This is a genomic window from Armatimonas sp., from assembly GCF_043757465.1.
Taxonomy (GTDB): Bacteria; Armatimonadota; Armatimonadia; order Armatimonadales; family Armatimonadaceae; genus Armatimonas.
Window position 1 is genome coordinate 1 of record NZ_JAYVPL010000147.1, and the last position, 56,867, is coordinate 56,867.

Annotated in this window: 50 protein-coding genes, 1 tRNA gene and 2 pseudogenes (1 of these 53 running past the window's edge); 22 read left to right on the forward strand and 31 right to left on the reverse strand. The window is 59.3% G+C overall.

Going from position 1 to position 56,867, the window contains the following annotated elements; translation table 11 throughout:
• Window positions 1-86: 86 nt before the first annotated feature.
• Together trxA and ACH2ED_RS20335 are read right to left on the reverse strand one after the other, a co-directional pair.
• A complete protein-coding gene (gene trxA / locus ACH2ED_RS20330) occupies window positions 87-548 on the reverse strand; it encodes a thioredoxin (RefSeq protein ID WP_395094557.1) in 462 nt (153 codons plus the stop codon).
• A 36-nt stretch (window positions 549-584) separates the two neighbouring features.
• On the reverse strand, window positions 585-1,016 hold the full coding sequence (locus ACH2ED_RS20335) for a hypothetical protein (RefSeq protein ID WP_395094558.1): 432 nt from the start codon (window positions 1,014-1,016) through the stop codon (window positions 585-587).
• Window positions 1,017-1,053: 37 nt separating this feature from the next.
• Here ACH2ED_RS20335 and ACH2ED_RS20340 point away from each other — a divergent pair, with 37 nt between their 5' ends.
• Both ACH2ED_RS20340 and ACH2ED_RS20345 read left to right on the forward strand, forming a co-directional pair.
• Window positions 1,054-2,235, forward strand: coding sequence for a cysteine desulfurase-like protein (locus ACH2ED_RS20340; protein WP_395094559.1), 1,182 nt, complete (start codon window positions 1,054-1,056; stop codon window positions 2,233-2,235).
• 11 nt (window positions 2,236-2,246) lie between these two features.
• Window positions 2,247-2,708 carry a hypothetical protein gene (locus ACH2ED_RS20345; protein ID WP_395094560.1) on the forward strand — a complete coding sequence of 154 codons (462 nt, stop codon included), beginning with the start codon at window positions 2,247-2,249 and terminating at the stop codon, window positions 2,706-2,708.
• Here the strand turns inward: ACH2ED_RS20345 and rfaE2 are convergent.
• The 3 genes from rfaE2 to ACH2ED_RS20360 are packed head-to-tail and all read right to left on the reverse strand — an operon-like array spanning window position 2,689 to window position 5,171.
• Window positions 2,689-3,195, reverse strand: a complete 507-nt coding sequence (gene rfaE2, locus ACH2ED_RS20350) for a D-glycero-beta-D-manno-heptose 1-phosphate adenylyltransferase (protein ID WP_395094561.1) — start codon at window positions 3,193-3,195, stop codon at window positions 2,689-2,691. The genes ACH2ED_RS20345 and rfaE2 overlap by 20 nt on opposite strands.
• Before the next feature lie 3 nt (window positions 3,196-3,198).
• Window positions 3,199-4,170, reverse strand: coding sequence for a glycosyltransferase family 9 protein (locus ACH2ED_RS20355; RefSeq protein ID WP_395094562.1), 972 nt, complete (start codon window positions 4,168-4,170; stop codon window positions 3,199-3,201).
• Entirely contained in the window at window positions 4,167-5,171 is a 1,005-nt protein-coding gene (locus ACH2ED_RS20360) for a glycosyltransferase family 9 protein (RefSeq protein WP_395094563.1), read from the reverse strand. The genes ACH2ED_RS20355 and ACH2ED_RS20360 overlap by 4 nt, the downstream gene beginning before the upstream one ends.
• 51 nt (window positions 5,172-5,222) lie before the next feature.
• Here ACH2ED_RS20360 and ACH2ED_RS20365 point away from each other — a divergent pair, with 51 nt between their 5' ends.
• From ACH2ED_RS20365 to ACH2ED_RS20375, 3 genes are read left to right on the forward strand one after another with little or no spacing between them, the layout of a single operon-like run.
• Window positions 5,223-5,480, forward strand: coding sequence for a hypothetical protein (locus ACH2ED_RS20365; RefSeq protein ID WP_395094564.1), 258 nt, complete (start codon window positions 5,223-5,225; stop codon window positions 5,478-5,480).
• 9 nt (window positions 5,481-5,489) lie between these two features.
• Window positions 5,490-6,101: a nucleotide exchange factor GrpE gene (gene grpE / locus ACH2ED_RS20370; RefSeq protein WP_395094565.1), complete on the forward strand. Its 612-nt coding sequence runs from the start codon at window positions 5,490-5,492 to the stop codon at window positions 6,099-6,101.
• Between the two features lie 11 nt (window positions 6,102-6,112).
• The gene (locus ACH2ED_RS20375) at window positions 6,113-6,481 is read left to right on the forward strand and encodes a hypothetical protein (protein WP_395094566.1); all 369 of its coding nucleotides are present in this window, start codon (window positions 6,113-6,115) and stop codon (window positions 6,479-6,481) included.
• On the opposite strand, the gene ACH2ED_RS20380 is transcribed toward ACH2ED_RS20375, so the two are convergent.
• A complete protein-coding gene (locus tag ACH2ED_RS20380; protein WP_395094567.1) occupies window positions 6,465-8,471 on the reverse strand; it encodes a S41 family peptidase in 2,007 nt (668 codons plus the stop codon). The two genes, ACH2ED_RS20375 and ACH2ED_RS20380, sit on opposite strands and share 17 nt — an antisense overlap.
• 163 nt (window positions 8,472-8,634) lie before the next feature.
• Between ACH2ED_RS20380 and ACH2ED_RS20385 the strand changes: the two genes are divergently transcribed.
• Genes ACH2ED_RS20385 through ACH2ED_RS20395 form a run of 3 tightly spaced genes read left to right on the forward strand, consistent with a single transcriptional unit; the run spans window position 8,635 to window position 12,050 of the window.
• The gene (locus ACH2ED_RS20385; protein WP_395094568.1) at window positions 8,635-9,318 is read left to right on the forward strand and encodes an MgtC/SapB family protein; all 684 of its coding nucleotides are present in this window, start codon (window positions 8,635-8,637) and stop codon (window positions 9,316-9,318) included.
• Between the two features lie 48 nt (window positions 9,319-9,366).
• Complete coding sequence (locus ACH2ED_RS20390) at window positions 9,367-10,626, forward strand: AAA family ATPase (protein WP_395094569.1); 1,260 nt, start codon at window positions 9,367-9,369, stop codon at window positions 10,624-10,626.
• The gene (locus tag ACH2ED_RS20395; RefSeq protein ID WP_395094570.1) at window positions 10,623-12,050 is read left to right on the forward strand and encodes a YdiU family protein; all 1,428 of its coding nucleotides are present in this window, start codon (window positions 10,623-10,625) and stop codon (window positions 12,048-12,050) included. The genes ACH2ED_RS20390 and ACH2ED_RS20395 overlap by 4 nt, the downstream gene beginning before the upstream one ends.
• 1 nt (window position 12,051) lies before the next feature.
• Here ACH2ED_RS20395 and ACH2ED_RS20400 read toward each other — a convergent pair whose 3' ends face one another.
• The 8 genes from ACH2ED_RS20400 to ACH2ED_RS20435 form a co-directional block, all read right to left on the reverse strand.
• A complete protein-coding gene (locus ACH2ED_RS20400) occupies window positions 12,052-12,747 on the reverse strand; it encodes a hypothetical protein (RefSeq protein WP_395094571.1) in 696 nt (231 codons plus the stop codon).
• Window positions 12,748-12,851: 104 nt separating this feature from the next.
• Window positions 12,852-13,772, reverse strand: a complete 921-nt coding sequence (locus ACH2ED_RS20405) for a restriction endonuclease (protein WP_395094572.1) — start codon at window positions 13,770-13,772, stop codon at window positions 12,852-12,854.
• A gap of 79 nt (window positions 13,773-13,851) precedes the next feature.
• Window positions 13,852-14,277: an HNH endonuclease gene (locus ACH2ED_RS20410; RefSeq protein ID WP_395094573.1), complete on the reverse strand. Its 426-nt coding sequence runs from the start codon at window positions 14,275-14,277 to the stop codon at window positions 13,852-13,854.
• Entirely contained in the window at window positions 14,274-14,657 is a 384-nt protein-coding gene (locus ACH2ED_RS20415) for an STAS/SEC14 domain-containing protein (protein WP_395094574.1), read from the reverse strand. Before ACH2ED_RS20415 ends, ACH2ED_RS20410 begins: the two co-directional genes overlap by 4 nt.
• Before the next feature lie 83 nt (window positions 14,658-14,740).
• Window positions 14,741-17,020, reverse strand: coding sequence for a DEAD/DEAH box helicase (locus ACH2ED_RS20420; RefSeq protein ID WP_395094575.1), 2,280 nt, complete (start codon window positions 17,018-17,020; stop codon window positions 14,741-14,743).
• A gap of 91 nt (window positions 17,021-17,111) precedes the next feature.
• Window positions 17,112-19,640 (reverse strand): tetratricopeptide repeat protein, encoded by a 2,529-nt coding sequence (locus ACH2ED_RS20425; RefSeq protein ID WP_395094576.1) that lies wholly within the window; start codon window positions 19,638-19,640, stop codon window positions 17,112-17,114.
• A gap of 237 nt (window positions 19,641-19,877) precedes the next feature.
• Complete coding sequence (locus tag ACH2ED_RS20430; RefSeq protein ID WP_395094577.1) at window positions 19,878-20,900, reverse strand: aminopeptidase; 1,023 nt, start codon at window positions 20,898-20,900, stop codon at window positions 19,878-19,880.
• Between the two features lies 1 nt (window position 20,901).
• Window positions 20,902-22,014: a carboxylate-amine ligase gene (locus tag ACH2ED_RS20435; protein ID WP_395094578.1), complete on the reverse strand. Its 1,113-nt coding sequence runs from the start codon at window positions 22,012-22,014 to the stop codon at window positions 20,902-20,904.
• Window positions 22,015-22,060: 46 nt separating this feature from the next.
• Here ACH2ED_RS20435 and ACH2ED_RS20440 point away from each other — a divergent pair, with 46 nt between their 5' ends.
• The gene (locus ACH2ED_RS20440; RefSeq protein WP_395094579.1) at window positions 22,061-22,390 is read left to right on the forward strand and encodes a TMEM14 family protein; all 330 of its coding nucleotides are present in this window, start codon (window positions 22,061-22,063) and stop codon (window positions 22,388-22,390) included.
• 15 nt (window positions 22,391-22,405) lie between these two features.
• On the opposite strand, the gene ACH2ED_RS20445 is transcribed toward ACH2ED_RS20440, so the two are convergent.
• The 10 genes and pseudogenes from ACH2ED_RS20445 to ACH2ED_RS20490 all read right to left on the reverse strand — a co-directional run bounded on the left by ACH2ED_RS20445 (window position 22,406) and on the right by ACH2ED_RS20490 (window position 38,532).
• Window positions 22,406-24,370, reverse strand: a complete 1,965-nt coding sequence (locus ACH2ED_RS20445) for a sialate O-acetylesterase (protein WP_395094580.1) — start codon at window positions 24,368-24,370, stop codon at window positions 22,406-22,408.
• Between the two features lie 79 nt (window positions 24,371-24,449).
• Window positions 24,450-25,235 carry a carbohydrate ABC transporter permease gene (locus tag ACH2ED_RS20450; protein WP_395094581.1) on the reverse strand — a complete coding sequence of 262 codons (786 nt, stop codon included), beginning with the start codon at window positions 25,233-25,235 and terminating at the stop codon, window positions 24,450-24,452.
• Window positions 25,235-26,167, reverse strand: coding sequence for a carbohydrate ABC transporter permease (locus tag ACH2ED_RS20455; protein WP_395094582.1), 933 nt, complete (start codon window positions 26,165-26,167; stop codon window positions 25,235-25,237). The genes ACH2ED_RS20450 and ACH2ED_RS20455 overlap by 1 nt, the downstream gene beginning before the upstream one ends.
• Complete coding sequence (locus ACH2ED_RS20460; protein WP_395094583.1) at window positions 26,164-27,516, reverse strand: ABC transporter substrate-binding protein; 1,353 nt, start codon at window positions 27,514-27,516, stop codon at window positions 26,164-26,166. The genes ACH2ED_RS20455 and ACH2ED_RS20460 overlap by 4 nt, the downstream gene beginning before the upstream one ends.
• Window positions 27,513-29,132, reverse strand: coding sequence for an efflux RND transporter periplasmic adaptor subunit (locus ACH2ED_RS20465; RefSeq protein ID WP_395094584.1), 1,620 nt, complete (start codon window positions 29,130-29,132; stop codon window positions 27,513-27,515). The genes ACH2ED_RS20460 and ACH2ED_RS20465 overlap by 4 nt, the downstream gene beginning before the upstream one ends.
• Complete coding sequence (locus ACH2ED_RS20470; RefSeq protein ID WP_395094585.1) at window positions 29,129-32,269, reverse strand: efflux RND transporter permease subunit; 3,141 nt, start codon at window positions 32,267-32,269, stop codon at window positions 29,129-29,131. Before ACH2ED_RS20470 ends, ACH2ED_RS20465 begins: the two co-directional genes overlap by 4 nt.
• Entirely contained in the window at window positions 32,269-33,813 is a 1,545-nt protein-coding gene (locus ACH2ED_RS20475) for a TolC family protein (protein ID WP_395094586.1), read from the reverse strand. Before ACH2ED_RS20475 ends, ACH2ED_RS20470 begins: the two co-directional genes overlap by 1 nt.
• A gap of 36 nt (window positions 33,814-33,849) precedes the next feature.
• A pseudogene (gene uvrB / locus ACH2ED_RS20480) lies at window positions 33,850-35,748 on the reverse strand (excinuclease ABC subunit UvrB); the annotation flags it as partial.
• A gap of 30 nt (window positions 35,749-35,778) precedes the next feature.
• Window positions 35,779-37,116 (reverse strand): annotated as a pseudogene (locus ACH2ED_RS20485) (LAGLIDADG family homing endonuclease); the annotation flags it as partial.
• 315 nt (window positions 37,117-37,431) lie between these two features.
• Window positions 37,432-38,532, reverse strand: coding sequence for a methyltransferase (locus tag ACH2ED_RS20490; RefSeq protein WP_395094587.1), 1,101 nt, complete (start codon window positions 38,530-38,532; stop codon window positions 37,432-37,434).
• A 132-nt stretch (window positions 38,533-38,664) separates the two neighbouring features.
• On the opposite strand from ACH2ED_RS20490, the gene ACH2ED_RS20495 reads away from it, so the two are divergent.
• Window positions 38,665-40,470, forward strand: a complete 1,806-nt coding sequence (locus ACH2ED_RS20495; protein ID WP_395094588.1) for an EAL domain-containing protein — start codon at window positions 38,665-38,667, stop codon at window positions 40,468-40,470.
• Here the strand turns inward: ACH2ED_RS20495 and ACH2ED_RS20500 are convergent.
• Complete coding sequence (locus ACH2ED_RS20500) at window positions 40,452-40,724, reverse strand: hypothetical protein (protein ID WP_395094589.1); 273 nt, start codon at window positions 40,722-40,724, stop codon at window positions 40,452-40,454. The two genes, ACH2ED_RS20495 and ACH2ED_RS20500, sit on opposite strands and share 19 nt — an antisense overlap.
• Between ACH2ED_RS20500 and ACH2ED_RS20505 the strand changes: the two genes are divergently transcribed.
• The 4 genes from ACH2ED_RS20505 (at window position 40,724) to ACH2ED_RS20520 (ending at window position 43,187) form a co-directional block, all read left to right on the forward strand.
• Window positions 40,724-40,975: a hypothetical protein gene (locus ACH2ED_RS20505; protein ID WP_395094590.1), complete on the forward strand. Its 252-nt coding sequence runs from the start codon at window positions 40,724-40,726 to the stop codon at window positions 40,973-40,975. The two genes, ACH2ED_RS20500 and ACH2ED_RS20505, sit on opposite strands and share 1 nt — an antisense overlap.
• A 45-nt stretch (window positions 40,976-41,020) precedes the next feature.
• A tRNA-Arg gene (locus ACH2ED_RS20510) sits at window positions 41,021-41,094 on the forward strand.
• 33 nt (window positions 41,095-41,127) lie between these two features.
• Window positions 41,128-42,237: an NPCBM/NEW2 domain-containing protein gene (locus ACH2ED_RS20515; protein ID WP_395094591.1), complete on the forward strand. Its 1,110-nt coding sequence runs from the start codon at window positions 41,128-41,130 to the stop codon at window positions 42,235-42,237.
• 38 nt (window positions 42,238-42,275) lie between these two features.
• A complete protein-coding gene (locus ACH2ED_RS20520; protein ID WP_395094592.1) occupies window positions 42,276-43,187 on the forward strand; it encodes an FkbM family methyltransferase in 912 nt (303 codons plus the stop codon).
• Between the two features lie 8 nt (window positions 43,188-43,195).
• On the opposite strand, the gene ACH2ED_RS20525 is transcribed toward ACH2ED_RS20520, so the two are convergent.
• Genes ACH2ED_RS20525 through ACH2ED_RS20545 form a run of 5 tightly spaced genes read right to left on the reverse strand, consistent with a single transcriptional unit; the run spans window position 43,196 to window position 47,170 of the window.
• Window positions 43,196-44,185, reverse strand: a complete 990-nt coding sequence (locus ACH2ED_RS20525) for a bifunctional heptose 7-phosphate kinase/heptose 1-phosphate adenyltransferase (protein WP_395094593.1) — start codon at window positions 44,183-44,185, stop codon at window positions 43,196-43,198.
• Between the two features lie 2 nt (window positions 44,186-44,187).
• Window positions 44,188-44,706: an inorganic diphosphatase gene (locus ACH2ED_RS20530; protein ID WP_395094594.1), complete on the reverse strand. Its 519-nt coding sequence runs from the start codon at window positions 44,704-44,706 to the stop codon at window positions 44,188-44,190.
• Window positions 44,707-44,715: 9 nt separating this feature from the next.
• Entirely contained in the window at window positions 44,716-45,624 is a 909-nt protein-coding gene (locus ACH2ED_RS20535) for a dihydroorotate dehydrogenase (RefSeq protein ID WP_395094595.1), read from the reverse strand.
• Between the two features lie 10 nt (window positions 45,625-45,634).
• Window positions 45,635-46,456: a dihydroorotate dehydrogenase electron transfer subunit gene (locus ACH2ED_RS20540; RefSeq protein WP_395094596.1), complete on the reverse strand. Its 822-nt coding sequence runs from the start codon at window positions 46,454-46,456 to the stop codon at window positions 45,635-45,637.
• Window positions 46,457-46,492: 36 nt separating this feature from the next.
• On the reverse strand, window positions 46,493-47,170 hold the full coding sequence (locus ACH2ED_RS20545; RefSeq protein WP_395094597.1) for a PEP-CTERM sorting domain-containing protein: 678 nt from the start codon (window positions 47,168-47,170) through the stop codon (window positions 46,493-46,495).
• A gap of 150 nt (window positions 47,171-47,320) precedes the next feature.
• Here ACH2ED_RS20545 and ACH2ED_RS20550 point away from each other — a divergent pair, with 150 nt between their 5' ends.
• Window positions 47,321-47,539: a hypothetical protein gene (locus ACH2ED_RS20550; protein WP_395094598.1), complete on the forward strand. Its 219-nt coding sequence runs from the start codon at window positions 47,321-47,323 to the stop codon at window positions 47,537-47,539.
• Window positions 47,536-47,706: a hypothetical protein gene (locus ACH2ED_RS20555; RefSeq protein WP_395094599.1), complete on the forward strand. Its 171-nt coding sequence runs from the start codon at window positions 47,536-47,538 to the stop codon at window positions 47,704-47,706. Before ACH2ED_RS20550 ends, ACH2ED_RS20555 begins: the two co-directional genes overlap by 4 nt.
• A gap of 131 nt (window positions 47,707-47,837) precedes the next feature.
• Here ACH2ED_RS20555 and ACH2ED_RS20560 read toward each other — a convergent pair whose 3' ends face one another.
• Complete coding sequence (locus ACH2ED_RS20560; RefSeq protein ID WP_395094600.1) at window positions 47,838-48,542, reverse strand: PEP-CTERM sorting domain-containing protein; 705 nt, start codon at window positions 48,540-48,542, stop codon at window positions 47,838-47,840.
• A gap of 120 nt (window positions 48,543-48,662) precedes the next feature.
• On the opposite strand from ACH2ED_RS20560, the gene ACH2ED_RS20565 reads away from it, so the two are divergent.
• The 6 genes in view from ACH2ED_RS20565 to ACH2ED_RS20590 are tightly spaced (at most 19 nt apart) and all read left to right on the forward strand, a layout consistent with a single transcriptional unit that may run on beyond the window.
• Window positions 48,663-50,927 (forward strand): ABC transporter ATP-binding protein, encoded by a 2,265-nt coding sequence (locus ACH2ED_RS20565; RefSeq protein WP_395094601.1) that lies wholly within the window; start codon window positions 48,663-48,665, stop codon window positions 50,925-50,927.
• 19 nt (window positions 50,928-50,946) lie between these two features.
• Window positions 50,947-51,741: a DUF4058 family protein gene (locus ACH2ED_RS20570; RefSeq protein ID WP_395094602.1), complete on the forward strand. Its 795-nt coding sequence runs from the start codon at window positions 50,947-50,949 to the stop codon at window positions 51,739-51,741.
• Window positions 51,741-52,343: a hypothetical protein gene (locus tag ACH2ED_RS20575; protein WP_395094603.1), complete on the forward strand. Its 603-nt coding sequence runs from the start codon at window positions 51,741-51,743 to the stop codon at window positions 52,341-52,343. The genes ACH2ED_RS20570 and ACH2ED_RS20575 overlap by 1 nt, the downstream gene beginning before the upstream one ends.
• Window positions 52,344-52,350: 7 nt before the next feature.
• Window positions 52,351-52,953, forward strand: a complete 603-nt coding sequence (locus ACH2ED_RS20580; RefSeq protein WP_395094604.1) for a hypothetical protein — start codon at window positions 52,351-52,353, stop codon at window positions 52,951-52,953.
• 6 nt (window positions 52,954-52,959) lie between these two features.
• Window positions 52,960-53,487, forward strand: coding sequence for a DUF1854 domain-containing protein (locus ACH2ED_RS20585; RefSeq protein WP_395094605.1), 528 nt, complete (start codon window positions 52,960-52,962; stop codon window positions 53,485-53,487).
• A gap of 3 nt (window positions 53,488-53,490) precedes the next feature.
• Window positions 53,491-56,867: the 5' portion of a ThuA domain-containing protein gene (locus ACH2ED_RS20590; RefSeq protein WP_395094606.1), read on the forward strand. 331 nt of this gene lie beyond the right edge of the window; the window shows 3,377 of its 3,708 coding nt (coding positions 1-3,377); it begins with the start codon at window positions 53,491-53,493; its stop codon lies beyond the right edge, outside the window.

Consider the following 56,867-nt stretch of genomic DNA (forward strand, 5'->3'; position numbering starts at 1 on the left):
CCTCGCGGCTGCCGGGCGCTGACCAGGAGAACGCGACGAGCCGGCGGGATCGCCGGCTCGTCGCGAGGGAGCGGGGAGAAACGTTTTTAGGCGGTGAGGCCGAGCGTGCGCTCGATCGCGCCCTTGGGCTGGGCGCCGACGACCGAGACGGAAGGCTCGCCGTCGCGGAAGAGGATCATCGTGGGGATCGACGCGATTCCGAAGCGGGCGGCGAGCTCGCGCTCCTCGTCGATGTTGACCTTGACGAGCTTCAGCGCGCCGGCCTGCTCCTCGACGATCCGGTCGAGCACGGGGGCGACGGCGTGGCACGGGCCACACCACTCGGCCCAGAAATCTACGAGAACCGGCAGTGAGCTTGTGGCGATCACGGCATTGAAGACAGCGGTGCTGGGAATCTCCACGGGAGCATTGACCAGTGGCAAGTTCGCCTCGCACTTGCCGCATGTCCCTGCGGCGGCGAGACGCTCATAGGGAATGCGGTTTTTCTGGCCGCAGGCGGGGCACGGGGAGATGATGCCTTTGAGATCGGCGGTGAAGATGCTACTCATGCCTTCATGATACCTCCGTTCCCAAAGCGCGAAAAATCAGGTAAAACCGCAGCGGTACCAGTGATCTCCCAGTGGAGTAATTCCCGAGAGGATACCAAAACCCGAGAGCGCCCAGCCCAGCCCGGTAGTCGCGTACTCCGTCTTCCCATTCTTCGCAAAAATCTCAGCAGTGAGCTTATCCTGCGGATCGTAGACATAGGCCACCCCGTTGTCCAGCCCCATCCGAAAGCGGACAAAAGACGCCCGGATATGACCCGCTTGGTCGCGGCTGAGCCGGAAGTTTGGCGAAACAAGACGAACATCAAAAGCGCCGTCGGTTCGCATATTACGGGCATGAGGAAAGGTTAAGCGCTCTAAGCCAAGAAGAAACTCCCAGAACACCCAAATTCCCACAGACCCGAGGCCCCAGAGCAAGCTCCCGATAGCAAGCCACGCCGCCTGCCGTTTTTGGCGTTTCTTCTCGTCCATGCCTTCGACTTTACCAAAACTTCAGGTACGCTGTGGCATGAGCTTTCCGATTGACGCGATCCGGGCACAGTTCCCGGCACTGGCAAACAACCCCGACCTGATCTTCTTCGACAATCCCGGCGGGACGCAGGTACCGCAGCGGGTGATTGATGCCGTGAGCCACTACTGGGCCACAAGCTGTGCCAATATCGGCGGGGCGTTTGCCACCAGCCAGCGCACGGACGCGACCATTGCGGCGGCGCGGGCGGCGATGGCGCGGCTTCTTGGGACAAGCGATCCGTATGAGATTGTCTTTGGGGCAAGCATGACGGCGCTCACGTTTCATCTCGCCCGCTCGTTTGGCGAGACGCTGAGGCCCGGCGATGAGATTATTGTCACCAACCTAGACCACGATGCCAATGTCGCGCCGTGGCTGGACTTGCAGTCAGTGGGAGCCGTGATTCGCCGCGTGCCGTTTGATCCCGCGACGGGATTGTTAGATTTCGGGGCACTGGAGGCCGCGCTTCAGCCCGGTAAGACGCGCTTGCTGGCGATCACGGCGGCCTCGAATGCGCTGGGCACGACGCCCAATGTGAAAGCGGCGACGGCGCTGGCGCACGCTGTCGGAGCGCTGGTCTACGTGGACGCGGTGCAGGCGGTGCCGCATCTTCCCACCGATGTGCGTGCGTTGGACTGCGACTTTCTGGCGTGCTCGGCCTACAAGTTCTTCGGACCGCATATCGGGGTGCTCTACGGCAAACGCACGCATTTAGAGCGCCTGACGCCGTACAAAGTCCGGCCCGCCAAAAATACGATCCCGCACTGCTGGGAACAAGGTACCCTCAACCACGAGTGCTTGGCGGGCGTTGCGGCGGCCGTGGAGTACATCGAGAGCATTGGGATGGACGCGATGGCGCACTACGAAGCCGAGCTCGGGGCGCACTTGCTGGACGGGCTCGCACAGATCCCCAATCTTACGGTCTATGGGCCAGGTAAGAGCGGACGGGTTCCGACTGTCGCGTTTACGATTGCGGGCTACACGCCACGTGCGGTAAGTGAGATCCTCGGAGCTGCGGGAATCTGCTCATGGAGCGGTAACTACTACGCCGTCGGCGTGATGGAGGCGCTGGGTTTGGCCGATGGAGCGGTGCGGGTGGGGCTGGCGCACTACAACACCACTCAGGAGATAGACCGCTTATTGGACGTGCTCCACTCGCTGGAATGCCCCCCACCAAAGTGATACCATCGCACATGAAAGCACAACAAACACGCTCGTTTACCGTGACCGAAACCATCCCTGTCGCCGGAGAAGGTTTCGTCCGCCTGCTTGCCCGTGCGCCCGGCTGCGACTGGAGCCGTCGTGGTGCGGAGTCCGCTGTTGCAGACATCACCGTGGACGGCGTTCCGCGCAACTATCTCTATCTGGACTTTAAGACGACTCTCGCTCCGGGCAGCTTGCTCGCGGTGCAAGCCACCCTACGCGATGGCCGGACAGCCGTCTCAGATCACAACAATCCTACTCTGACGGTCTTTCGCAGCGGCTGGAACCGCACCGCCATCCCTCTGCCGCCGGGCACGACGCCCGCACAGCTTGCGAGTGTGCGCTTCCTGCGCCGCGATAAAACCCCGGCAAAGCATGCCATTGAAAGTGTCACCACCTTCGTTCTGGACGCCAAGTACCAGCCCATCCCCATCAATCTACGGCTGCTTTGACGGGTGCGATGAGGTTTGGGATAGGTTGGCCCGCAAGCTTCTTTATCACATTCGTTGTGGAGCGCCCAGGGACGAGCGGCAAAATCACGACCTCGCCGCCCAGTGCACGCACGAGCGGGGTCTCGGGGAGCACGTCTGGGGAGGCGTAGTCACCACCTTTGCAGTGGATACTGGGCTTGAGGATGCGCAGAAGCTCAATAGGAGTGTCTTCCTCAAACACGCAGACGGCATCCACGCACTTGAGGCCCAGCAGCAGCTCCGCACGCTCGTCTTCGGGGTTGATCGGGCGCTCGGGGCCTTTGTTTAAGCGCCGCACGCTTGCATCCGCATTGACGCCCACAAACAGCGCATCGCCCAGAGCACGCGCCTGCTGTAAGTACCTCAAATGCCCGACATGTAAGAGATCAAAAACGCCGTTGGTAAAGACAACTCTCTTGCCCTCGGACTTCAGCCGCGCCGCTTGGGCGACAAACGCTTCGCGTGTCATTGTCTACTTCCCTCGTCTTTCTATGGCGTCTAGTACCCACTCCACCGGCATCTGCGTCATGCAAGCAATATCGCCACGCCTGCACGAGCGCGCCTGACACGGCACGCAGCTTAGCGCGCGGTTGATCACGACCAGATCGCCAGGTCGAGTCGGGCCGGTGCGGTTAGGGTCAGCCGCGCCCGAGAGGCAGACAATCGGGGCCTTTACCGCCGAGGCGATGTGCAGCGGCCCGGTGTCGCCCGTCACCACACACGCCGCTCGTTCGAGAAGTGCGCCCAGCTCTTTGACCGTGAGCTTGCCCGCCAGATTCTCAACAGGCGCTTTGCTCTGCCCCGCGATCTCCTGCGCGAGCGCAACATCGCCCGGCCCGCCGAGCAAGAGCACCCGCCGCCCTGAAGCATCTAGGCTCTCAATCAGAGTCGCGAATCGCTCCGGTGGCCAGCGGTTGATATCGCGGGTGCCCGCCGGGTTGATCGCAATATAGGGCACGGTCAGATCTAGCTTTGCAGCAAGCGAGTGCCGGGCCGATTCGGGCACGAAAAAATCTAACTGACGATCCGTGACGGTAACTCCCAAGGGGACAACTTCCTTCGCGAAGTCATCTATGGCGTGACGAACGCGCCCGGTATCGGCTTGCTTACGGCGGTCTTTTTTAAAGACAATTGTCTGTTTGGGGTGCGCCAGCGCCGCCAGCGCAAGTGTCTTGACACTGGGCTGAAAATTCAGAAACAAGTCATAGCGCCCCTCGGCACGAAGCGTTTTAAGAAAGCCGGGAAGCCCCGCCCCCCAGTGTTTCTTACGATCAAAGGCCAGAGTGCGTGCGGCGTAGGGCAGCCCGGCGACGGCGGCTTCCATCCCTGGCCCCACCACAAAGTCAATCTGGTCGGTTTTATAGTGGGCCGCCAGCGCCCGAAGCGTCGGAGTGGCCAGCAGAATATCGCCCATGCCTCCTAACCGAACCACACAGATCCTCATGAAAGTAGCCTCAGGGTGGCATCTCGCACCGCCTCAACGGAGATCCGGGCAAGCGCATCGGGAATCGTGCCGTGACGCGGACGGCGGCTCTCGGGCGGGGCTTCTTTCTCGACGGCATCCAAAATAACCACAGGAGCAGGCCCCCAGCCGGGGCCGGTGCGGGCGGGGTCAGTGACACCGTAGAGACCAATCACCGGAGTGCCCACGGCGACAGCCAGATGTAGCGGCCCGGTGTCGGCACCGATCACCACCGCGCACCGAGCGAGCGCCTCGGCCAGCTCCGGGAGCGTGGTCTTTCCCGCTAAATTGAGGCAGCCCCCACAAGTGAGCGCCACCTGTGCCGCCGCCTCAGCCTCGGCTCCTGCTCCCCCGAGAAGAACAGGCACCAGCCCACGCGTCTCAAGCTCTGCCACAAGTGCTTTCCAGTGCGCCAGTGGCCAAGTCTTATCCGGTGTGCTCGCTCCAATAATGCACCCGACCCACGTTTTCTCGTGCGGCGCATCGCCCACCAGGTAGTGCTGCACGCGCGGCACAAGCCGAGCAATGCCTAGCACGTCGCAGAACCCAAAGAGTTTCTCCACTTGGTGCGCTCGGTGCGTGCTTGCGATACTGGCCTCGGTGAGAAAGAGCTTGTTTGCCTCGCGGTTCTTATCCAGCCCAATCCGGCGGGGTGCGCCACTGAGAAATGTCAGCAAGCCCGAGACAAACAACCCCTGCGGATCGAGCGCCGTGTCAAAGTGCTCCGCTCGGAGCTGCTTTCCAAACGCCAGTGTCGCCGAGAGGCTCTTCTCTTCCAGCACATGCACTGCACTAAGATGGGGATTGTTGACCACCAGCGGCGCAAAAGCTTTTCGGACCACCCACGCCAGATGTACCTCCGGGCCCAGCCCCAGCCGCAGTGCCTCGATCAGCGGCAGCGTGTGCACCACATCGCCCAGCGACGAGAGCTTGACGATTAAGAGGCGCGACGGAGGAGAAGAAGAAGACGGAGACAAAGGCATCGTCGTATTTTACCCGTAACCGCCACGCTTCTCGCGACGTTAAGTAATTCTATGGGAGATTTGAAAGATCCACGACTGATGTATCTCAAGGCGGCGCTGTTTCTTGTGGCCGGATGTGCCTCGGTGACCGGCATCTTGGTTGAGTTTCCGTCGGTGCGGGTAGCGGCGCTGCTGGGCATTGGGATCTGGTCGTTTTGCAGACTCTACTACTTTGCGTTCTACGTCATCGAGAAATACATAGACCCGATCTATAAATTTGCGGGGCTAGGCTCGTTTGTTGTCTATCTGTTCCGTAAAAAATTGCGGTAAACTAGCACCGTGTTTTCCCGTTTTAAACGCGACAAAAATCTCAACGGAGACTCCATGACCGATGACAGTAACGCCCCCACGGAACCAGGGGCGGAGTTTGATGCCGATAGTGCGCCCTCTACTGCCACCCAGGAGGGACTGACCACGGATGTGGCCTGGCTTCAAGGGCAAGTCGAGGGCCTGAGCGCCGAGCTCGAAGCGACTCGCGGTGATTTCCTGCGCGCTCGTGCGGACTTCTCAAATCTGAAGCGCCGCACCGAAGAGGAGCGAGAGAGCCTACGGAGCTACCTGATCGAGGAAACGATCCAGAAGCTTCTGCCTATTTTAGATAACTTCGAGCGGGCTCTGGTCGCAGCCTCCCAGACCAGCGACTACGAGAAGCTGGTGGTAGGTGTCAATGCCATCTACAAGCAGTTTGGTGAAGTCGTCGTCGGTGAGGGTGTCTTGGTGATCCCTGGGACACCAGGCACGCCGTTTGACCCGAACCTACACAATGCCGTTCTCCGCGACGAGGAGAGTGGTTATCCTGAAAATACGATCGTCGAGGAGCTCCAGCGCGGCTACATGCTGGGCAGTAAGGTGCTCCGTCCCACCCTTGTCAAAGTCGCTACGGGCGGCTAGGAGAATAGTTTATGAGATTTGGTAACGTAGCAGCGATGCTTATTGTCCCTGCCCTGATTCTCTCGGTAGGCTGTAAAAAACCGAGTCCAGCGGGGACATGGTCGGGAAGTATTAACAATATCCCTGCCACAATTGATATCAAAGACGGTGGACAGCTTGCTGTCACCGCCTCGGTGATGGGGCAGTCCGTCCAGCTAGCGGGTACCTGGAGTGCAGAGGCCGATCAGCTCAAGATGAACCTGACCTCCAGCACGCCTCCCATGGTTCTGAACATGCTCCCTGCAAACAGTCGCCAGTCCACTAACACCTGGAAGCAAGACGGCGACTCGCTGACCTTGACGAGCGGAAGCACGACTCAGAACCTCACCCGCGTGAAGTAAGCGCTTTTTGCACGGCTTCAAGAACTTCATCACGGCCTGCCTGGATACCTTTCCGGGTGGGTCGTACGAGTCTCTGGGGCTGAATGCCCACGCCCGCCACGCGCGTGCCGTCGGGGAAGCGGACATCCTGACCGGAGAAGCGCACCACAATACCATCGGTGAGGGCGATATTGGTCACATCCCCCACCGCGCCCGCCGTCGGGGAGCCTACGAGGAGCGCCCCGCAGGCGCGGAGAAAGAGTGCGGTGTGCTCCGCCTGGCTCTGGGTGCGCTCGTCGACGAGTGCCACCACTTTCCCTTGGTACTGCTTCTGCCCCATGCGTGCCGGCAGGCGCTGGAAGAAAACCTCCTCCAGGTAGCGCCCCGCAAGCTCGCCCTCTTCGGGAGGGAGCGCGACGGGCCGGACAAACTTCGCGGCCACAAGGTTCGGGCGCGGAGCCAGATACGGAGCCAGCTCCCACGCTGTCTCGTCCACATAGCCGCGCAGGTCGAAGATCAGGGCGGGGGCGCTGCCAAAGTGGTCAAAAAAGGGTGCGATCTCGTCACGGGTCAGCCGGTCCAGATCCGCGTAGACAGCCCCGCCCGTCAGAACACGCACCGTCTCCCCACGACGTTCCTTACCGGTTGTCCTCAAGCGAGGCACCACGATACCCTGGCCCTCTTCCAGAGTCAGGTGCGCATTGCTGCCCTCGTCGCCTGCCAGAAGTCGGTTGTTCAGGTAGTTCTCCCGCGCCTGAGGCGTCCCTGCCGCGAGGTAACCCTCTAGCTGCTTGCGCCGCTGCAGAATGGGCAGACCGTCCACAGCCGTTACCACATCCCCTATTTTCGCCCCCCCTGCGGCGGCGGCGGGGTGCCGGATCGCCACAATCGTCGGCTTGCCCTCGATGGTTTGAAGCCGGACGGTCGCCGCCAGGTTTCCAAAAAGAAGACCATCGAGCGCGGTCAATGTCAGGGCGTGCCCATCACCCGTCAGGCGCAGGAGTCGTCGCACAGCCCGGTGAAAACCTGGCGCATCGGTGGCGGCCTGCACTTGCGCGAGAAACCCTGGCCAGGCCCGCTCCCACACTGGCTGTAGTTTCTCGCGACTCGGGTGCAGAAGCCAGAGTGCACTCCAGAGCCGAAGTGCTGCATGGAGCCGCGTTTTCGGCAAGGGTAGCACGCCTCCCCCCCCTCCGGCATTCGCTCGTTGGGTACCCTCTGGGTGGCTGCGAAGGGGGATTTCGTTGAGCCAGGCGTGGGCTTCGGTGAGAGAATCGCGCGTGCGGATCATACGGGGGAGCTTAGTCGTCCCTACCCGAACCTGGGCAGCGAGACCGTTGGGAAGGGGGAGAGTGGCGGTGGGCACCCACTCTTGCGGCGTGCCGTCGCCTTCAAAAAAGAGGGCGGCGTCGCCAAGCTGCGCCAGTGCCAGCGCAAACGGAGGCAGCGGCGTATGGCGTGTGAGGAGAAAGGCCGTGCGTGGCCAGCGGCTCGCCGTTAGTTGCGCATCACGCCCCACCCACCCTGTCCGAAAGTCTCCTGTTGTACTCTCCACCTCGGGCACTTTCCCGTAGTGTGCCCGCTGGGTGAGAGTGGGCTTTGCGATCCCACTGGTCAGCGCGGCCAGGTGCTCCGCTGCTCTGCGTGAGACGGGCGCGGCGGCCCGTAGATCAAAGAGCGCACAGGGAGCACGCGCCGCATCGCGCAGGAACGCGACAAACCGCTCCTCCCCTTCAGGGGTGAGAAGCCAGGCCGTGTTTGGCAGTGTCAGAGTCGGCCAGCCCTCCTTGGTGGTCGCAGTATAGCCCGGTGTAGCAGCCCCGTCGGCACTCTGAGGTTCGACAATGCCTGTCGCCGGATCTCCCAATCCTGCCAGCCACGCACCGAGCGTTTCCCGGTTAGGCTGTCGTAGAGCATGGGGGAAGTGCTTCTCCGTGGCCTCCGACCACTCCGTTCCCGCCGTAGGATGAAAGTAGGTGATCGTAGCATAGAGCTTCACGAGTTCGAGCATACAGCCAGTATACGCTTACTGGGCGACGCGAAACACGGTGCGCCACTCATCGCTACCCCTCAAGAGCATCAGATAGTAGATTCCCCACACGAGCGAGACGGTAAAACATGCCCTCGCTTAACGTCGGCTTCTCTGGCCCTGTGACAGGCGGTACAATTTGCACATGAATTTCCGTCCTCTGTGGGAATACTTACAACAGGCACAAGCCCTGGCGTTCTACGTCGAAGCGGGCTACCTCGTTCTGGCCTCGCTACTGGGCGGTTTTATTGGAGCACAGCGCGAGGCGACCAACCACTCAGCGGGCCTGCGCACCCATGTCCTAGTCTGTTTAGGGGCGTGTTTGCTCACCCGAATTCACTTTGTCAACGGCGATCCGGGGCGTATCGCGGCTCAGGTGGTGACAGGGATCGGCTTTCTGGGCGCGGGCGTGATCCTACGACGTGGGCTCTCCGTGCGCGGGCTGACCACTGCGGCGACGGTGTGGGTCGTGGCGGCGGTCGGAATTTCCTGTGGCGCGGGTGGGCTCTACGCCGCCTCGGCAACACTGGCAACGGCACTGGTGCTCTTCACGCTCACGGTGGGCCGCTGGTCGGAGAACCTCATCCACAGAAACGAGCGGCAGACAACCCTGACAATCACCGTGTCCCGCCATAAAGGCGCGGTCAGTGCCGCCCTCACCGCACTCACAGAGGCCGGAGCCACCGTCTCCGCCTTTGAGACCGAAGACCTCCCCGATGGTCGCCGGGTGCTCCTCGTCACCCTAAGGATGCGCCCGGATGTAAAAGAGCAGGATGTCTGCGATGAGCTCAACCAAGCCCTCCCTGATGCCACGATTGAGTGGGTATAGTTCCGAGTCTTTACCACTCCGCCCTTGCCAGACGATACAATTCTTACGATGACTCTGAGCTTTCCCCCTGTCTGTCTGATTGTACTTTGCGGCGCTTCCGGTTCGGGCAAGTCCACCTGGGCACGGCGGCACTTTCGCGCCTCGCAGCTTGTCTCCAGCGATAGCTGCCGCGAGATGGTCGTGGACGATGCCGGGTCACAGAGCGCCAACGACGATGCGTTTGCGCTGTTTCACCAGTGGATTGCATTGCGTCTCAAGAACCGGCGACTGACGGTGGCGGACTCAACGGCGCTCAAGCCGGGCGCACGGGATCGGCTGATCGCACTCGCCCACGCGGCCCGCGTCCCCGTGCATGTGGTCGCCTTCGATGTCCCGCTTGACGAAGCAATTCGTCGTGATGCCCAGCGAGTGGGGCGCTCCGTCGGCGAGAAAGTCGTCACGCGCCACCGGGCCACACTGGAGCAGGCACTCCGCGAGTTCCCAAAAGACACACGCCTCGCTGGGGTGCACATTCTCTCGCCCGAGCAGATGGATGAGGCCACGGTTCAGACCACGCCCGGCGCACTGACGGCTCCCGCCTTTGATGTGATCGGCGATGTGCACGGCTGCCTGAGCGAGCTACAAACACTGCTCGGACAACTCGGATACTCTGCCGAGGGCACGCACCCCACGGGCCGCGTCCCGGTCTTTGTCGGCGATCTGGCGGATCGTGGCCCGGACTCGCCAGGAGTCCTGCGCTTCGTCTGTGACTTGGTGGCACGCGACAAAGCCTTGTTTGTGCCGGGCAACCATGACGATAAGCTCTTTCGGATGCTCCGGGGGGGAAAAGTCCAGCGCACCCACGGGCTGGATCTAACCGAGGAGCAGCTTCTCGGCATGCCCGAGAAAGAGCGCGAGCACCTGACACTGGATATTCTGGCGTATCTTGCTCCGCAGCCCGTGCACCTCGTGCTGGCGGGCGGCACACTCGCGGTCGCGCACGCCGGGATTCGCGACGATATGCTGGGCCAGAGCAGCGACTTCATCACGCGCTTCACGCGCTTCGGGGATGTGCGCGGCTTCGAGGCCAGCGGGATGCCCATTCGCCACGCCTGGGCCGCCGAACGTGAAAACGGCGATGCGGGGGCGCTGATCTGCTACGGCCACACACCCCAGGACGAGATTCGCTTCGTCAACAATACGGTCAACCTCGACGGTGGCTGTGTCTTTGGGGGTTTTCTGGCTGCCCTGCGCTTCCCCGAGCGCGAGCTGGTCACGACTCCTGCGGAGCGGGCCTACGCGGAGAAGCGGGTACACTCGGAGGCATGAGCTCTCACTCGTGGCAGTTTGACAATACCTACGCCCGCCTCCCCGCCGCCTTCTTCGAGAAAGCGACTCCTGCACTGGCCCCCGCTCCCTGCATGGTGCTCTTCAACGAACGCCTCGCCGCCGCGCTAGGATTGCAGTTCGAGGGCGACTTAGCGGCACTCTTTGCGGGCCAGGTGCTTCCCGACGGGGCGGAGCCTATCGCCCAAGCCTACGCCGGGCACCAGTTTGGCGGCTTCACAATGCTCGGCGATGGGCGGGCAATTCTACTGGGCGAGCATGTCACTCCTGACGGAGTGCGTGTCGACATCCAGCTCAAGGGCTCGGGGAGAACACCGTACTCTCGTCGTGGCGATGGCCTCGCCGCGCTTGGCCCGATGCTTCGCGAGTATATTATTTCGGAGGCCATGCACACGCTCGGGATTCCCACAACACGAAGCCTTGCCGTGGTCAGCACGGGCGAGCAGATCGAGCGGGAGACACGACGTCCGGGCGCAATTCTAACCCGTGTGGCGAGTAGCCATATCCGTGTCGGGACGTTTCAGTACGCCGCCGCCCGCCGCGATGTGGAGAACCTGCGCGTGCTGGCCGACTACACAATTGCACGGCACTACCCGGAGCTAGCGGATGCTGAGGAAAAATACGCGGCATTTCTCCGTGCAGTGATCGCTCGCCAAGCACAGCTTATCTCAGGCTGGCAGCGGGTGGGCTTTATCCACGGCGTCATGAACACCGATAACATGGCACTCTCGGGCGAGACGATTGACTACGGCCCGTGCGCGTTTTTAGATTCCTACCACCCCGGCACGGTCTTCAGTTCCATAGACGAAAGCGGGCGCTACGCCTACGGCAATCAGCCCGCGATGGCCCACTGGAACCTCACGCGCTTCGCCGAGTCGCTCCTGCCACTGCTGGGCGATAACGAAGAAGACGCTGTTGCCACTGCCGTCGCTGCGCTCAATATCTTCCCGGAGCTCTACGAAGCCGAGTGGCTGATGATGATGCGCCAGAAGCTCGGGCTCCAGAGCACAGAAGACGGTGATCCTGAGCTAATCGAAGCCCTACTCACATGGATGCAGCAGACCGAGGCCGACTACACCAACACCTTCCGCACCCTCACCGATCCAACTAACAAAAACGCCGACTTTGCCGCCTGGCACACGCGCTGGCAAGAGCGCCTGAGCCGCGAGTCAAGCTCACCCACCGAGCAGCTCGCCCTCATGCAGGCAGTAAACCCCGACGTCATCCCGCGCAACCATCTCGTCGAAGAGGCGCTCGCCGCCGCCGAAAACGACAATAACCTCGCCCCCCTCCACGAGCTACTGGCCGTCCTAGCGACTCCCTACACGCCACAGCCCGAGCCGTCAAAATACCACGAGCCCGCCCCCGCCAGCGCCTGCGACTACCGGACGTTCTGCGGGACGTAAGCTACCGCGTGACGAAGCGGCGCTCTCCGGGTAGAGCGAACTCAATACGAGCGGGAGCGCTCCTGGGATTATCGAAGGGGTAAGCGGCATCGGCGGCGAACTGCACCTCGATACGCAAGTCGGTGGCGGTCTTAAGGTGGCTCAGAGCCGATTCACGGCGTGCCTTAGCACCGGCGATAAAGCCAAGCTGGCTCTTGTTGGCCTCGACATAGGCATCGCGCTTGCTTGCCAGAGCCGCGACTGTCTCCGGGGTGATTCCCGGCAGGGTCTGGGTAGTCAGGCGCAAGAGAATTCCCTCGGCCACCTGCACCAGCGTCGCACGGCTCATGTTGGGCAGGTTCTCCCCGATGTAGTAGTCCTTCAGCGCCGCAGGCTGCGTGCGTGTCCACTTCTGCCGCGCGGCGGTCTGCACCTCACGTAGCCCTGCCAGTAGCTCTTTTCGGGCAAGCTTCTCGTCAAGTGTGGAAACCCGCTGCCCCGTATCGCTCTCCACGGCGGCAGCCTGCTCTCTTTTCCCCTCGCTCACGGCGGTATCGAGCGCATCGAGGGTCTCATCGGTGATTCCCCGTGCCAGTAGAGTAGCACGATAGGCCGGTTTGCGAGCTGCCACAGCCACCTGTGCAGCAACATCGAGTGATATGACTTGTGCATAGTTCAGTGCACCCGGCTCACGATTTGTTTTCTTTGTCTCGTCCATTGATTTAACCTCTTCTATCTCTGTCTTAGTACGAGCGATGAGTGTTTTTTCGTTCCCGACGATTGATTACTCTAACTCGATGACTGATTTTCTACCTTTAGCAACTACTCTTCCACAAAAAAATCTGAGTCTACCCGCTTCACATCGTAACGCTGAACCAGAGAAACCCCGAGATCATTCTCAACCATCAGACGAGCCAGCTCGACTCCATCTACCAACGAGATTTTGAACCCAAGGTTTGCTTTCGCATAAGCACGTGCCTCCTCCGTAAAAGCTGACGTCGTGATAAAAACTCCTTTGGTAGCCCCCTGTCCACTCAGTGCTCCAACAAATCCCATCACTTCGGGCCGCCCGACCTTGCCCTCCTTCCACCGCTTGGCCTGTAAGTAAATCTTGTCTAAACCCAGCTTATCTTGATTGATAACGCCATCCACGCCGCCATCGCCTGAGCGCCCCAAAGTCTGCCCCGACTCGCCTAAGCCTCCACCATAACCCAGTTTTAACATGAGCTGAACCACAAGCCACTCAAAACGATCAGGTGACATCTCTTTCACTTTGGATAATAGCTCGTATGCAAGAGAATTCGTCAGGGTCACAAATGCCACGTCCAAAATCTCAGCAGGGGTAGCAGGTTCAGATTCGTCAGATGATCCACTAAGTTCGATAGAATTTTCAGGTCGTCGGTTCTTGAACTCAAGAAACTCAGGAAACTCTTCCAGATCACTCGGTTTGATGATCTCTGGTGCACGTTTCAGATAAGCCAGCCCTCGCTCGGTTATGCACCAGTACCCACGTTGTCCTGTACTTTTAACAAGTCCCGCTTGACTGAGATACGACATTGCCCAGCCTGCGCGATTTAATGCACGGCTTCGATTTCCATTACCTAGCGTCTCTGCCAAGTCCTCCTCGGAAAGTTTCATCCGGGCAATAGCTTCCGATTTCGCATCATTTCGATGCCGCTCTTTCCCATCAATAAGAGCTTCCAGTGTTGGACGAATAAAACAGTAAAATGGGGGTACAGCCATAACCAGATTTAACCGGAAATACACTAGCCTCGTAAGAGATAGCTTTCCTATTCCTTACGGTTCCCCCGCCGGGCGGGGGTCAGGGGGTAGGCGCGGGAATAGGGGGATGCTCTCCCGCAGGAATAAGCACTCGCCGAAAACGCACCAGTTCTTCCCGGTTGAGTTGGAGAGCCGCCACCGTCGCCCGCCCCGTTGGTGTCTGGCCTATTACCTCCAGAGCATCCTCGCTCCAGGAAAAGTGTTCCTCCCAGACCTGCTGACGAGGATGAAAAAGCGCCACACGAGTTCCCGTGAGAGGGTCAAGCACGGTGATTTTCGTGTACTTATGGTTATTGCAGCCCTGGCAGGCGACCGCCAGATTGAATGGATCATCCGTGCCTCCTGCCGCTCTGGGACGAATATGCTCTATAGACAGCCGCTGCGTTCCGATGTATCCCGGTGCACGGCAATACTCACAGCGATTGCCTGCTCGCGCGATGATCTGTGCTCGTAGTGCCTCCATCATACCGTTTGCTGAGGGAGGTTCAAGTCGGCGATCAGTCGGGTAAGAGGCATCTGTCGGAGTGCCGCGAGCCGCGCCATCAGCTCCAAACGCCGCGCATCCAGACTCTCCACTACTGTAGTAAGCTCCAGAAGTTCCGCGTGCTCCGTCTCGGTGAGGCTCTCCGCACGCCGCCGTGCGATAAGCTGAGCATAGTGCTCTTGCTGGGCATCTGTCAGTGTTTCATGGATCGCTTGCAAGAGTAGCGACTCCTGAAAATGCAGCCCCGCTTTTCCGCGATTGGGCATCCGCTCCAACACCGCAGTTGAAAGCCGATCAAGGTCTGCCAGACTCAGATGCGAAACGGCATCCGCCACTTCCTCTACGCTTGCTGTTGCTATCATAGGATGATTTAACCGGAAATGCCCCCATCTCGCAAGAGATAACTCTCCCCTCCTCTTCCGTATCTCCCCCCGTCGGACGGGGGCTAGGGGGTTGGCTGGAGCAGACGCTTCAGAATCAGCGCGGCGGCTTTTTTATCGAGCGGCTCGTTGTTGTTGCCGCACTTGGGGCTCTGGATGCAGCTCGGGCAGCCGTCTTCGCAGGGACACTCTTCGATGAGCGTGAGAGTCGCTGTAAGCCACTGCTCGATGATGCGAAAGCCGGTCTCGGCGATCCCGACCCCGCCGGGGTGGGCATCGTGGACGAAGATCGTGGGGGCTCCGACTTGGGGATGGTAGGGAGTCGAGACGCCGCCGATGTCGTTGCGATCACAGAGAGCAAAGAGCGGGAGCAGGCCGATGCTGGCGTGCTCGACGGCGTGGACACCGCCTGCGAGGTCTAAACCCGCCTCGGTGAGTTCTTCGACCAGGTACTGGGGAAGTGGGTACCAGACGGCCTCCGTCTCGAAGGTCTGCTCAGGGAGATCCAGATCGTAGGTGCCCAGCACTTCATCCGAGAAAAACTGCTTCTGGCGAAAGCCCGTCACCCAGCTTGTCACCCGCACCTCACCGAAGTACGCCACGGTGTCGCCGAACTCTTTGGAGCCGCCCGTGGCAATAATCTCGATGTGCGAGTCGGTCTTGGGCTCGGTGAAGTAGCTAGCCGCAGCACGACGGACAACAGCGCGGCGGCTGACGGTATCAAGCTCCTCCACGACATAGCTCTCGCCCATGTGCAAATAAATCGCGCCGGGGTGAATGGTCTCATAGGCCCGCGACTCCTCGACGGTGCCTAGGGTCTTTCCGTTCTCCTCAATCACGTACTGATTCGACGACGCGGAGCGGATATTGACCAGCGCCGCCGGGTACTCGGTGCCGACATAGTGGAGCCTATCGCCACGCGCCGCCAGTGCGCCCTCTTCCACCAAGCGGTGCGCCACCCAGCGGGCACGCTCGCCACCGAAGAGCTCGGCGTCTTCATCGGTGAGGGGGGCTTCGTAGGCGGCACAGAGGAGATGCCCGCCAAGAATGTGCTTATTGGTTGGGTCGAGTGCGGCGTGCTCAGCGGGGCGCTCGAAAAAGTAGTCAGGCTGGCGCATCAGAAACTGGTCAAGGGGATTGTCGGCGGCGATCAGAAACGCCAGCGACTCCCCTTGGCGACGGCCCGCGCGCCCGGCTTGCTGCCAGGTGCTTGCCACCGTTCCGGGGTAGCCCGTCATCACCACAGCGTCCATTCCCCCGATATCCACGCCCAGCTCCAGCGCATTGGTCGCCGTCACTCCGGTTAGCTCCCCGGTAAATAATTTTCTTTCGATCTCACGCCGCTGCTCCGGGGTGTAGCCCGCACGGTAGCTCATCACTTTCTCCGCGGCGGGCTTTCCCTCCAGTGCCCGACGTGCGTAGGTCAGCAAAAGCTCCGCCGTCTTGCGGGAGCGGGTGAAGGCCAGCGTGCGCACGTCGTCTTTGAGTAGCTCCGTGAAGACATGGGTAGCCTCGGCATTGGTCGAGCGGCGCGTGCCCGTGGCAGCGTCCGTCACGGGCGGGTTCCAGAAGACGAAGCGCCGCTTGCCCGTGGGCGCTCCCCCACTCTCCGCCGAGACCACTTCGGCAGTGCGTCCCGTGAGCCGTGTGAACAGCTCCTCCGGGTTGGCAATGGTCGCGGAGCAGGCGATGATCTGAGGCCGTGCACCATAAAGCTCCGCCACACGCAAGAGGCGCCGCAGGATATTGCCCACGTGCGCCCCAAAGACGCCCCGATACACATGGGCTTCGTCTAGGACAATGTAGCGAAGGTTGCGAAAGAAAGTCGCCCAGCCATTGTGATACGGCAGGATTCCTAGGTGCAACATGTCCGGGTTGGTGACCAGAAGCCGCGCCGTACGCTTGATAGCAAAGCGCTCGTCCTTGGGCGTGTCCCCGTCGTAGGTGGCGGAGATAATATCGGGCCAGAGATCCAGGCTTTTCAGCTTACTCTGCTGGTCTTGTGCGAGGGCTTTCGTGGGAAACAGATACAGTGCCCGCGCCTTGGGCTCTAAGAGGAGCGTCTCCAGAACCGGCCCGTTGTAGCACAGCGACTTCCCGGATGCCGTGGGCGTCGTGACAATGACCTGAAAGCCTAGGCGCACCAGATCAATGGCTTCTGCCTGGTGCCGAAAGAGCTTCTTCACCCCCATGTGCTCCTTCAGCGCTTTTTGCAGCCGCTCGGGCAACGGCGCGTCCAGCTCACCGTAAACCGCAGGCCGCGCCGGGATATGCTCAATGTGGACGATCTGTTTTTTGTAGTCGGGGTGCTGGCGGAGGCGATCCAGAAAGGCATCGGGGTTCACGGGGTATTATATCGTGGCGGGGGCAAACAAAAACGCCCGGCACGAAGCTTGTGCCGGGCGTTTGAGGATCTCTTCTCTCTTTTGATTTTTACTACAGGGCTTCTTTGAGCTGAGCAATACGCTTCTTGGCCGCCTCGATATCCGCAGCCGACACTCCAGGCACCGTGGTGTACTTCTCGTAGGCGGCAATCGCCTTTGGGAACATAGTCTCCGCCGAGAGTTCATCGGCCACACCGTAGTCGTCGCAGGAGAGACCCAGGTAGTACCAGGCATCGGCCAGCTTCGGATCGGCCTTCGTGGCGGCCTCAAAGTCCGCGATGGCCTTCTTCAGCTCCGCAAGCTTCACCTTGGAATCCGTCGCAGCCTTTGACTTACGGTAGGTCGCGAGTCCTCGCCCGTAGAGAGCGGAGCCATCGCCCGGTTTTACCGCGAGGAACGTCGTGTAGTTGGCGATAGCCTTGTCGAACTCCGGGATTCCCTTGGTCGGATCGTTGGCCTTGCGCTTGTTCTCTCCGGTATTGAAATACAGAATGGCCAAGTTCTTAATGGCATCGGGGTCTTTGCTCCCCGAGAGCTGCGCGAACTTCTCAAAATCCGCCGCCGCCGCAGTCAAGTTTCTCTGGTCTTGATAAGCCTTGCCCCGGAGCTCGTAGAACTTCGGATCGGCAGGATTGAGGGCGATAATCTTGCTATAGTCGGCAATCGCGCCCGCCAGATCGGGGGGAGTCTTCTGAAGGGTACAGTAGGCCCGATTGGTCAGAACCGCGAGCTGATTTTTAGCATCCGTGGGGTTGGTCGCCAAATACTTGGTGTAGTTGCTGATCGCACTGTCCCACTGTTTCAGGTTCAGAGCGATCTCACCCAGTGTTAAGAGAATCTCGGCATTGCCTGGTGCCTTAGCAAGCCACTGATTGTAGACATCCGCCGCCGCTTTGAAATCCCCGTCCGCCTTGGTCTTATTCGCCTTGCTGTAGCGAGCGCTCGCAAGATTGCTGATGTACTTGAGATAGTTATTGTCGCCGGGCTTGATCAGATCCAGGGATTTCTGGAAGTCCGCAATGGCCTTGTCGAAGTCTTGGGACTCAAAGTAGGCCACACCACGGTTGGTGTAGGCGACCGGGTCTTTCGGATCGGCAGCGATTGCTTCTGTCAGCGCCGCAATTCGATCCGCGACGGAGCCACCGCCACCGCTCGCCTTTGCGAGGGCCAGGAGTTTCTTGATCTCCATCGTCTCCGGGCCATCGGACTTGAGCTTGAGGTACTTCTCAAAGTTGGCAATGGCCCCCTTGTAGTCCTGAAGGTTGTACTGAACGCGGCCCAGTCCCTCGTAGCCGAAGGGTTTATCGGGCACGAGCGCGATAAAGCTGGTGTAGGGAGAGACCGCCTCTTTGTACCTCTCCTGGAAGCTGTAGGAGTCGCCCAGAATAATAAAGGCATCGGCCTGCTTGGCATCGAGCTGAACCGCCTTGGTCGCGGAGGCAATCGCCTCGCTCAGGCCCGCCGCCTTTGCCTTGTCAATGGAACCACCTTGCGGCACCACCGTGTTGTACTGGGCCAGTGCGAGATCTTTCCAGGCCACGGCATCGGTCGCATTCTTCGCAAGATAGATCTTGAGATCTGCCACCGCTCCCGCATAGTTCTTCGGATCCACATTCAGATAGCACGCGGCACGCAGCCTGTAGACCGCAGTATCCGCCGATGCGCCTGTTTTTTGCAGGTAGCCCGAGTAGTCCACAATCGCCGATTTGTAGTCTTTGAGCTGAAGATAAACGGCGGCACGATTCTTCAGGATATCTCCATCACCCGCCTTGAGCGCCAGCGCACCGCTGTAGTCGGCAAGCGCCCCCTGGAAGTTCTTCAACTGGAAGTAGCAAGCGGCACGGTTGAGAAGTGCCCCCACATTGGCCTTGTCGAGCGCCAGCCCCTGCGTGTAATCGTCCACGGCAGGCGGGAGCTGGTTTAGCTTAAGAAACTCCAGATCCGCCTTGGAAAAATAAGTAGACGCCTTCTCCGCATCGGAGTTCAGAAGAGGAATCGCATTGGCATAGTCGGCAACCGCCTTATCGAACTGCCCGAGCTTCTCGTAGGCATAGCCCCGGTTGAGCAGTGTAAAACCGCGTTTGGGATCCGCCATCAGGACGATACTAGCGTCCGCGATAGCTTCGCCAAACTTGTTCACCTGAAGATAGGCCCCCACGCGATTGTCCCGCGACTCTAGCACCAGATTCGGTGCATTTGGCTTTGGCTTTGGGTTGAGCTCTATTACCTTGGCAAAATCCACAATGGCCCCTGCCCAGTTGTTCAACTGAATGCGCACGACCCCTCGGTTAAAGTAAGAGTCCGCCACCATCGGCTTGCCCACGATCACCTTACCAAAAGCCGTCTCCGCCTGGGACAGATTCTTCATGCCAAACTGGGCACGTCCTAGATCGAAGTAGAGCTGAATGGCATCGGGACGCTCTTTGATGAGCTTGTCGAGAATCTTGATCGCTTCAGCGAACTTCCCCTGGCTAATATAGCCACGGGCGGCAGCAATATCCTCTTGGAGCCATGCGTTTGCATTGGTCCCTAACACCATTACCAGAGCGCTCACCGCCCCAACAGTTACCAAACGACTCATGAAGAACTCCTCAGTTGCAGAGAGCGATCCCTCCGCAAAAATACCGGGTTTTGGTAGGATTATACCCGCAACCTAACAAAACTACTTGCTTCGATTATCCGGCGAAGGGAGCCTTCTCCTGTAGGGTAGCCGTGGAACTCTCTCGCCGTGGTCTCATTGGACAACAGTAAAAATCAATCGGATGTGATCTGAGTCACGCTAAATAGTGACCTAGGTCACGAATGTTACGGGTTTTCCTCAGACTAAAAAGCTACCCGCCTGCATAAGCGGTCTGTCATCGGCCCAGATATCAAAACGTAGGCCGACTACATCTATGTGCGTGCAGGACTGCCAAGCAGCTCCGGTATGGAATCCGTAGGGGTCTCCAAAGGCAATATGGATACCGGGGAATTTTTCGTCCTGGAGGATATTGCCAATCACCCGTGTCAGGCCAATGTTCGTGCCAATGGCGAACTCCCCCACCCGGTTGGAGTTTTCGTCGGTGTGGCAGTACTCCCAGAACTCGGCCTCCAGCGCTTTGTTGGCGCAACGAGCACTGGTGAGTCGGTTCTTCTCAATCGTGAGTGTCAGCGGGTTTGCTTGCATCAGCCCGTACTTGGCACAGAGATAGTCTCCGACAACGCCATCCACCACAAAAACCCCATTGATCTCCCAGGGGGATGTGAAGATCTCGCCGCCGGGAAGATTCCCCCATTTTTTGTTTGAGATAATCCCACTTGTCTTGAGCCAGTTGTACTCGGGCGTCAGCTCCACTTGGATGTCGGTGCCCGCGGGTGTCGTTCCCCGGATTACTCTTGCGGTGCGGACAATCTCGATCACTCTCTGACTGAGGGTATCCACAGCGCGGAAGTCGGCGCGCATTCCCTCGCACATGATCTCGGAGGTAATATTGACCATGTGGGCATGGCGCATCTCTCGCCGGTTCACCACATCGGTCATCTGCCGACGGCTCGTCAGCTCACCGGTCTGTACCTGCACGGCAAAAAGAGAGATAGCGCTGGTCTCCATGTCCGCCAGAACAGGCGCGGGCATGTCGGTCAGGGGCCGGGGCACGAGCTTTTCGAGAACAAAGCCGCTCCAGACAAAGCCACGGCTCTCTAGCTCGTGTGCCAGGCTCGCCCCAATGGCGAGGCAAGCATCGTCGCAGATCAGCGTTACTTTCTCCCCAGGCTGGATGCGCAAGCAAGTCGTGACTGCATTCACCGCGCCGGGTGTCAGCTCAGAATCAAACTCGGTGTTGAGTAAAAGTGCGTTGTGCATACTAAAGCTCGGGGGGGAGTTGGGTCTCGGCGACCATGTAATCCACGACAGCTCTCAAGTCGCCGCCATTCTCTTTGAAGACGTGTAGCTGCCGGTCCGCGCCGGTGCCATTCTCTAACATTCGGTGGATATAGTTTAGCTCGTTGCGGCACCCCAGCTCGTCTACCACCTCATCCACAAAGTCAAGATACTCCAGCATCAGATCGCGGAAGGGTACCTCTTCTTGCTTGCCAAAGTCAATCAGCTTACCTGTAACTCCATAGCGCAGCGCCCGCCACTTATTCTCCATGAGCAGGGCGCGGCTGTACTGGCGGTAGTCCTGGTTGCGTGTGTGGAGCTTGTAGAGCTTGGCTACCGTGGCCTGCATCAGAGCCGTCAGCGCTATAGTCTCGTCTACCCGCAGGGGCACATCACAGATACGAAACTCAATGGTGGGGAAGAACGGATGGGGACGAATGTCCCACCAGATTTTCTTAGCGTTATCAATACAACCCGTCTTGATGAGCAAGTCCACGTAGCTCTCAAACTCGGACCACGACGAAAATGCATCGGGGATATTAGTGCGTGGAAACTTATCAAAGACTTTGCAGCGGTAGCTCTTAAAACCGGTATCGTAGCCGAGCCAGAACGGAGAATTGGTAGAAAGTGCGAGAATGTGCGGTAGAAAATAGCGCACGGAGTTGAGAATCCGAATCCGTGTCTCTTTGTCGGGGATTCCGATATGGACATGCAATCCAAAGATCAGATTCTCCCGCGCCACCTGCTGCAAATCATCCACAATGGTGTCGTAGCGCGCATCGGGGTAGATCTCTTGCTCACGCCAGTTGGCAAATGGGTGCGTCCCAGCAGCGGCCACTTTGAGCCCCTGGCTGTCGGCGAGGCGGATAATGGTCTGCCGCAGATCGTAGAGCTGCTCACGTGCCTCGCACACCGTGTTGCAGATTCCAGTTCCGACCTCAACCACGCTCTGGTGCATCTCCGCTTTCACCGACTCCTGAAGCTGACGCCTGCCTTCGGGGAGCAGTTCCGTGCCGATATGGGAGCGCAGATCCCGTGTCTCGGGGTCAATTGTCTGGTACTCTTCTTCAATTCCGATATTAAAAGTGGGGAGCATGGTCGTATTTTACCTGATGTATGCGATGACACGGTACACTGAAACTATGCAAGATATGACACGAATGTACCTGTTCGCCTACGCGCTTCTGATGGTCGTAGGAGGAATCGCTGGGGGTGCGAAAGGCTCCGTAATGTCCGTGATGGCCGGAGTTCTCTGCGGCGCTCTCGCGGGAGTCGGGGCGTTTCTGATGACCAACAACGCCAAGCTCGGCCTGGGGCTAGCGCTAGGCGGAGCCGTGCTGGCTCTGGGCGGCATGCTCCCCCGCTTTCTCAAGAGCCACGCCATCTGGCCCGCCGGAGTTGTCACGTTTGCCAGCGCCATCGCCTTGGTGCTCGTGATAATGGCAATGACGAAAAGCGCACCACCTCGCTAAATGACCTCGCAGGAACTATTTATCCGTGCGGAACGGGTCGGCGGGGAGGCCGCTCTTGCTCCAGAGGTTCGTGAGCGTGAAGTTCTTGTAGCCGTAACGAACATAGCGCGGCACGGACACTTTGCTCGACCAGACCTCGACCTCGTTCTTGCTACGAATCTTCGCCTCGGCGGGATAGAAAACGCCGTCGCCGCTGGAGACCTCAAAGCCGACAAGCTTCCCTACGGGCAAGGGTTTCTCGGAGCTGACACCATCGCGCACTTCGAGCCCAGCCCCCACATTGTCGAAGCGGACAATCATCTTATCAAAGCCCGCGAGCGCCTCTTTGTAGGTCGGGCCGACGGCGTAGACATCTTTACCGTAGGCGATTTTCTGGGCTAAGAGCGAGAGTCGCTCGCCGACGGGACCTTTGCGGTTGGGATGAATGTCCGTCTCGTTGCCGATGTCCGTGATCACCGCGATTCCGCCGCCTTTCACGGTGCGCATCGCGGCGCTCTGAGCCTCGCGCTGCTGGGCGTACTCGATGCGCTCCGAGCCCCCGTTGCCAAACGGGGCGAGCTGGGTAATAAAAAACGGAAAACGGGTAAGCCCAAAGTCGCGCTGCCAGTTGGCGATCATGGCGGGCATCTGCTTGAAGTACAGCTCATGCCGCCCGACATTGGACTCGCCCTGGTACCAGATTCCGCCCTTGACTGTGTAGTTTTTGAGCGGGTAGAGCATGGCGTTGTAGAGCGCACTCGCGCCATTGGGGTTCGCACCGGGCATCAGCCCCGGATTGGCGGGGATAGCTTTCTCAATACGATAGCTCCACTCTCCTGCTAGGGCAATGGCACCTAGCTTCATGTCCGCTGGATTTCCGACAAACCCACCGCCCCCCGAACCGTCAAAGACACGCACGACGATCACATTGCGGCCTTTTTTCACCAGACTGCCGGGGACACTGTAGTTGCGCGGTGTAGTCCAAGAATTGGGGGTCTCCGCACCGGTTGCGCCCACTTGCTGGCCGTTGAAGAACGTCACATCGTGGTCGTCAATCGGCCCGAGCGAGAGGGTCATTGCCTTTCCGGCTAGCTCCGCAGAAATCTCGACCTCTTTCTTGAACCAGACGGAGCCGTCTATGCCGAGCAGCTCGTCGTTGCCTAGCGTGTCCCACTCGCCGGGAGTGTTCACGCTCTTCCAGGCATCGCCCCCCCCGCCCCGCTCCCACCCGGTCGTCTTGTCGGAGCGCCCTGAGTCTGCACCCACGCCCTGCGGCGCCCCGGCGGCTTTCCAGCGTGCGATGAGCCGTTCGTAGCGTGCCTTGGCTTCGGCGGCAACAACCGGCGGCGCGAACTCGGCGGCGTTCATTCCCAGCCCAAGGTTGACATCTTTTGACATCCACGCCTCGATCCGCGTGCCGCCCCACGACGTGTGCAGCATCCCGACCGGCACACCGAGCGCTTTTCGCAGCGACTTGGCGAAGTAGTAGCCCACAGCGGAGAAGCCTCCCCGCGTACTCGGGGCCGCGCTCTGCCATGCTCCGCCCGCGACTTCCTCTTGGGGCATCAGCTCCACAGACTTGGTCACAGTGAACATACGCAGCAGTGGATCAGGCTCGCTCTCGATCTCCGATTTCCCCTCAAACGACGCTGCCAGAGGCCACTCCATATTGCTCTGCCCGGAGCACACCCAGACCTCACCGAAATAAATATCTTTGACAGTCAGCGTGTTCTTTGCCTTAACACTCATCACAAATGGCCCCCCGGCAGGCTGTGCAGGGAAGCTCACGAGCCACTTGCCCTCTGCCCCCGCCGTGGCATTGACGGTCTTGCCCTTGAGGGTAATTGTCACCACCTCGCCCGCATCTGCGCTCCCGTAGAGCCGCACGGGCATGTTGCGCTGGAGAACGCAGCCATCGGAGAGCAGCTTAGGGAGCGAGACGTTGGCCTGGCTGGTACTGCCCAGTGCCAGGGTCGCCGCAAGAAGAACAGATCGTTTCATAGCGCCACTGTTCGCCGCCGTTTCGGCTTTTTCCTGCGTTTTCGTGGCCCGCCCCTACGCGCCGTCGGGGATCTCGGGTTCATAGTATTCGTTTAACTAAGAAACGCTGGCAAGTCACAAAGAGAATCACGAGGGGGATGATATTCATCACGCTGGCGGCCATGATGAGATTGGTCTGCCGTCCATAGATCGAGTCGAAGAAGAGCATGCCGATAGGAAGCGTGCGCAGGTGCTCGCTCTTGATCATCACCAGCGGCCAGAAGAAGCTACCGTAGTTACCCATGAACGTGAAGATCGCCAGTGTCACCAGGCCGGGCTTGGCAAGCGGCAAAATCACGTCCCAGAACACCTGCCACGGGCTCGCGCCATCCAGCTCAGCAGCCTCTTCCAGGGCGGGCGGGATGGTGAGTAGAAACTGGCGCATCAGAAAGGTCCCGAATGCGGAGAACGCCGCCGGGACAATCAAGCCCTGGTAGCTGTCTAGCAGGTGCAGCTTGACCATCAGGGTGTAGTTGGGGATCATGGTCACCACGCCGGGGATCATCATGGTGCCTAGGTAGAGCTGGAAGACTTTATCGCGGCCCGGCCACTGAAGCCGGGCGAACCCGAAACCCGCCATGGCGCTGGTGAGGCAGGTCAGAAACGTCACCCATGCCGCCACAAACACCGAGTTGAAGTAGTAGCGTGCAAATGGGACTTGTTCGAAGACTTTCCTGTAGTTCTCCGGCTGCCAGAGCGTGGGCATGGGATTGAGTTTCTCTACCTCCGCCAATGGCTTGAAGCTGGCGAGCACCATCCAGAGAAACGGCAGGAGCGAGGTCGCGGCGATAGCAATCAAAAGCAGGTGCGGGAAGATTTTTTTCATTAGTACGCCACCTCCTTGTTGCCAAACTTCCAGTTGATCAGCGTGATCACAAAAATAATAGCAAAGAGCACCCAGCTAATCGCCGATGCGTAGCCGATCTGAAACTCCTCAAATGCCTTCGTGTAGATGTAGTACGAGAGCGTGGTTGTGGTGCCTGCGGGGCCGCCCCCTGTCATGACGCGGGCCTGCTCAAAGCCGCCTTGCAAACCCCCAATAAAGCTCATCACAGTGATAAAGAATGTGGTGGGAGCGAGCTGCGGCCAGGTGACATTACGAAAGACCTGCCAGCGATTCGCACCGTCCAGCTCGGCCGCCTCGGTGAGCTCCTGCGGGACATTGGTGAGCGCCGCCAGATAGAGCAGCATGTTGCTCCCGCCAATCGCGGTCCAGACCCCCATGATGATAATCGCATCGCGTGCCCCGAGGCCAAATTGCTTCGGGTCAAGCCCCACTTTCTCGACGCCCAGCCCGACGATATTCTGGGTAGAGAGCAGCCACTGTGGGGCGTGAAAGCCCAGCGCCTCGATCGCGTAGTTAATCGGGCCAAAGTCTGGGTTATAGAGAGCCTTCCAGAGGATCATCAGCGCGACCCCGCTGGTGAAGCTCGGCAGGTAGAGCAGCGTCCGAGAGACCACTAAGCCCTTAATTTTCTGCGAGAGAAGCAGCGCCAGTGCAAGCGACCCGGCGATAGCGAAAGGCATCCCGATCAGGAAGTAGAGCGTGTTGGCGAAGTAGAGCCAGAAGTCTTTGTCCTGCCAGAGCATGGCGAAGTTCTCTAGGCCCGTCCAGGCAAAGGGCACCGAGCGCATTAGGTTCCAGTTGGAGAACGCAATGCAGAGCGAGAAGAGCACGGGACCCGCTGTGAAGAGCAGGAAGCCCAGTAAGTTGGGCAACACAAACGGCAAGGCAATCGCAAGCTGGCGGCGCTTCATGGCTTTCCTCCCGTGAGCGCGTCGTAGCGTCTTTTTAGCTCCGGGTCGCGCTGGAGGGTTTTCTGAATCTCGGCGTTGACCTCGCTCGCGGCGGCTTTGAGGGCATCGGCGACGGGCTTCTGGTCGTTTTTGACGAGATCGAGCTGTCGCCCGATAATCCGATCCGCGAGCTGTGAGCTGATAAACGGACTAGGGGGACTGGGCTTACCCACTGCCATCACATCGCGCCAGACCTCGTTTTTGTCCTCGTCGGGAAACGCTGGGTTGTGGAGATACGCCTCGCCCTCGCAGTATTTCTTGAACGGGGCGAGCGCGTCTGCCTGGTCGTTGATGCCTTTGTTATAGGTAGGCCCTGTCATGTACAAGAGATACTGGAGGGCTTTCTCGCGGTGGGGGCTATGCTTGTTAATGGCGGTGGAGCGCCCGTAGGCGTAGAAAACGCGGTCTTTATAGTGCGGGCACTCGGTCACGGTGAGCGAGAGACCAGGGAACTGCTCTTTTTTGCGGAGGGTGCAGAGCCACCAGCGTCCCCCAAAGGCCATCGCGGCGCGGTTGCCGCCAAACTGCGTTATGGAGCCGGTACCCCAGCCACCCTGAGTCGCCATCGCAGCTTCTTCCACGGGCGAGGGCATCACTTTGTACTTGTAGATCAGGTCGTGGAGGAACTGAACTCCGGCGATTGCCTCGGGCGAGTCCAAAGTGCAGCGTGTGCCGTCGCCCGAGTAGACTTGCCCGCCCCACTGGATGACGAACTGCGGCCACGTCCACCAGTCCATCAGAAAGCCGAACTGCTGTGCCTTGCCGCGTGCATCGCGCACCGTGAGTTTCTGGGCGAGTGGCAAGAACTGCTCCCAGGTCCAGGGGCCGCTCGGGTAGGGAATTTTTGCCTCGTCAAAGAGCTTCTTGTTGATAAACAAGGCATTGGTGGCGGCATTGGAGGGGACACCGTAGAGCCGTCCGTTCCAGCGGACATGGGGAAGCGTGCTCGGCCAAGCGTCTTTTTCAACATCAATGCCGCGCTTTTTGAGCTCGTCGGTGATGTCCCAGGCCACATCAGCGGCAACCATGACCGGTAAGTTATTGGCGTTGGTATCGAAGATATCCGGCCCAACTCCCGCGAGCGACTGGACAATGACCTTCTGCATCCCACTGTTGTCGGGGTCGAGGCGAAGCGAGCAGTCCTGGCTCTCGGTGTTGAAGCCCGCGATCTGGAGCTTTCGCTGTGGGTTGTCGTCACTGATCCACACAAGCGGGGTCTTTCCCGTGGGAGCAAAGCGCGGCTCTAGCTTCCAGGCCAGAAGCGAGAGCACCACCAGTGTCGCGAGGCTAGCGACGAAAAAGAGTCTCATTTCCCGGGTGCCGGTGTGGGAGGAGTCCAGGGGGTGGTTTCGACGGCGATGCCTCCTGCGAGCACATCGCGCCCGGTGACGATCACAGTCTCACTCCCCGAGAGCCCCTCGGTGACCTCGGTATACTGGCCATCGTCGAAGCCAACTTTGATAGCGAGGCGCTTGACTTTACCACCACTCTCAATAAAGACAAACTTCCCGGATTTATCCGAGCCCACCGCAGCATTGGGCAGCGCCAGAACGCCGGTGTGGGTCTCCAAAATCAGCTTTACGGCACCAAATGCCCCCACATTCAGACCCGTACCGCTCATATCGGCCTCGGCGAGAAGCGTGTGGGTCTTTGGGTCGAGAGCACTGGCCGTGCGCGAGACCCGAGCCATGCGGGCGGTCTTTTCGCCGGAGAGTAGCACCTGCACCTCAGTGCCGGGGCGCACACGGCTGGCCTCAGCCTCGGGGGCGAAGAGTCGTAGACGTAGCACACGCGGATCGGCAATGGTGAGAACCGCCGTGCCCGGCTGGACGAGTGCTCCGGTGTCTAAGTGCCGCTGAATCACGACGCCCGCAAAGGGCGCACGAAGGCTCTGGTAACGGGCGAGCTCGGCCATTCGGGTTGCGGCACTCTCGCCCGCCGCACTCTGGAGGGCTCCCTCACGAATCTTAAGAGAAGCCGTCGCCTCTTGCCGTTTCGCCACTTCCACATCGCCGCGTGCCACACTGGTCTGCTCCCCGAGAGTCGCTTGCCGTGCCCTTGCTCCCTGAAGCGCTGCCTCTGCCGCCTTCAGGCTCGACTCGCCCTGCGCCAGCCTTGCCTCGACCACCCCGACTTGCTGCTGAAGTGCCTGCACCCGTGCCTGGGCTGCCCGAACTTGGCTCTTCGCGGCGTCTACCTTGCCTCGGCTTGCATCCCGTTTTGCCCGCGCTGTATCTAGCTCCTGGCCCGCGAGCAGCCGCTTGTCTTTGGCCACAATCGCCTCGTAGCGCTCTAAAGTGAGCTGGGCTAGCTTCTGCTCCGCCTCGGCTTGCACGACGTCAGCCTCGGCGTGCTCCACCTGCGCCTTGGCTTCGTCACTGCTGGCTTTTGCTCCGGCAAGGCTCGCCTTTGTCTCTAGCAAGCTCGCCTGTGCTCGCTCGATCTGTGCCTTGGCTTCGTCTGTACCCGACGTTGCCTGCTGCTGCTCCGCTTGAGCTTTCTTGACTTGCAACTGCGTGCGCTTTGTCTGCGAGTGCGCTTCACCGAGGCGGGCCTCGCTTCCCTCAATACCTATCCGCAGTGCCTCCGCGCTCTGCTGGGCTTGCTGACGCTCGGCATTCAGCTCGGGGAGGGTGAGTGTAGCCAGCACCTGGCCCCTGCCTACTCGATCGCCCTCACGCACAGTAACACTCCCTAGGTAGCCCGATATTTTCGCCGCGAGCGTGGTCTGCTCCCCAGCAACAAGCTCCCCGGTCAGGCCCAGCTTACGGCTAATATCCCGCTTCTCGGGTGTAGTTACTTGCACTTTCACAATGGGGGCAGGTGGAGGAGAGCTGCCGGGCTGCGCCCCCGTTTGGCTGACACAGCCGCTGGTAAAGACTACCAGGGGAGTCAGGGCAAAAAGACAAATCGCAAGGAGTCTCATTTGATTTCGTTCTCTCCGGTGAAATGCTCACTCTCGGGGTCATCCGGGTCAAGCGAGGCGGATTTCTGGCGGACGCGGCCCTGGAGAAGCGCAAAGACGGCGGGGACAATAAACAACGTGGTCAGGGTTGCGGCCAGCAAGCCCCCGATCACGGCACGGCCCAGCGGAGCGCTCTGCGCACCGCCCTCCCCGAGGCCAAGCGCCATGGGCACCATGCCCGCGATCATCGCCAGGCTCGTCATCAAGATCGGGCGCAGACGGCTGGCCGCCCCTTCCAGCGCGGCCTGCACCGCGCTCAAACCACGCTTTCGGGCCTGCTCCGCAAAGGTCACGAGGAGGATCGCATTGGCAACCGCCACCCCGACCGCCATGATCGCGCCCATGTAGGACTGAATATTGAGCGTCGTCCCGGTTAGCACCAGCATCAGCGCGACTCCCGCCAGGGTCGCGGGCACGGTCACCAGCACCACCAGCGCCAGCCGAACCGACTGGAAGCTCGCCGAGAGGAGCAACAAAATGACGACCAGTGCCGCTAGAACCCCGCCCCGCAGGCTCTCCAGCAGCTCTCCCAGAACGGGCACTTGCCCACGCACCGCCACACTCACTTTAGGCGGCGGCGTCCCAGCGGCCTTGATCGCTTTCTGAACAGCGGCGGCTCCGCTGGCAAGATCCACTCCGGGCGCAAGATTCGCCGTGAGCGTGATGGTGCGCTGGGAGTTGTAGCGGGCGTACTCGCCGGGGACAGTGCCCGATGTCACGCTGGCCACATCGCGCAACAGAGCCATCGTGCCGTTTTTCCCAGCCACGGGGACACTCTCCAGCGCCGCCACCGAGTTCATCTGAGGGATCGGCAGATCCACCTGCACTTGGTAGCTCACGCCGGATTTCGCATCGGCCCAGTAGAGCGGGGTCGTGAAGCGGCTCGACGAGGTGGCGGGAACGGCGGAGCGCACGACATCCGCCGCCGTCATTCCTAGCGCCGCCGCTCTTTCTCTATCAATGTTCACTGCCACAGTCGGGTAGTCCAGCGCCTGGCTGTACTGCACATCGCGCAGGGCACTCACTTTGAGCAGCTCCGCCTTGACCAAGTCCGCAAACTCCCGCGTCACAGGCAGTGTCGGCCCGGCGAGCGCGACTTCAATCGGTGTAGAAGCGCCAAAGCTCATCACGCGGCTGACGATATCGCCGGGCTCAAACGAGATACCCACACCGGGAAGCTCGCGTGCAATTCGTGCCCGGAGCTTCTCTTTGAGCGGCTCCAGAGATGCGCCTTTGAGCTGCGCCTGAAGCACGGCCTCGTGCGGGCCGCCGGTCCAGAGATGAATGAGATTCACCGGGAAGCTGGGCGGCTGCACCCCTATAAAGCCCATTGTCTTTTCGACCACGCCCTTGCCCGCCTCTTGATCAAGAAAGCTCAGCACCTGGAGCGCAATCTCCTCGGTCTTCTCGATGCGCGTGCCCGACGGAGCACGGAGTCGAAGCTGGAGCTGGTGCGTGTCGGCACGGGGGAAGATATCGGCCCCGAGCCTTCCGAGCCCCAGCCAGAGAGTCAGGCCACAGATTAGAAAGTAGCCGAGTACTAAGACAGCACGAAACCGAACGAGGGTTTCGAGCAGACGCACAAACCCGGTGGCAGGGGCGCTATGGCGGCTTTGTTCGCGTAGCAACAAGACTGAGAGAACGGGGACGAGCGTGCTGGAGAGCAGATACGACGCGGCCATTGAGAACGCGACGGCCAGTGAGAGCGGGGTGAAGAGTGCCCGCGTGGGGCCGACCATGAAGAGCGCGGGAATGAAGACCGCCAGCACGCAGAGCAGTGCCAAAAGGCGCGGCCCCGCCGTCTCCGCTGCCGCCCGCCGCGCCGCCCGCGCGGGGCTCTCCCCCGCCGCCAGATGCGTGTGGACACTCTCCATGCTCACCGTGGCTTCGTCCACCAGAATCCCCACGGCCAGCGCCAGCCCGCCCAGCGTCATCAAGTTCAGCGTCTGCCCGGAGAGCCACAGCCCCACTAAGGCAATTAGGAGCGCCAGCGGGATGGTTAGCACGACCACTAAGGCGCTGCGAAAGTCACGCAGAAACAGCAATACCATCAGGCCCGTCAGAAACGCGCCCAGCAGGCTCTCGGTCATGAGATTGGAGATCGCGCCGGTCACAAACGATGACTGATCAAAATCATAGCTCACTTTGACATCGTCGGGCAGAACACTCTGGAACTTGCCGAGATTTGCCTTCACGAGCTCGACCACGGAGAGCGTGGACGCATCGGCGCGCTTGGTGACGGGAATATAGACCGTGCGCTTACCATTGACCAGCCCGATCCCCGTCTGAATATCTGAGCCATCTTCCACCGTGGCCACATCACGCACATAGACCAGTGGGCCGCCGCCGGTGCTGGAGACGCGCACGGGGACGCTCTCCAGTTCTTTTACCGCGCCAATCGTGGCATTGGTGGGCACCAGAGGCATCTTGGAGCCGATACGCAGGTTCCCCGAGGGGACGATCACATTGGCGCTGGCAATCGCGCTGACCAGCTCATCGGGGGTGAGCTTGTAGGAGCGCAGCCGCTCGGGGTCGGCATGGATCACCACGGAGCGCGCGGAGCCCCCAAACGGCGGCGGCGCAGAGACGCCCGGAAGCGTGGCAAAGAGCGGACGGACTTTATTGAGCGCCGCGTCCTGGAGCTCAGGCACGGTGCGTGTCTCCGACGTGAACACAAGCTGGCCCACGGGAACGCTGCCCGCATCAAAGCGCGTCACAAACGGCGGCACGGTTCCGGCGGGCATGAACGCACGGGCACGGTTCACGTAAGCAATGGTCTCGGAGAGCGCCTGGGCCATGTTCGTGCCGGGATGGAACTGGAGCTTGATGAGCGCCGCGCCCTGAATAGACTTGCTCTCGACATGCTCAATCCCAGCGATATAGAGAAAGTGGTACTCGTAGTAGTAGGTAACAAAGCCGTCCATCTGCGCGGGATCAAGGCCGCCGTAGGGCTGCGCCACGTAGATTGTCGGCACGCCCAAGTCAGGAAAGACATCGCGGGGCATCCGTCGCAGCGCCACAAAGGCCGTGAGCAAAAGCCCGATCACCAGTGCGAGAATTGTCAGCGGGCGGCGCAGTGCAAGCGCGGTTAGGTTCATTACTTAGGCTCTCCTAAAGCCCAGCGCAGGGTTGCCCGCGCCAGAGCCAGCTCGTACTCCGCCCCGACCACAAGCAGGCTTGCCTTGAGTGCCTGCGCCTCCGCATCGGTCAGCTCGACGAGCGTATTGAGCTGGAGCTTGTAGCGTTCCTGTGCCAGTGTCCGCGCCGTCTGAGCCGCCGTCACCTGGGCGGTTGCCGCCTCGAGCAGAGCTGTTTTCGCCTCGATCTCCAGCCATGCCTGCGTCACTTCGAGGCGCACTTGCTCCCGAAGCTCGCGCTCCTGACTCGCGGCCGCTTCCGCACGGCGCTGCTCCTCAGCGATCCGGCCCTCAATCGCCCCGCCCGTCGAGAGAGGAACCGTCATGGCGAGCCCCACCGCCCAGAGCTGATTATTGCGAATCAGCGGCCCCGGATTGAGCGCCCCGACGCTGGCAATGCCATCCAAACGCGGACGAAACTCTTTCTTCAGGCTCGCCGCCGCCGCTTCGGCGGACTGGCGGAGCAGCCCCATTCCAGTAAGCTCCGGGCGCTGGCGAGCGGCGAGCTCTAGCGCCGCGCTCAGGGTCTGCGAAAGCTTCTCGGGCGTGGGCAGTGTGAGCGCCCACTCGGTCAGGCCCGTCTCCCCCATTGCGTGGTTCAGAGCGGCAATCGCACTGAGCCGCTCGCTCTTTGCCGATGCGAGAGCCCCGCGCGCCTCCGCGACACTGGCAAGTGCAAGCTGGGCATCCACGCCCGATTTCAAACCTGATTCGGAAAAGAGCCTTGCCTGCTGCTCGGTTGTCTCACGCTGGCGCAGGCTCTCCTGCGCGATGCGTATCCGTCGCTCCGCACGCAGCACCGCAAGATAGGCTCGATCCACGAGGAGTAATATTTGTGCTTGCTGAACCCGTACCTCGCTTCCGGCGGCTTCGGCGGCGAGGGCGCGGCTGGCAATAATATCCTTTGCCTTGCCGCCGTCCAGAAGTGTCTGCTGGAGATTGAGGCTCGCCCCGAACTGTTTCTTGATCGGATCGCCCGCAATTCCCGCCAAGCCCTGGGGGGGCACGCCGCTCAGGCCCGGGTTATTGAGCGGCCCAAAAGCAGGCGCACCCGTCGGGCCACGACTGACCACAGCCTGGAAAAACACCGACGGGCGCTCCGCCGCCTGCGCCTGTGTCACCCGTTCCTGCGCTTGCTGTGCCTGCGACCTCGCCCGGGCAAGCTGCGCATGGCGCTCGACGGCACGCTGCCGCGCTTGCTCCAGAGTGAGTGCGAGCGGCGCAGGGATTTCCCGAACGAGTACGAGCGCTTGAGGAATCATTGGGGTATCTATTTCCATAGCGCTCTGGTTAATTCCTCCCCCCGTGAGTGGTTTGCCTCCCGACCTCGCATCGCGGGGCCACTCTCCGGCTCCGCGAAGGGTTATCTCAGGCGCTACCCCCATCGCAGGCACCCGGGTACGGTTAAGATCAAGATGGCTATCAATATGATGGACAATCTGCTTGTGTACCTGCTCCATGTGTTGCTCAAGAACGGCAAGAACTGCCTCGACGGAGGTACGCATTTTAGGGGATAGAAAGGCACAGGGAAGCAAAAAGTGCTACTTCTTCTTCATCTCTGCTGGGAGAAGCTTCTTTAATCGGCTCATCTCGTCACGGAGCAAGGCGGCGTGTTCGAAGTCTAGGTTCTTCGCGGCTTGCTTCATCTCTTTTTCCATGTCCGTGAGCGCCAGAAGAAGCTGATCGAGCGGGAGCGTCTCCGGGGCGGCGTCTTTGGCGACTTTATAGTAGCTCTTCGCCTCGGCGACTTGCTTGGCAGCTAAGACATCCTGAATGGCTTTCTTAATTGTGGTGGGCGTGATGCCGTGCTTCGTGTTATGTGCCACTTGAATCGCGCGCCGCCGGTCGGTCTCGTCAATGGCACGCTGCATCGAGCCGGTGATGTTATCGGCGTACATCAGCACAATTCCCTCCGAGTTTCGGGCGGCGCGGCCAATGGTCTGGATCAGCGATGTCTCGGAGCGCAGGAAGCCCTCTTTATCGGCATCGAGAATCGCAACCAGCGAGACTTCGGGTAGATCCAAGCCCTCGCGCAGTAAGTTAATGCCGACAACCACATCATAGACACCGAGCCGTAGATCGCGCAGAATCTCGGAGCGCTCTAGGGTATGGACATCCGAGTGGAGATACTGGACTTTGATGCCCAGTTCCACTAAATACTCAGTGAGATCCTCGGCCATTTTCTTGGTGAGCGTCGTGACAATAATACGCTCGTGCTTCTCGATACGATCTCGAATCTCCCCAATCAGGTCGTCTATCTGGCCCTTGCTGGGGCGGATAATAATGGTCGGGTCCACAAGCCCCGTCGGGCGAATAATCTGCTCGGCGATGCGCTCGGAGTGCTGACGCTCGTAGGCGGAGGGCGTCGCGGAGACAAAGATCATCTGCGCGGCCTGCTTCTCAAACTCCTGAAAGCGCAGCGGGCGGTTATCAGCAGCCGACGGCAGCCGGAACCCGTACTCAATCAGCGTTTCTTTGCGCTTTTTATCTCCGGCGTACATTGCATTGAGCTGCGGAATGGTTTGGTGGCTCTCGTCTAGGACAATCAAAAAATCGTCGGGGAAGTACTCCATCAGTGTATTAGGCGCAGAGCCCGCATCACGCTCATCGAACCAGCGGGAGTAGTTCTCAATCCCCGAGCAAAAACCCATCTCACGCACCATCTCCATGTCAAAGTTCGTGCGCTGACGTATCCGCTGCGCCTCGATGAGCTTGCCCTCGGTCTCGAACTTCTTGACCTGCGCCTCCATCTCGGTCTCGATCTTGGTGATAATCCCCTCGATCTTCTCCGGGTCGCTCACCCAGTGCGTCGCGGGAAAGATCGAGAGCTCGTCGCGCTCGCTCAGCGTCTCGCCGGTCACAGGGTCAAGGGAGCTGATGCGCCGCACAGTATCCCAATCGAACTCAATCCGGTAGATAATCTCCTCATTGATAGGCTGAATCTCCAGGGTATCGCCTTTGACGCGAAAAGTGCCCAGTGTCAGCGCCACATCGTTGCGGGAGAACTGCATGCTGACCAAACGCCGAAGAATCTCGTCACGGTCGCAGTCCTGCCCCACTTCAAACCAGACCAGCTTATTTTTATACTCTTTCGGCGAGCCCAGCCCATAGATACACGAGACCGACGCCACAATAATCGTGTCGCGTCGCGAGAGAATCGCCTGGGTCGCCGAGTGGCGCAAGCGATTGATTTCCTCGTTGACGGAGCTGTCTTTCTCGATAAACGTATCGGTCTGTGGGATATACGCCTCGGGCTGGTAGTAGTCGAAGTAGCTGACAAAGTACTCAACCGCATTATTCGGAAAGCACTCTTTAAGCTCCGTGCAGAGCTGCGCCACGAGCGTTTTATTGTGCGCCATCACCAGAGTAGGACGCTGCACCTGCTCGATCACTTTCGCAATAGTGATCGTATTATGAACAAATAAACCACCACTTCCTGTCAAGAATGTTTCAAACCCGTCAACACTAAAATCGTACACAAACTCGCTGGTCGGTGAGTGACAGTCAACTCTTTCCACAGGTGACCAGAAAACGTTCGCCAATCCACAAACAGATTCAGATACAGGCAAGTGCTCACAAAATCGCAAAAAAAGTGCTCGTGATGGATTCCGATGACCACTTTCAACCGCTCGAACCATCCCTTTCGAGCAGTTCATTTTCCTCGCTAGTTCGCTCTGTGTATAGCGAACAGAATGGCGAGCAACTTTTAATAGAGAGCCAATTCCATAAACGAGATCAACGTTCGTATTTCCCGCACCGGAAAGCAGTCCATTGAGTGCTGTCTTTTTTCTCTGACTCAAAAATCCTATTTTTGTCGCATACAGCTTTAAATTCTCTGCACCAGAAATTGTCAGTTTAGTATAGGTACCATAATCACTATTAGGCTTTTTCTTTTTTACAACTCTTAAACGTGCCCAGATACCAAATCGTAACAAGGCTTCAGCAATATCACTCATTAGAGTAGGACTCAGTGAAACTGCGAGAACTCCCCCTTTTTCAACCCCACCATCACCTTCAAAATAAGCGCGTAGTAAAGCTCCAAGCTGATCATCAGAAAGAGAAATCCAAAAGTTCGGAAGGCGTTTTTCGCCCGCATGTCCGCCACAAGTACCATGAAATAGTTCAAACCAAACCCGTGCTCCGGTTAGAAAATCCCCATGTGGTGTTAAGCCGTAATTGATCTTGCAATCTACCAGTGCATCCTGCACAATCTGATGCACTTCCACATCACGAACCGTAATTTGAGTATGGCGACCGCTTGTATTACCTTCTGCAATATACTGACCAAAAAGTGTCATCAAAGAACCAGTGATAGGTAACTGTGCAGGAAGAGAAATTATTTTCCCACCAATTTGTACCTTATCTAATCCGACAACGTGATTTGCAACCAATCGTCGTATAGTATGTAACGCTAAACCTTCTCCTGATTTCCAAAAACGAAAAGATTTTTCTTTTGCATTAGGATGATCTATATACTGCTCCAACACATTGCGCTCTAAAGGTACTAGAAGTTTGCCAAACAGCCCCGGGTGATCTAGGAGATCCAAAAGATTCAGAAAATCTAATGGTGGAGAGGAAAGAGAAGGGAGAGTGCGTGGAATAGGAAGTGAATCGCTCGTACAAATCTCATTTCCTTTTGTCAGAACAAGCTCACCTTTTCGCAAGACCCAAACACTGTGGTCTCCTGTAATCTCCACTCTCCGGCCACATCCTGTCGTCACAGTAAACATACAATCAGGCGCAGAATGACGGCTTAGTCCTGTAATTTTCCGCCACTCGGTTACACCTGTTTCAGGATTCCATGACATTACCTGCCAATTTCCTGTTGGAATGGCTTCGACGGTCTCAGCGAACTGCTCAGTCCCAAGAACCTGATCAATCAGGTCTCCAATTGCCCCACGATAGAGGCCATATGGAGTACGTACTGTGACCGGCTCCGACCAGGCAACACTCTTCCCTGTCCCCGTGGCTCCCAGCAGTGTCTGGCGTTTTTCGCCCCGATTTAGCCCCTCGACAAGCTGTGCAATCGCTTTTGGCTGATCGCCCGCGGGTGTCGGCCCGACAAACTCAAACCGTCCACTTCCCTTTGACATGTGCCCTCCGCCCGAACAAACAATGGTTCGCTATTGTACCACTCGGGCGGACTTGACGGCATCCACGATCATAAATCTCTCGTTGCTAGTGACAACCTTACTGTTGCCAAAGATACGCTTGAGCTTCAGGTGGTAGCCCAGATGCGAGTTCCCAACCACGCGGAGTGTCCCGCCCACTTTCAGCGCCCTCTGCGCGTCCACGAACATCTGCCAGGCGATCTGATCACTTATCGTCTTTTCTTGGTGAAACGGTGGGTTGCAGAGGACGAGGTCCACTGACTCGCGCTCCTGGTCTTCATAGCCGTTGGTCCAAACAAACCCCGCCGAAGTATCGTCGGGGAAGAACTTACCGTAGTTTATCTGAGCGCTCTGCAAGGCCATCCGCGACTCATCGCTGAAGATAATCTGTGCAGCCGGATTGCGCTGCTTGGCCGCAATTCCAATAATGCCGTTTCCACAGCCAAGATCTAAAATTTTCGCGTACTCACCTTGAGGAATCTGTCCGAGAAAGAACTTTGTCCCGAAGTCAAGCTTCTCACGACTGAAAAGATTCGAGTGGTTTGTGAACGAGTGTGCAAAGCCCTCAATTGCCACTTCCAGAGGGTAGGGCGACGTCACCCGCTCTTTCTCAAAGCTGGCAAAAACTAAGCGCGCCTTCTTTTCCGCCAGGCTTGTCGTGGTCTCGCCGATGTACTTCTGAAGCAGCGGAAAGCTTGCCGGAGCTAAGTGCTTTACCATGGCGGCGCAGATTATTCGGGAGTCGGGGCGCAAGCGGGCAGTGATGCGGCAAAGAATATCTTCCAGGAACGAGAGGTTTTTCGGGAGCTTGATCAGCACAAAATCATAGACACCCGAGAGCGCATCCAGGTCAGAGAGAGTCTGGCGCGTGCCACTGCTATTGCGCAAAATTGCCTTCTGGCTCACAAATGAGTCCGTGTAGCTCGTCAGCTCCCCTCCCGGGATCGAGATCGAGCAGGCCAGCGCCCCGAAGGCATCGTTGATAATTAGGACGCGTTTATCAGCTAGCTCACACGATTCCAGGTACTTGAGGAGCAGTTCGTCGGCACTATCCCATGCCTGAAGGTTGTCTTTTTTATGGTCGGGATAGCGTTTAAGGGTAGTGAGAAGCATGATCCCGAGTGTATCACCTCCTCTTGTTTCGCTGAAAAACAAATTTCATTTTTGCTATAACGAGAGTGCCTAGAAACGACGATAATGGACTCAAGGGCGAGCCGTCAACCTCACAGTCGTACAACTATATAGATGAACCGTCGAACTTACAACAGTACCCCCATAGAGGACGCCGCTTTTTTACAGCGTGCCGTTTCCCAGGCGAGGTGCCTGCTCTGGCAGGCAACCGTCTTGGAGCTGCCCTGCGACAGAAATCACAACCCTTTACAACCCAACTTCAATGAGGAACGCGATACCTATCTCCACTGGAACTTGCGCCTGATTGCCCCGCATGCGGTTTTGGAATGGCTCCCGTTTCCCTTTGTGGAAGAGCAACCTCTCCAAGAGGCTTTCCTTGAGGCCCGCTGCCCGGAAGAGCAGTACCAGTGTGAGCTCAAAGCGATCCAGGCGCTACGCGATGAGGTGCCACGCTACCACCAGGAATACACGATCCAGCTTGAGGATGGCAGCGTGCGCTGGCTCAACGAGGATGTCACCGTGCAGTGCCTGGTACCGGGCTGCTGGAACCTGGTAGGAGTCTGCACCGACATTACGGACCGCAAAGAGATCGAAGCGCGGCTTGCCTACCAGACCCAACACGATCCGCTCACCGGTCTGGCAAACCGTCGCCAGCTCATGGAGACGATAGAAAAGCTCCTGGCAAATCCGGACGGACACACCTGCCTCTTCTTTGTAGATCTGGATAACTTCAAACTCATCAACGACAACTTTGGGCACCACTCGGGCGACCAAGTGCTGATTGCGACGGCGGAGCGGCTCCGTCGTGAGGTTGGTCAACAAGGTGTTATCGCCCGGCTTGGCGGCGATGAGTTTACGGTTCTTCTCCCAAATGTCCCCTCATCTTCGCAGGTGAACAACCTGGCAGAGCGGCTGACCCGGGCGCTAAATGCCCCACTTGTCATCCAGGATCGCCCTCTCCTCCTCTCCGCCAGTATCGGAGTTGCCCTTGGGGAGCCCGGCAGCACGAGCGATCTTCTGCGTAACGCCAACACGGCGATGCATCATGCAAAAGGGCTGGGAAAGGCGGGCTACCTGTTCTTTGATCCCATCATGGATCAGGACTCACGCGAGCGCTTTGAGCTTGAGGCAGCGCTCAGGCGTGCACTCCGCGACGGGGAGATTAAGCCCTACTACCAGCCGATTCTCTCGCTAAAGACAGGCGCGGTCGTTGCCGTAGAGGCGCTCGCGCGCTGGCAGACAAGTGAGGGCACTTACCTACCACCGGGCCGCTTTATCCCCATCGCCGAGGAGACGGGTCTTATCATCCCACTAGGTGTCGCACTGCTACGGGCAGCTTGTTATGATGCCGTTCAGTGGCGCGGCGTGCTCGGTAATCGCAGTCTCCAGGTCAATGTCAATGTCTCCGAGCGTCAGTTCCGCGAGTCGGACTTTGTCCCCATGGTACGACAGATCCTACGTGAGACGGGTCTGCCACCCGCGGCTCTCACCTTGGAGCTCACGGAGAGCATTCTGCTCAGCGATATCGAGAGTGGAATCGCCCGCCTGCATGCACTGGAGGAGCTGGGGGTTCGATTAAGCCTGGATGACTTCGGGACAGGCTACTGCTCCCTGTCTTACCTAAGCCGCTTGCCCGTAAAGGCACTCAAGGTGGACCGGAGCTTTGTTAGTGCCCTGAGTCATGCGGATCCCAAGTTCGTCACTCAAAATGAGGCGATCATCCGCACCATTCTCGCACTGGCCCAAACCCTGGAGCTATCGGTCACAGCGGAGGGCATTGAGGAAGTGAGCCAGCAGGAGCGCTTAACCGCTCTGGGGGCGAGCTTTGGTCAGGGCTATCTCTTTGCCCGCCCCATGCCCGCCCACGAGCTAAGCCGTTATCTGGCGGCTGAGGCGACTCCTCAACAAAAAGCCGCCTGAGTCCTGACCTGGGTTCTGGCCTCCAAAAGCGCCAGAGTATCGGGGAGCAAGGGGGGCAGGTTGGACGCGGTGCGGCTTCCCAGTGCGAGAGAAAACGCATCGCTGGCCTCGGTCAGGAACTGAAGATCGTCGAGCACCAGCGCGCGCCTGGTGGGTCGTGAAAGCAGCATCTCCAGTGGCAGAGTATCGTCCCCAAGCACACGCCCGAGTGCCGGGATAATACGTTGGGTGAAGTTTGTTGTACAATCAGGCAATGTCTCTCACAGTGCGCCTGATTCTCATCTTTCTGGCTCTCTTTGCCGCATTCTGGCTCCTGGCTCTGGTGGTGGGCTGGCTCTCGTATCTATTCATCGCCGTCGGGGTGATTGGGGTGATCGCATTGCTTGTCTGGTGTTTTCGGCAGAAAAGCGCCTCGGAGCTGCAGCCCCTGACGAAGAAACACGAGCAACAGGCCCAAAAAGAGCTTCAAAAGCTGGAGAAGCGCCAGAAAAATGGTCCTCGGTAGGCGTTTGCGGAGCCGACTAACCGGCGGTATACTGTCAATCCATGCCCGCCTGTAGCTCAGCGGATTAGAGTGTTGGCCTCCGAAGCCAAAGGTCGCAGGTTCGAATCTTGCCAGGCGGATTGTTTCGTTCCTCTCGTATTGGAGGGTTTCTCATGACGCGTCGTCGCTTCGCTGTAGCCCTTTTCGGGCTTTCTCTCAGTGTCCGTGCCACCGCGCAACAAGATCCTTCCGTTGTCATTGTGCCTGTCAATCCTCTGGAAAATCCCGGCGGCGAGGTATGGCTGGAGAGCCTGTTTAAAGCGCCGGGTGTGCGCTACGATGGCAACCTGGTTTTCTCCCCACGCAAGGTGCTGGTCAATGGCAAGCGCTTCGAGCACGGGATGTCAGCGGATGTCAAAGACGATCCCATGGGGCCGGGCGAGATTTGCGGGATGACAATCCCCGTTCAGGGCAAGTTCCTACGCTTTCAGGCGATGGTGGGTCGCGATGATGATGAGGCAAAACTGGGGACCGGTTACTGCTACTTCGAGGTCTACGGCGACAACAAGCTGCTCTTCCGCTCGGATGCGATTCGCTCCACACTCTACCCGGTGCTCACCGATGAGGGGGGGGCAAAACGAACCCGCCCACAACCCGTAGATCTAGAAATCAAGGGGGTGCGCCTCCTGCGTCTTATTGTGCGTTATGCCAATGACTTCAAGCAAACCGGGACGTTCGCGGCCGGTCCGACAGGCGATCATGTGAAGCGTGCCGCAGGCTGCATTTGGTACGATTCGAAGCTAATCTCAGGCGCAGGAGCCACGCTGGATACCGCCCGGCTCAAGGAGCGTGATGAGCGTATCCGGACGGCGGCCCAGCTAGCGGCGCGCTCTCTCAAACGGCAGCTCCAGGTATTGGAGAAACCCGGTACCAAGTTCCCGCTTATCATCCTCCCCATACGTGATGAGTCCCGCGTCTCTCCCGATGACTTACTGATCCGCCCCCAGATTGCGAAAGTCTTCTTTGGCAGCGACGACGGCAGGCCTCTGGGTGTCCCGCTGGAGCCGGAAAAAACGGTGGAGCTACGCGAGATCTTACGCAACTTCTCCCCTAAGTCTCTGCGTGAGCTTGCCCGTGCCGCCGAACAAGGACGCTACGCCAATGCCCCCTACTTGATTGGTGGCTACATCGAAAACGAGAGGCTCTATCTGATTCTTCTGGATACCCGGCCCGACGACGGCCAGATTGTCGGCAACGCCACCGGCTGGCTTAGCCCTCCTTAAATCGCCGAGGGAGAAGTGGTATACTGCAAGCTCACATCATGCCTCTAGCCTCGCTCTCGACAGACTCGAACCCTCTTCGTAATGGCCTTCGTTCTCTGTTGACGCACCTCCCCTCCCGCCTCGCGGAGCAGCTCTATGGGGCAATCGGTGGCACGGGCAAGCGCTTGAAAGCCCCGGCCAGCGCCCTCACTGTGACCCTCCGAAACGGGACACGGATGTCTCTGAACCTACACGATGGGATGCAAAGGAACCTCTACTACACAGGTGTTTGGGAGACGGCCTGTGTGAAGTGCCTGGAGCCCTATGTTACCGAAGGCGCGGTGTTTATTGATATTGGAGCCAATATCGGATTCTACTCCCTCTGGGCGGCGGCACGCAGTGGGAGGAGTGGGCAAGTATTTTCCATCGAACCCAATCCCAACACCCTTGCCTTCCTAAAAGCCAATGTCGGACTGAACCCGGAAATTGCGCCCATCCAGGTTATCGAAGCGGCCCTGAGCGACACCGATAGCATGCTCACTTTTGAGTTCAATATCGGCTCACTCGGGATGGGGCACATTCAGCGCGAGAACGAAAAAAGCGCCTTAACAAAACAGAAGAGCGCCTTAACAAAACAGAAGAAGGTGGAAGTGCAGTCCCGTAGCTTGGCAAGTCTGCTGACGGAGTTCTCCCGAATGCGCGAGGCAGGGGTAATGAAAATGGATGCGGAAGGCGCAGAGGGGCTGATTCTCAACGCCGTGAAAGACTACCTGCTTCCTCCCATTGTGCTGATCGAAGTGGAAGACAGGCATCTGGAACACTACGGCACCACAGGCAAAGCCGTTATCGAGCTGATGGTTGCTCGTGGCTACCAGGTTCGGGAAGTTCTCAGTAACGGCTGCACTCGCAACCTCTCAGCCCCTTACCCCACGGAATACCGTGGCAACTTTCTTTTCCAGCGCAAGCCCTAACCAAGAGACTACAGTAGCGCGGCGACTTCTTCACGACGTGCGGTGACCACGCCGACATGCCGAACGACGGCCCCGCCCGCTGCATTTCCCAGGCGCACGGCCTGCTCAATGGTTCCCCCCGCCGCAAGCCCCATCGTGATCCCCGCAATCGTGGAGTCGCCCGCGCCCGTGCCATCGAAAACTTCGACCGGAACAGCGGCGACATCCACAAAGCGCGTGGGCTCAAAGATCGTCAGGCCACGTGCGCCGCGCGTGACAAGAAGATTGCGCACATCGAGCGCCTCACGCAGCCGCGCTCCCGCGTCGTGAAAGAGCGTATCGTCCAGTGACTCAAACAGCGTCGTGCGGCTAGCTTCATCTGCTTCCTTTCGGTTGAGCTGGATCAGATCCGCATCCTTATAGAACGCGACACTTGCGGGCTTCGGGTTGGCCGTCACCACAGCTCCCCGTGTACGCGCCGCCGCACTGAGGCGCGCCACGAGTGTCTCGGTCAGGACGCCCTTGAGATAGTCTGAAAAGAGCAGTGCATCACAGCCCGCCTCTAGAACTTCCTCGCAGGCACGCACCAGCGCGGTCTCCGTCTCGGCGGTGAGCGGGGCACGCAGCTCGCGATCCACACGCACGATCTGTTGCGCCCCCTGGTACGAACCCGCCGTCACCCGCGTCTTGCGCGTCGTCGGGCGGTCGGGGGCCGTCACCACGGCGGAGATATCCGCCCCAAGTGCCCGCAACGCCTCTCGTAGCTTCCCCCCTGCCACATCATCGCCGACCACGCCCGCCACAAAGACCTCCGCCTCAAACGCCACAAGCTGCGCCGCCGTGTTGGCCGCCCCGCCCGGCACAAAGGTCTCCCGCTCAACTTCGACAATCGGCACAGGCGCCTCGGGCGAGATGCGGTTCACATGGCCCCAGATATGCTCATCGGCCATCAGATCGCCAACCACAAGCACGCGCCTACCCGGGAAACTCTCTAAAATTCCGAGCAGTTCGTCACGCATGGCTACACCGCGCTGTGGATCAGGCGGCAGGTGTTGATCATCTCTTTGGCACGCTCGACATCCATCCACTCGCCGATCTGAACCGATTTCTTCTCCAGGGTTTTATACACATCAAAGAAGTGCTCGATCTCGCGCAAGTAGTGCTCCGGGACATCTTCGAGCTTGCTGACGCCATGAAAGCGCGGGTCGTGGGCGACGCGGGCGAGTATTTTCTCATCAGCACCTTTTTCATCGCGCATCATCAAGACTCCGAGCGGGCGGCAGCTCACGACGCAGCCACAAAAAGTGGGGTGCGAGCCGATCACAAGAACATCGAGCGCATCGCCATCGGCACTCATGGTTCCAGCGATCCAGCCGTAGTCAAACGGATAGAACAGCGGCGAGTAGAGCGGACGGTCGAGCTTGAAGACCCCCAGATCTTTGTCGTACTCGTATTTATTGGAGGAGCCACGCGGAATCTCGATGACGGCGTGCACTTCGTCGGGCGCATTGTCCCCAATGGGTAAAGTTCGGTAAGGCATAGATTTAGCTTATTGTACAGCCCCGATGATCTGACGGACGTCGTCGAAGCCGTTCTTCTCTAAATAATCGGCGATCCCACTTGCGATCTCGATAGCGGCGAGCGGATTGACGAAGTTCACGGTTCCGGCGGCCACAGCGGTTGCGCCCGCCAGCAGAAACTCAACGGCATCGGTAGCGTTCATAATACCGCCCATTCCGATAATCGGAATTTCCACGGTCTGGGCAACTCGGTAGACGGCGAGCAGGGCAATCGGCTTAATTGCGGGCCCCGAGAGGCCACCCGTTTTATTCGCGAGCTTAAACGTGCGCTTGCGGGCATCTATCGCGGTTCCGATCACGGTGTTGATCAGCGAGATAGCATCGGCCCCCGCATCCTCAGCGGCTTTAGCGACGGGCCGAATATCGGTGACATTGGGCGAGAGCTTGGCAATGATCGGCAGGTCGGTGACGGCGCGTACGGCGGCGACAACTTCCGCCGTCAGGTGCGGCTGGGTGGCGTAGTCCAGGCCATGGGAGACATTAGGACACGAGATATTCAGCTCAATGGCGTCCGCCCCGCCTCCCTCCGTCAAGCGCCGCGCCACATAGGCAAAATCCTCGGGGCTCTCGCCGGGCACGTTGACAATGATCGGAACATCGAACTGCCGCAGGAACGGGAGCTTCTCGCGCAAGTAGTTCTCGATACCGCCGTTTTGTAGGCCAATCGCATTGAGCACTCCCGAGGCCGTTTCGCACATGCGCACGGGTGGGTTACCTCGGCGTGGCTCCCGCGTCGTTGCTTTGACACAGACCGCGCCAAGCAGGCTCAGATCCACTAAGTCTTTGGTCTCGGAGCCGAAGCCAAAGGTGCCGGAGCCTGTGGTGACGGGCGTGCGCATCGTCATCGAGCCGATCTTCACCTCAAGATTCACTGCCATGTGACCTCATTCACTGCCATGTGACCTCCGTTGCGGGGTAGACCGGGCCATCGGTGCAGGTGCGCGAGAAGCTGCCATCGGCTTTCTGGAGCACGCACCCCACGCAGATTCCGATTCCACAGGGCATGGGCGTCTCCATCGAGACCTGACAGGGTTTGTTATAGGCGATACACAGCTCGGCGACGGCGCGCATCATCGGGGTTGGACCACAGGTATAAACACAGACACTGGTCCCCCCGCTGGCGGGGGCGAGGGGGGAAAGCAGTGGTAGCAAGCCGTCCGTCACACGCCCTTTCACCCCAAGGCTGCCGTCGTCGGTGCAGGCGATAATCTCCACGCCCGCCTCGCGCAAGCCCTCATCGCCGACGAGCAGATTCGCGCTCCGGGCTCCGTAGATGAGAGTGACCTTGGCGCTCGGGTTAGCGGCCTTGATGGTCTTGGCCAGAAAGTTCAGCGGCGGAACCCCGTAGCCGCCGCCCACCAGCACGTGATGGACATCGGCATGCGGGTCGGCATCGAAGACGCGCCCTCCGAGCGGCCCCAGAAAGTCCAGCCTATCGCCCGGCTCGTACTGGGCCATAGTGCGCGTCGTCGGCCCGTAGACGGAGAAGAGAATGGAGCAGTGGCCCGCCTCTCTGTCCACGGTAAAGATCGAGAAGGGCTTGCGCAGGATCGAGCTTCCCGGATTGGCAGGCGTGGTGGCCCCCACCGCGATAAAGTGCCCGGGCCGTGCATCACACGCCGTCTCAGGGTCGTCGAAGGTTAAAACAAAGTGTCCCGGAGCGGCAAGGGCCTGCACGGAGACAATGGTAGCAGCACGTTTACGAATCACGTCGCGCCATTGTACCCGACCGCGCCGAAGAATCGCCTACCTGCGCCGACGAGCCACGATTCCACCGACGATGCCAAGCGCCACAAGCGCCAGCGTGCCCGGCTCCGGGCCGACAAAGCCACCCGAGTAGAAAATCGTCCCGTTCCAGACACGCGGCGTACGTACAGTCCCCCCAACAAAAAAATCGTTGGTTGCAGAGCCCGCGCTCAGCGAGAGATCCACATTGGAGAAGAACAAACTTGGGGGAGGCTCAAGTGTAGTGCCCGTGTACTGGGCGATGTAGCCGATGTTATGAATCGCCATACCCGTGACCCCGGGCCCCAGCACAAAGTCGGTAATATCAACCTGACTAGGTGTATTGATCGCGGCAGCAACACCAGAGCCTGTTGAGCGCAGTGTCCACCCTGCCGCGCTCCCCTCAAAACCCGTTGCCGTTCCAGAGCGCGTCCAGACCTCAAGGCTGATGGGGGCTCCCAGCGAGATCGAGCCTGGATTTGCCGTCCCCACGTTGGCATTGACTCCCAGGCTGGTGAGGGTGAGAGCGGAAACTGCATTCAGATCAAAGAAAACGCCCCCGCCCTGACTATTGCCATTATTGCTATTAAAAAACGTCGTCAGAGATTGTGCCCGCGCCCCGGGGGAGAGCGCGATCCCCACGAGAAGGGACAGTATCGAAACACGACAACGGCAACGCGAGAAACGAGTACGAGTCATATAATTTTTTTAACCTTGTCATCATCTATCCAGGATGCGCTTTGACGCGTTCAGATGATCTTCCTTGAAACGCCCACCCCAGACGGTACACACCTCTATTATATACCAGGTTCGTCTTTTTCAAACCTATTGGCAATCTGCCCCAGCTCATTGCCCCAATCGCCCCTTACCCCTCCCCGAGCCGCGTTCTACGCCCAAGTCGAAGCCGCCGAAGAAGCCCGGCTTGCTCCCCAGCGTGCCCAGCGCGAGCGTGAGAAAGCGGCGCACGCGCAGTCTCTCATCGGATTGGAGACGATTCTCTCACAAAAACGCGACTCGCTTCAGCGGCTAGAACTGCTCGTTTCTGCTATGGGCGGACACTACAGATGAGCCTTCCTGTGATCCACCACGACCAGGAATTAAAAGTGACCCAAGAGCGCATCGTGCGCTTCGAGATCGAGCGTATGCATACCGAAGTCATGGCCTACCTGAGCCGCCACAGCACCGAAGTGCTCGCGACGGCTGCCCCCCCAGCCCCCGCCCGGCGGGGGAGATAGAAGAAATCGGATTCCTTATTGTCCCCCCGCCGGGTACCCTTTGGGTGGGGGGTTAGGGGGCAAGTTACTCCCCGACCCTAGTCCCCCCCGCTATGCGGTTGCCGATGCATTTGCAAGAGTGGGAGATACAATTACTTGCGACGCTTGATCGCAATGCCACCTGCGATACCCAAAGTAAGAAGAGCCAGCGTGCCTGGCTCAGGAGCAGCGGAAGAAGCTGCGACTCCTACCACGACATTGTCCATCGTGTTCCATCGATTTGGGGTGAGTCCCCCCGCATTGGCTGTCACGGAGACGAGAGGCGTGGTGGAGATCCAACCGAAAAAGTTAGTGACGGAGTTTACGCCAGCCGCGAGAGGGGAGTCCGCATCCACTCCGTTGGAAGCGAAGGCGGAGACAGAGTTCCCTACAAAAGGTTGGAAGTTACCACCGCTATCGGTCAGGAAGAAATCCGCACCGAAAGCGAAGACCTGTGCCGGGGAGCTGCTCACCGTCGCCACTAGGTTGTTCGTTGCATCATTGGTAGACATGGCTCCGGCAATCGAGAACAATCCACTCGGCGGTGCTGTGTACGTGACGGAGAAACCGTTGCCAGAGCGCGTTGCAGAGGCCCCTTGGATTCCGCCGTTTGTGACACCCGCAAAATCATCGTTAAAGAAACCTGGCTGTAGTGCCGCCAGAAAACTAGCACGGTTTGTAAAAGTGGTAATCGTTGCCTGCGCCGCTTGTGGGAGCGCCGCCAGTCCGAGAAGTGTGAGTGCGGCAAGCGTGCCGCGTGTGTTTGCGAAACGAGAAAAAACTATGAACTCTATCCTTTGTGCCTCAGGCAGAAACACTGTCTACCCTGAAGCGGTGCCGTGGCTGATGCGTCTCAGGCCGGCAACTTACGCGGAGATTATACACAAAATTACTCAAAAGCCTGTCAAAAAACCGTTTGCGGGGGTAGACTACTACCTATGGCAATGCTCGAAGAGCTTCCCGCCTCGGTTGAGGCGGCGCTCCAGGCCCAGCGGAATGGCCACGGTTCTGATCCCCTCACCCTCGCGGTCAAGGCGGATATCAATACTAGCGGTGTAATCGGCGAGCGGTGGGTAACCATGGACGCGGACGCGATCCGGGTCTACTCCCCCAACGGCGCAAGCGGCTCAGCGGCGCATCTGGACCTCTCGGTTCTCGTCAGCGAGATCACCGGCGCAAAGACCGAGTCGCTGGTGGGCGGCGGGGCGCTGACCGTCTCGCGTGGCTCGGACATTATCGAGCTGGCACGCTACACCACGCCGCTGGGCGGGCGCATGGCGGGCGTGGCGCGTGTCATGGAGGCCATCGCCAAGGGGCGCGATCTGCCCGATGCTGAGCTGGAGGAGGTAGAAAAACTCTGCCCCAAGTGCAGCCGCGCCCTGCCCAAGGACTCCGATGTCTGCCGCCACTGTTTTGACAAGCGCGCGACGTTTACCCGACTGCTCGGCTACGCCAAGGGCTACAAGCTCCAGGCCGTTATCGTCACCACTCTGATGATCGCGGGCACGGCGCTACAGCTACTGCCCGGCTGGATTGTCAAGCGCCTCACCGACGATGTGCTCGTCCCCAAAGTGGCAGTCGCCGCCGCCGACCGGCTACACGGGCTGATCTACTGGGTGCTCGTGATGATCGGCGCGACCGTGCTGGGCCTCGTGATGGGCATCTTCCGCTCGCGCCTCACTGCGTATCTCTCGCTGACCATGACCCGGCAGATCCGCACCGAGACCTACGCGACACTCCAGAAGCTCGGGCTCTCGTACTACGACAAGCGGCAGTCGGGCGCGCTGTTAAATCGTGTCACCTCCGATGTCAACGAGCTCAATAACTTCCTCGTAGACGGCCTCCAGATGCTCGTGGTCAATGGCCTGATGCTGGTCGGGACACTCGTGATTGTCTTCACCCAGAACTGGCGGCTCGCGCTTCTGGTGATGATCCCCATCCCGCTCGTGATACTCGGCACGACCCGCATCTGGAAGTTTCTGTGGGGACGATTAGAGAAACTCTGGAACCTGCGCTCGTCCATGACGGCCAGTATCGCGGTCGCGCTCAATGGCACTCGCGTCGTGAAGGCTTTTGCGCAAGAGGATCGGGAGATGGCGCGCTTCAACCAGAAGGTGGGTGCGCTCTACCACGCAAACTTAGATCTGGAGAACTGGTGGGCGACGCTGCTGCCCATTCTGGGTTTTCTCATGACCAGCGGCGGGTTTATTGTCTGGTATGTCGGCGGGCAGCAAGTGATCGCGGAAGAGATCACGTTCGGCACGCTGAACATGTTCTTCTACTACCTCGGGCAGCTCTACGGCCCGCTCCAGGGCATGACAAGAATTGCAGACTGGCTGGGCCGCGTGCTCACCAGCGCCGAGCGTGTCTTTGAGGTGATGGATACCCAGGCCGATGTCGCCGACAGCGCCGACTCCGTTGCCATGCCCAACATGAAGGGTGAGCTGCTCTTTGAGAATGTCAGCTTTGGCTACGATAAAGCGCGGCGGGTCTTAGAGAACGTGGATCTGCATGTCATGCCCGGCGAGATGATCGGCCTCGTGGGGCACTCCGGCGCAGGCAAGTCCACGATTATCAACCTGATCTCGCGCTTCTATGATCCGAGTGAGGGACGTATCTTAATTGATGGTGTCGAGATGAAGAAAGTCAAGCTCCAAGATCTCAGAAGCCAGATGGGAATCGTGCTCCAGGAGCCGTTTCTCTTCCCCGGCACCATCGCGGAGAACATCGCCTACGGTAAAGCGGACGCCACACTTGAGCAGATCATGCGCGCCGCAAAAGCCGCCAACGCCCACGACTTCATCTTGCGCTTCCCCGACGGCTACGACTCCTTAGTGGGCGAGCGCGGTGCACGGCTCTCCGGCGGCGAGCGCCAGCGCATTAGTATCGCACGCGCCATTCTGCACGACCCGAAAGTGCTGATCCTCGACGAAGCCACGGCGTCCGTGGACACCGAGACCGAGAAGCAGATCCAGGAAGCCATCCAGCGCCTGATCGCGGGCCGCACCACGTTCGCCATCGCCCACCGCCTTTCTACGCTCCGCAACGCCGATAGATTAGTGGTGATCGAGAAAGGCCGCGTCGCCGAGATGGGCACCCACGCCGAGCTGATGGAGAAAGACAACGGCATCTTCAGAAAGCTCGTCGAGATGCAGCTTGAAGTCAACAAACTCAAGTCCGAGAACATGATTTTGGAAGAGTAGCCGCGATAGAATAAGTATTATGCCTGGCCCGTTTCCTGGAATGGATCCCTACCTTGAGCTGCCCGAAAACTGGCGCGGCGTTCATAGCCTGCTGATTGCTGTCTTGGTGGAGCAACTCAACGCTCACCTTCCCCTACCTTTCGCCGCCGTTGCCGAAGAGCGTTGCTACGTCTTTCAGGAAGAGCGCGAGATTATCCCTGATATCGGACTCGTTCGTCCCTTCGAGTCTCGCTTAAAAACCACAAGTGCCAGCACTGCTCTTTTAGAGCGTCCTGCGGTCACTCCCGCCGAAGTCATGCAACTGGAGTCTATCGAAGTCAAACAGCGCTTCATCAATGTCATCACAGTGCGAGATAGAGAGCTTGTTACCACTATTGAGCTGCTCAGCCCCGTCAATAAGTCCCGTGAAGGACGACGCAAATATCAACGTAAACAAGCCGAGATTCTTAAGAGCGACGTACATCTGATTGAGATTGATCTTTTACGTTGCGGTGAGCACACCGCGCATATTCCGCTGGCACGCCTTCGTCAGCGTGGCAAACCCTGGGACTATCTCGTCTGCCTGCACCGTGCCCATCAGCGCCATCGGGTAGAGTATTGGGCCATCCCACTTTCGCAGCGGCTCCCCACCGTTGCCGTACCTCTTACCGATGAAGCCGCCGACATTCCACTCGATCTCCAAAACGCTCTGGACACCCTTTACGACCGAGGAGCCTACAGCCGCATTCTGGACTACGACCAGCCCCTGATTCCCGCTCTCAACACCGAAAACCAGAAATGGGCAGAGAATGTCCTCCTCGAACGGAGTCATTAATGGCTTACTCAAAGTTTAAGCTGGGACAAGTTCTGGACACTTTTGACATCACTCTCATTGAAGGCGTTGATCTCTTTCCTGATGTAGCGCCTGCCGAGCCGAGCGAGCTTCTCACGGCGGTTCTCAAACGCGGCATACCACTTGCCGAGGCTATCTCCACAGAGAAAGCACGCTCCGAGTTTGTTCTTGCTCCCTTGCTCGCTGAGGTTCGAGAACGGATGGAGGGGCGTATCTCGCTGTTCTCTGGGGTGGATTTTACCGTAGATGCCGCACGCGGTCTGAACGGCGAGTGCGACTTTTTGCTCTCCCGCTCGCCGCTTCAGTCCGTGCTACGTGCTCCGGCATTTGCCATTGTCGAGGCCAAGAACCTGAGCCTCGCGCCGGGACTGGGTCAGTGCATCGCAGAAATGATCGCAGCGCAGATTTTCAATGAGAACGCGGGCAAGCCACTGCCGTGCATTTGGGGGGCCGTGACAACAGGGCTAAGCTGGCGCTTTCTGAAGCTGGAAGGCCAGATGGTGACAATGGATCATCTGGAGCGCTCTCTCAATGGAGTGGCGGGGATTCTAGGAATTTTACTGTACATTGCCGAGGGCAACTAGGAGACCTATGGCTTACTCAAAGTTCACCCTCGAAAAAGCACTGAAGGAGCTAGAGCTGACTCTAGTGAGTGTGCCGGAGATTTTCGCAGGCGTTGCGCCGGTTGCCGTCTCAGAGCCAATGGCGGGGCTTTTGCAGCAGTATCTAACGATCGCTTTAGGAGTGGCAACGGAGAAAGCGCGCTCGGAGTACTTGGTCGCTCCCCTACTCTTTGAGCTTCGCCAGCGCACGGGCGGCCAGATTTCGATCTTCTCCGGCGTGGCCTTTGACGTAGACCCGGCGCGAGGGCTTGCCGGGGCGTGCGATTTTCTTCTCGCGAAATCGCCCGAGCAAAACGTACTTCAATCGCCGGTCTTTGCAGCGGTAGAATCGAAAAGCGAGAACCTGCGTCCGGGGCTGGGGCAGTGCCTCGCCGAGATGGTAGCCGTGCAGCTCTTCAACCAGCGGGAAGGCCATCCGTTGCCCACAGTCTGGGGCACGGTCACGTCGGGCCTCGCGTGGCGTTTTATGAAGCTGGAAGGCCAGACGGTTTTTCTGGAGAACCAGGAGCGCTCCCTCGGCGATGGGAGCGAGGTTCTCGGAATTTTACTGCATATTGCAGAAGGTAAATAGTAAATCATGCAACAAAGTGCCAACACTGATTTCGATCTGATTTTTCTTGATCCGGCGACGGTCACATTCTTTCGCACGGGTGGCAGTGCCGTGCGTGCCACGATTGCGGACCCGAAAATCGGCTACGAGCGGACAGTTCTCATCTGCCAGATCGCGCGGGCGTTCCCACTCTCGCTACAAGACCAGTACATCGGCCTGCGCGATGCCAAGGATAAAGATGTCGGAATGCTAGAGAAGCTCACGGGCCTCGATGCGGAGTCGCGCAAGATCCTGGATGAGGAGCTGGAGCGTCGCTACTTTGTCCCCACCATTCAGCGTGTCACTATGGTCAAGAAAGAGTACGACACCGTGAACTTCGAGGTCGAGACGGATAAAGGTGCGCGCAAGTTCGCGGTGCAGAACCTCAAGGACTCGATCCAGGAAGTCAGCGGCGGGCGTGTGCTGCTCACGGACCGAACGGGTAGCCGCTACAACATCCCAGACTACCGCAAGCTCGACGAGAAGACCCTCGCGATCCTCTCACGCGTTCTGTAAGTTATGACAAAGATCGTCTTTCTGGCGGGCACTAAGAGCCATGGGCCAGGGGAGCATGAGTACGAGAGGGGCCTGCGGCTCTTTGCCAAGGCGCTGGCTCCGTTTGCTCAGACCGAGGTGCATCTCTACGGCTGGCCTGAGGGAGACGCAGAGAAAACGCTGGAGGACGCGGACTGCATCGTGCTCTACGCCGATGGTTCGGACCATAAAGAGAGCGACCATCCGCTGCTGATCGGCAATCGCATGGCAGTGATCGAGCGGCAGATGAAGCGCGGGTGTGGCCTGGTGACACTGCACTACGCGACGTTCTGCCCGCTGGCACACAGCCAAAAATATCTCACATGGGTTGGCGGGCACTTTGACTACGAATCGGGCAGTGGGGCGAACCACTGGGCATCTGCCATCCAGCACTTCGAGTCCACGCCGCGCTTGGTGCCACACAGGATTACCGAGGGAGTGACGCCGTTTGCGGTGCGGGAAGAGTGGTACTACAAAATGCGCCTCAACCCGAGGACTGTCCAGCCTCTCATGCAGGTGCTGCCACCTGGCGAGACACTGCCCCAGACTGTCGCGTGGTGCGTGAGCCGTCCCGATCAGGCAGGTGGGCGCGGGTTCGCTTGCACAGGCGGTCATAGTCACCAAAACTGGGCGATTCCGGGCTACCAGAAGCTCATCATCCAGGGAATTATATGGGCCGCCAAGGCCGAGGGCACCCCTAAGTTCGTCCCGCTCGACGATCCGCTCCGTGTGCAGATTCTCACGGGCAAGCACCACCCCGCGCACAACTGGCAGCAGACCACGCCTGCTCTTGCAGAGATTCTGGGCAACGACAAACGCATCAAAACCTCCGTCTGCGAGAACCCGGAGGCGCTCGACCTCAGCACCACCGACGTGCTCGTCCTTAACTACTGCAACTGGGAATCGGCGAGCCTGAGCGCTGGCAAGCGCACAGCACTGCTCAATTTCGTGCGCCGTGGCGGTGGGCTCGTGCTGGTCCATTTTGCCAACGGTGCCTGGCGCGACTGGCCAGAGTTCTTTGGCGGGCTCGCGCGTCGTGTCTGGGTAGATGGCAAGGCCAACCACGATGCCTACGGCGGCTTTACAGTCACGGTGACGCAGCCAGCGCACCGGCTTACAGCGGGGCTTCCCGCACAGTTCCCCACTACCGACGAACTGTACTGCTCGCAGGTCGGGGAGCTCCCCGTGGAGCCGCTGCTCACCGCGCACTCCAAAGTAACCAACAAAGACGAGCCTCTAGCGTTCACCTACACCGAGGGCAAGGGACGCATCTTCCAGACGCTTCTCGGTCACGATGCAGGCGCACTCCGCACACCCGCTCACGCCGAGCTGATCCGTCGCGCCGTGGCCTGGGTCGGGAATCGGGAGGTGCTTGCCAGCCCCCTAGCCCCCGCCCAGCGGGGGAATCCCCTCCCTCCCCCATCGGACGGGGGCCGGGGGGGTGGTTACGAAGCCAGCGGCGACTCCCGCTGGCAAGAACCGCCGCTGGTTGTGACGTGCCGAGCGCGGCTTTTCTCCAAAAACGGCTTTAACATCCTAGTCGCCAGCTCCCACAAAGACTCACCGCGTCACTGGGAGATCTACACGGAAGCGGGATCGGGGAAACTCGCGGTCTATCTGCCAGGTGCGGCTCCAGCCAATGTGACGTCAGAAACCGACCTCTGTGACGGACAGTGGCACGCGGTGCGTTTTGAGTACTTACCCAGCAGTGTGAAGCTCTTTGTTGATGAGAAGCTAGCCGCTGAGGCGCAGATTGGGATGGCGCATGTCACGGCAGCCATCGGGCCGCTCTGGATTGGGTGCTACCCACCGCAGGGCCTCGGCTGTGACGGTCAGCTCGAAGACATCCAGATCGCCCGCAACGGCAAAACATTGGCACGGTTTGCCTTAAAAGAGGGCGAGGGGGATGCGGGATTGAGACGAGTAACGGGTGGTGAAGTGGCAAGCGATGCGGCGCCGTGGAGGCTGGAACTGACCGGTAAGTGGCCAAAGGTGGATACGAAAACCAGTGTGGACTGGCGAGAGAGTGGCAACGATGCGGGGCGGATGCGGCACGCCAAGCTCATGCAGGTCAATAAGAAGACCGTGAAGAATCTCAAGCTCGCCTGGGAGTTCAAGACGGGTGATGCGGGTGCGGGAACGACGATTGAGTGCACACCAATCATTGTTGAGGGCGTGATGTATCTCACCACCGTGAAGCTGCGCATTGTCGCACTGGAGGCGGCGACGGGCAAGCCGATCTGGGTGCACGATCCCAAGTCCAGCGGGGTGCATCGCGGACTGACCTACTGGACCGATGGCAAGCTCACACGGATTCTCTGCGCCCTCCCGGATGGCAAGCTCCTCTCGCTGGATGCCCGAACCGGCACGCCCGATGTGCGCTTTGGCAAGGGTGGTGTGGTGAACCTGCGCGATGGCTACGAGCGCGATCTCTCCAAGCTCAACTACGGGTGCACGTCGGCACTGGCGCTTTTTGAGAACTTGGTGGTCGTGCCCATCATCAACTCCGAGGGGCAGCCAGGCGCACCGGGTGATATTCGGGCCTTTGATGTGCGCACAGGCAAAGAAGTCTGGCGTTTTTACACCGTGCCGCGGCCCGGTGAGTTTGGCAACGACACTTGGGCCAAGGACTCCTGGCGCGAGCGCTCGGGAACCAACGCCTGGACGGGATACACCGTGGACACGAAAAACGCGATTGTCTTTGCCGCGACCGGCTCAGCGGCATCGGACTTTTACGGGGCGGATCGGCATGGGGCGAATCTCTTTGCCAACTGCCTGATCGCACTCGATGCAAGAACGGGCAAGCGGCTCTGGCACTTCCAGACCGTGCACCATGATCTCTGGGACCACGACAACCCCTGCCCGCCCACACTCTGCATCGTGAAGGGCAAAGAGTGTGTCGCGCTGGCCACCAAGACGGGCTTTGTCTATGTCTTTGAGCGTAAAACCGGCAAATCACTGTTCCCCATTGTGGAGAAAGCCGCGCCGCCCTCAGATATTCCCGGTGAACAAGCCTCGCCCACCCAGCCCATGCCACTCGCGCCCCCGCCGCTCACGCCTCAAGTTATCACCGACGCCGACCTCACGGTGCCTGCCAACGGGCGACGCTACGGCCAGTGGCGTCAGCCCCCAAGCGTGGAAGGGACAATCTGCACACCGGGATTTCATGGCGGCGCAAACTGGAGTGGCTCGGCCTACGACCCCGCAACGGGCTATTTGTTTGTCAACACGAACAACATCCCCAGTGTCGTCCAGCTAAAGGCAAATAGCAGTGGCGGCTACGACTTCATGGGCTACAACTGGCTTCGGGACAAAGACGGACGCCCGGGGGTGAAGCCGCCATGGGGCAGCCTCACCGCCGT

Coding starts and splice junctions, on each gene's coding strand:
- ACH2ED_RS20545 (WP_395094597.1), bottom strand. CDS start 47,170: ATGACTCGTACTCGTTTCTCGCGTTGCCGTTGTCGTGTTTCGATACTG.
- ACH2ED_RS20520 (WP_395094592.1), top strand. CDS start 42,276: ATGCCTCTAGCCTCGCTCTCGACAGACTCGAACCCTCTTCGTAATGGC.
- ACH2ED_RS20525 (WP_395094593.1), bottom strand. CDS start 44,185: ATGCGTGACGAACTGCTCGGAATTTTAGAGAGTTTCCCGGGTAGGCGC.
- ACH2ED_RS20465 (WP_395094584.1), bottom strand. CDS start 29,132: ATGAGACTCCTTGCGATTTGTCTTTTTGCCCTGACTCCCCTGGTAGTC.
- rfaE2 (WP_395094561.1), bottom strand. CDS start 3,195: ATGACACGCGAAGCGTTTGTCGCCCAAGCGGCGCGGCTGAAGTCCGAG.
- ACH2ED_RS20575 (WP_395094603.1), top strand. CDS start 51,741: ATGGCTTACTCAAAGTTTAAGCTGGGACAAGTTCTGGACACTTTTGAC.
- trxA (WP_395094557.1), bottom strand. CDS start 548: ATGAGTAGCATCTTCACCGCCGATCTCAAAGGCATCATCTCCCCGTGC.
- ACH2ED_RS20410 (WP_395094573.1), bottom strand. CDS start 14,277: ATGATGGAGGCACTACGAGCACAGATCATCGCGCGAGCAGGCAATCGC.
- ACH2ED_RS20445 (WP_395094580.1), bottom strand. CDS start 24,370: ATGAAACGATCTGTTCTTCTTGCGGCGACCCTGGCACTGGGCAGTACC.
- ACH2ED_RS20505 (WP_395094590.1), top strand. CDS start 40,724: ATGTCTCTCACAGTGCGCCTGATTCTCATCTTTCTGGCTCTCTTTGCC.
- ACH2ED_RS20345 (WP_395094560.1), top strand. CDS start 2,247: ATGAAAGCACAACAAACACGCTCGTTTACCGTGACCGAAACCATCCCT.
- ACH2ED_RS20535 (WP_395094595.1), bottom strand. CDS start 45,624: ATGGCAGTGAATCTTGAGGTGAAGATCGGCTCGATGACGATGCGCACG.
- ACH2ED_RS20585 (WP_395094605.1), top strand. CDS start 52,960: ATGCAACAAAGTGCCAACACTGATTTCGATCTGATTTTTCTTGATCCG.
- ACH2ED_RS20360 (WP_395094563.1), bottom strand. CDS start 5,171: ATGCCTTTGTCTCCGTCTTCTTCTTCTCCTCCGTCGCGCCTCTTAATC.
- ACH2ED_RS20400 (WP_395094571.1), bottom strand. CDS start 12,747: ATGGACGAGACAAAGAAAACAAATCGTGAGCCGGGTGCACTGAACTAT.
- ACH2ED_RS20450 (WP_395094581.1), bottom strand. CDS start 25,235: ATGAAAAAAATCTTCCCGCACCTGCTTTTGATTGCTATCGCCGCGACC.
- ACH2ED_RS20430 (WP_395094577.1), bottom strand. CDS start 20,900: ATGCACAACGCACTTTTACTCAACACCGAGTTTGATTCTGAGCTGACA.
- ACH2ED_RS20530 (WP_395094594.1), bottom strand. CDS start 44,706: ATGCCTTACCGAACTTTACCCATTGGGGACAATGCGCCCGACGAAGTG.
- ACH2ED_RS20390 (WP_395094569.1), top strand. CDS start 9,367: ATGACTCTGAGCTTTCCCCCTGTCTGTCTGATTGTACTTTGCGGCGCT.
- ACH2ED_RS20395 (WP_395094570.1), top strand. CDS start 10,623: ATGAGCTCTCACTCGTGGCAGTTTGACAATACCTACGCCCGCCTCCCC.
- ACH2ED_RS20490 (WP_395094587.1), bottom strand. CDS start 38,532: ATGCTTCTCACTACCCTTAAACGCTATCCCGACCATAAAAAAGACAAC.
- ACH2ED_RS20425 (WP_395094576.1), bottom strand. CDS start 19,640: ATGAGTCGTTTGGTAACTGTTGGGGCGGTGAGCGCTCTGGTAATGGTG.
- ACH2ED_RS20455 (WP_395094582.1), bottom strand. CDS start 26,167: ATGAAGCGCCGCCAGCTTGCGATTGCCTTGCCGTTTGTGTTGCCCAAC.
- ACH2ED_RS20365 (WP_395094564.1), top strand. CDS start 5,223: ATGGGAGATTTGAAAGATCCACGACTGATGTATCTCAAGGCGGCGCTG.
- ACH2ED_RS20415 (WP_395094574.1), bottom strand. CDS start 14,657: ATGATAGCAACAGCAAGCGTAGAGGAAGTGGCGGATGCCGTTTCGCAT.
- ACH2ED_RS20470 (WP_395094585.1), bottom strand. CDS start 32,269: ATGAACCTAACCGCGCTTGCACTGCGCCGCCCGCTGACAATTCTCGCA.
- ACH2ED_RS20460 (WP_395094583.1), bottom strand. CDS start 27,516: ATGAGACTCTTTTTCGTCGCTAGCCTCGCGACACTGGTGGTGCTCTCG.
- ACH2ED_RS20375 (WP_395094566.1), top strand. CDS start 6,113: ATGAGATTTGGTAACGTAGCAGCGATGCTTATTGTCCCTGCCCTGATT.
- ACH2ED_RS20475 (WP_395094586.1), bottom strand. CDS start 33,813: ATGCGTACCTCCGTCGAGGCAGTTCTTGCCGTTCTTGAGCAACACATG.
- ACH2ED_RS20565 (WP_395094601.1), top strand. CDS start 48,663: ATGGCAATGCTCGAAGAGCTTCCCGCCTCGGTTGAGGCGGCGCTCCAG.
- ACH2ED_RS20380 (WP_395094567.1), bottom strand. CDS start 8,471: ATGCTCGAACTCGTGAAGCTCTATGCTACGATCACCTACTTTCATCCT.
- ACH2ED_RS20340 (WP_395094559.1), top strand. CDS start 1,054: ATGAGCTTTCCGATTGACGCGATCCGGGCACAGTTCCCGGCACTGGCA.
- ACH2ED_RS20515 (WP_395094591.1), top strand. CDS start 41,128: ATGACGCGTCGTCGCTTCGCTGTAGCCCTTTTCGGGCTTTCTCTCAGT.
- ACH2ED_RS20355 (WP_395094562.1), bottom strand. CDS start 4,170: ATGAGGATCTGTGTGGTTCGGTTAGGAGGCATGGGCGATATTCTGCTG.
- ACH2ED_RS20440 (WP_395094579.1), top strand. CDS start 22,061: ATGCAAGATATGACACGAATGTACCTGTTCGCCTACGCGCTTCTGATG.
- ACH2ED_RS20570 (WP_395094602.1), top strand. CDS start 50,947: ATGCCTGGCCCGTTTCCTGGAATGGATCCCTACCTTGAGCTGCCCGAA.
- ACH2ED_RS20385 (WP_395094568.1), top strand. CDS start 8,635: ATGAATTTCCGTCCTCTGTGGGAATACTTACAACAGGCACAAGCCCTG.
- ACH2ED_RS20495 (WP_395094588.1), top strand. CDS start 38,665: ATGAACCGTCGAACTTACAACAGTACCCCCATAGAGGACGCCGCTTTT.
- ACH2ED_RS20555 (WP_395094599.1), top strand. CDS start 47,536: ATGAGCCTTCCTGTGATCCACCACGACCAGGAATTAAAAGTGACCCAA.
- ACH2ED_RS20335 (WP_395094558.1), bottom strand. CDS start 1,016: ATGGACGAGAAGAAACGCCAAAAACGGCAGGCGGCGTGGCTTGCTATC.
- ACH2ED_RS20405 (WP_395094572.1), bottom strand. CDS start 13,772: ATGGCTGTACCCCCATTTTACTGTTTTATTCGTCCAACACTGGAAGCT.
- ACH2ED_RS20435 (WP_395094578.1), bottom strand. CDS start 22,014: ATGCTCCCCACTTTTAATATCGGAATTGAAGAAGAGTACCAGACAATT.
- ACH2ED_RS20580 (WP_395094604.1), top strand. CDS start 52,351: ATGGCTTACTCAAAGTTCACCCTCGAAAAAGCACTGAAGGAGCTAGAG.